At 72.2% G+C, this 56,572-nt stretch carries 46 protein-coding genes, 1 tRNA gene and 4 pseudogenes (1 of these 51 cut by a window edge); 20 read left to right on the forward strand and 31 right to left on the reverse strand.

Going from position 1 to position 56,572, the window contains the following annotated elements:
* The 8 genes from ACWBNA_RS07070 to ACWBNA_RS07105 form a co-directional block, all read left to right on the forward strand.
* Window positions 1-514, forward strand: a 514-nt coding sequence (locus tag ACWBNA_RS07070) for a transketolase-like TK C-terminal-containing protein (protein ID WP_482703352.1), incomplete at its 5' end; no start/stop codon positions are given.
* Between the two features lie 19 nt (window positions 515-533).
* Window positions 534-1,679: a transaldolase gene (tal, locus tag ACWBNA_RS07075; protein ID WP_482703353.1), complete on the forward strand. Its 1,146-nt coding sequence runs from the start codon at window positions 534-536 to the stop codon at window positions 1,677-1,679.
* Window positions 1,676-3,319 carry a glucose-6-phosphate dehydrogenase gene (gene zwf, locus ACWBNA_RS07080; RefSeq protein ID WP_482703354.1) on the forward strand — a complete coding sequence of 548 codons (1,644 nt, stop codon included), beginning with the start codon at window positions 1,676-1,678 and terminating at the stop codon, window positions 3,317-3,319. Before tal ends, zwf begins: the two co-directional genes overlap by 4 nt.
* Window positions 3,316-4,251, forward strand: a complete 936-nt coding sequence (gene opcA, locus ACWBNA_RS07085; RefSeq protein ID WP_482703355.1) for a glucose-6-phosphate dehydrogenase assembly protein OpcA — start codon at window positions 3,316-3,318, stop codon at window positions 4,249-4,251. Before zwf ends, opcA begins: the two co-directional genes overlap by 4 nt.
* On the forward strand, window positions 4,244-5,926 hold the full coding sequence (gene pgi / locus ACWBNA_RS07090; protein ID WP_482703356.1) for a glucose-6-phosphate isomerase: 1,683 nt from the start codon (window positions 4,244-4,246) through the stop codon (window positions 5,924-5,926). Before opcA ends, pgi begins: the two co-directional genes overlap by 8 nt.
* A gap of 6 nt (window positions 5,927-5,932) precedes the next feature.
* Window positions 5,933-6,811 (forward strand): phosphogluconate dehydrogenase (NAD(+)-dependent, decarboxylating), encoded by an 879-nt coding sequence (gene gnd / locus ACWBNA_RS07095; protein WP_482703357.1) that lies wholly within the window; start codon window positions 5,933-5,935, stop codon window positions 6,809-6,811.
* A gap of 8 nt (window positions 6,812-6,819) precedes the next feature.
* Window positions 6,820-7,407 (forward strand): histidine phosphatase family protein, encoded by a 588-nt coding sequence (locus ACWBNA_RS07100; RefSeq protein WP_482703358.1) that lies wholly within the window; start codon window positions 6,820-6,822, stop codon window positions 7,405-7,407.
* Between the two features lie 171 nt (window positions 7,408-7,578).
* The gene (locus ACWBNA_RS07105) at window positions 7,579-9,042 is read left to right on the forward strand and encodes a membrane-associated oxidoreductase (RefSeq protein ID WP_482703359.1); all 1,464 of its coding nucleotides are present in this window, start codon (window positions 7,579-7,581) and stop codon (window positions 9,040-9,042) included.
* On the opposite strand, the gene ACWBNA_RS07110 is transcribed toward ACWBNA_RS07105, so the two are convergent.
* Both ACWBNA_RS07110 and ACWBNA_RS07115 read right to left on the reverse strand, forming a co-directional pair.
* Window positions 9,029-10,840: a bifunctional sugar phosphate isomerase/epimerase/4-hydroxyphenylpyruvate dioxygenase family protein gene (locus ACWBNA_RS07110; RefSeq protein WP_482703360.1), complete on the reverse strand. Its 1,812-nt coding sequence runs from the start codon at window positions 10,838-10,840 to the stop codon at window positions 9,029-9,031. The two genes, ACWBNA_RS07105 and ACWBNA_RS07110, sit on opposite strands and share 14 nt — an antisense overlap.
* 32 nt (window positions 10,841-10,872) lie before the next feature.
* On the reverse strand, window positions 10,873-11,751 hold the full coding sequence (locus ACWBNA_RS07115; RefSeq protein ID WP_482703549.1) for a shikimate dehydrogenase: 879 nt from the start codon (window positions 11,749-11,751) through the stop codon (window positions 10,873-10,875).
* A 159-nt stretch (window positions 11,752-11,910) separates the two neighbouring features.
* Between ACWBNA_RS07115 and ACWBNA_RS07120 the strand changes: the two genes are divergently transcribed.
* The 3 genes from ACWBNA_RS07120 (at window position 11,911) to ACWBNA_RS07130 (ending at window position 15,713) form a co-directional block, all read left to right on the forward strand.
* The gene (locus tag ACWBNA_RS07120; RefSeq protein WP_482703361.1) at window positions 11,911-12,576 is read left to right on the forward strand and encodes a TetR/AcrR family transcriptional regulator; all 666 of its coding nucleotides are present in this window, start codon (window positions 11,911-11,913) and stop codon (window positions 12,574-12,576) included.
* Between the two features lie 228 nt (window positions 12,577-12,804).
* The gene (locus ACWBNA_RS07125) at window positions 12,805-14,148 is read left to right on the forward strand and encodes an MFS transporter (RefSeq protein WP_482703362.1); all 1,344 of its coding nucleotides are present in this window, start codon (window positions 12,805-12,807) and stop codon (window positions 14,146-14,148) included.
* 341 nt (window positions 14,149-14,489) lie between these two features.
* Window positions 14,490-15,713 carry an MFS transporter gene (locus ACWBNA_RS07130; RefSeq protein WP_482703363.1) on the forward strand — a complete coding sequence of 408 codons (1,224 nt, stop codon included), beginning with the start codon at window positions 14,490-14,492 and terminating at the stop codon, window positions 15,711-15,713.
* A 159-nt stretch (window positions 15,714-15,872) separates the two neighbouring features.
* Here the strand turns inward: ACWBNA_RS07130 and ACWBNA_RS07135 are convergent, their stop codons facing one another.
* The gene (locus ACWBNA_RS07135) at window positions 15,873-16,310 is read right to left on the reverse strand and encodes a PPOX class F420-dependent oxidoreductase (protein ID WP_482703364.1); all 438 of its coding nucleotides are present in this window, start codon (window positions 16,308-16,310) and stop codon (window positions 15,873-15,875) included.
* Between the two features lie 232 nt (window positions 16,311-16,542).
* Between ACWBNA_RS07135 and ACWBNA_RS07140 the strand changes: the two genes are divergently transcribed.
* Window positions 16,543-17,772 (forward strand): serine hydrolase domain-containing protein, encoded by a 1,230-nt coding sequence (locus ACWBNA_RS07140; RefSeq protein ID WP_482703365.1) that lies wholly within the window; start codon window positions 16,543-16,545, stop codon window positions 17,770-17,772.
* A gap of 322 nt (window positions 17,773-18,094) precedes the next feature.
* Here the strand turns inward: ACWBNA_RS07140 and ACWBNA_RS07145 are convergent, their stop codons facing one another.
* Genes ACWBNA_RS07145 through ribA form a run of 5 tightly spaced genes read right to left on the reverse strand, consistent with a single transcriptional unit; the run spans window position 18,095 to window position 23,142 of the window.
* The gene (locus ACWBNA_RS07145; protein WP_482703366.1) at window positions 18,095-19,267 is read right to left on the reverse strand and encodes a saccharopine dehydrogenase family protein; all 1,173 of its coding nucleotides are present in this window, start codon (window positions 19,265-19,267) and stop codon (window positions 18,095-18,097) included.
* Window positions 19,260-20,321: a saccharopine dehydrogenase gene (locus tag ACWBNA_RS07150; RefSeq protein ID WP_482703367.1), complete on the reverse strand. Its 1,062-nt coding sequence runs from the start codon at window positions 20,319-20,321 to the stop codon at window positions 19,260-19,262. Before ACWBNA_RS07150 ends, ACWBNA_RS07145 begins: the two co-directional genes overlap by 8 nt.
* Window positions 20,318-21,457 carry an NAD(P)/FAD-dependent oxidoreductase gene (locus ACWBNA_RS07155; RefSeq protein ID WP_482703550.1) on the reverse strand — a complete coding sequence of 380 codons (1,140 nt, stop codon included), beginning with the start codon at window positions 21,455-21,457 and terminating at the stop codon, window positions 20,318-20,320. Before ACWBNA_RS07155 ends, ACWBNA_RS07150 begins: the two co-directional genes overlap by 4 nt.
* A 2-nt stretch (window positions 21,458-21,459) precedes the next feature.
* Window positions 21,460-22,449 (reverse strand): ornithine cyclodeaminase family protein, encoded by a 990-nt coding sequence (locus ACWBNA_RS07160; protein WP_482703368.1) that lies wholly within the window; start codon window positions 22,447-22,449, stop codon window positions 21,460-21,462.
* Window positions 22,450-22,482: 33 nt separating this feature from the next.
* Window positions 22,483-23,142: a GTP cyclohydrolase II gene (ribA, locus tag ACWBNA_RS07165; RefSeq protein WP_383874590.1), complete on the reverse strand. Its 660-nt coding sequence runs from the start codon at window positions 23,140-23,142 to the stop codon at window positions 22,483-22,485.
* A 38-nt stretch (window positions 23,143-23,180) separates the two neighbouring features.
* On the opposite strand from ribA, the pseudogene ACWBNA_RS07170 reads away from it, so the two are divergent.
* A pseudogene (locus ACWBNA_RS07170) lies at window positions 23,181-23,924 on the forward strand (creatininase family protein); the annotation flags it as partial.
* Here ACWBNA_RS07170 and ACWBNA_RS07175 read toward each other — a convergent pair.
* The 5 genes from ACWBNA_RS07175 to ACWBNA_RS07195 all read right to left on the reverse strand — a co-directional run bounded on the left by ACWBNA_RS07175 (window position 23,813) and on the right by ACWBNA_RS07195 (window position 28,987).
* Window positions 23,813-25,147: a lysylphosphatidylglycerol synthase transmembrane domain-containing protein gene (locus tag ACWBNA_RS07175; protein ID WP_482703369.1), complete on the reverse strand. Its 1,335-nt coding sequence runs from the start codon at window positions 25,145-25,147 to the stop codon at window positions 23,813-23,815. The pseudogene ACWBNA_RS07170 and the gene ACWBNA_RS07175 sit on opposite strands and share 112 nt — an antisense overlap.
* Window positions 25,144-26,241: a class I SAM-dependent methyltransferase gene (locus ACWBNA_RS07180; protein ID WP_482703370.1), complete on the reverse strand. Its 1,098-nt coding sequence runs from the start codon at window positions 26,239-26,241 to the stop codon at window positions 25,144-25,146. Before ACWBNA_RS07180 ends, ACWBNA_RS07175 begins: the two co-directional genes overlap by 4 nt.
* Window positions 26,238-27,419, reverse strand: a complete 1,182-nt coding sequence (locus ACWBNA_RS07185; RefSeq protein WP_482703551.1) for a glycosyltransferase family 4 protein — start codon at window positions 27,417-27,419, stop codon at window positions 26,238-26,240. Before ACWBNA_RS07185 ends, ACWBNA_RS07180 begins: the two co-directional genes overlap by 4 nt.
* Before the next feature lie 11 nt (window positions 27,420-27,430).
* On the reverse strand, window positions 27,431-27,829 hold the full coding sequence (locus ACWBNA_RS07190) for a 6-pyruvoyl trahydropterin synthase family protein (protein WP_363283493.1): 399 nt from the start codon (window positions 27,827-27,829) through the stop codon (window positions 27,431-27,433).
* 174 nt (window positions 27,830-28,003) lie between these two features.
* Window positions 28,004-28,987: a zinc-dependent alcohol dehydrogenase gene (locus ACWBNA_RS07195; RefSeq protein ID WP_482703371.1), complete on the reverse strand. Its 984-nt coding sequence runs from the start codon at window positions 28,985-28,987 to the stop codon at window positions 28,004-28,006.
* Window positions 28,988-29,095: 108 nt separating this feature from the next.
* Here ACWBNA_RS07195 and ACWBNA_RS07200 point away from each other — a divergent pair, with 108 nt between their 5' ends.
* Window positions 29,096-29,872, forward strand: coding sequence for a CDP-alcohol phosphatidyltransferase family protein (locus ACWBNA_RS07200; RefSeq protein WP_482703552.1), 777 nt, complete (start codon window positions 29,096-29,098; stop codon window positions 29,870-29,872).
* Between the two features lie 124 nt (window positions 29,873-29,996).
* Here ACWBNA_RS07200 and ACWBNA_RS07205 read toward each other — a convergent pair whose 3' ends face one another.
* The 5 genes from ACWBNA_RS07205 to ACWBNA_RS07225 are packed head-to-tail and all read right to left on the reverse strand — an operon-like array spanning window position 29,997 to window position 35,507.
* Entirely contained in the window at window positions 29,997-30,443 is a 447-nt protein-coding gene (locus tag ACWBNA_RS07205) for a GNAT family N-acetyltransferase (RefSeq protein WP_482703372.1), read from the reverse strand.
* Between the two features lie 10 nt (window positions 30,444-30,453).
* Window positions 30,454-31,689, reverse strand: a complete 1,236-nt coding sequence (locus ACWBNA_RS07210; RefSeq protein WP_482703373.1) for an MDR family MFS transporter — start codon at window positions 31,687-31,689, stop codon at window positions 30,454-30,456.
* On the reverse strand, window positions 31,686-33,473 hold the full coding sequence (locus ACWBNA_RS07215; RefSeq protein WP_482703374.1) for an ABC transporter permease subunit: 1,788 nt from the start codon (window positions 33,471-33,473) through the stop codon (window positions 31,686-31,688). The genes ACWBNA_RS07210 and ACWBNA_RS07215 overlap by 4 nt, the downstream gene beginning before the upstream one ends.
* 3 nt (window positions 33,474-33,476) lie before the next feature.
* Window positions 33,477-34,967, reverse strand: a complete 1,491-nt coding sequence (locus ACWBNA_RS07220) for an ABC transporter substrate-binding protein (RefSeq protein ID WP_482703375.1) — start codon at window positions 34,965-34,967, stop codon at window positions 33,477-33,479.
* A 3-nt stretch (window positions 34,968-34,970) separates the two neighbouring features.
* Window positions 34,971-35,507, reverse strand: coding sequence for a GNAT family N-acetyltransferase (locus ACWBNA_RS07225; RefSeq protein WP_482703376.1), 537 nt, complete (start codon window positions 35,505-35,507; stop codon window positions 34,971-34,973).
* Window positions 35,508-35,649: 142 nt separating this feature from the next.
* Between ACWBNA_RS07225 and ACWBNA_RS07230 the strand changes: the two genes are divergently transcribed.
* Together ACWBNA_RS07230 and ACWBNA_RS07235 are read left to right on the forward strand one after the other, a co-directional pair.
* A complete protein-coding gene (locus ACWBNA_RS07230) occupies window positions 35,650-36,606 on the forward strand; it encodes an ATP-binding protein (protein ID WP_482703377.1) in 957 nt (318 codons plus the stop codon).
* Between the two features lie 53 nt (window positions 36,607-36,659).
* Window positions 36,660-37,052: an SCO5389 family protein gene (locus ACWBNA_RS07235; protein WP_482703378.1), complete on the forward strand. Its 393-nt coding sequence runs from the start codon at window positions 36,660-36,662 to the stop codon at window positions 37,050-37,052.
* Here the strand turns inward: ACWBNA_RS07235 and ACWBNA_RS07240 are convergent.
* The 3 genes and pseudogenes from ACWBNA_RS07240 to ACWBNA_RS07250 form a co-directional block, all read right to left on the reverse strand.
* Window positions 37,025-37,921 (reverse strand): alpha/beta fold hydrolase, encoded by an 897-nt coding sequence (locus ACWBNA_RS07240; RefSeq protein ID WP_482703379.1) that lies wholly within the window; start codon window positions 37,919-37,921, stop codon window positions 37,025-37,027. The two genes, ACWBNA_RS07235 and ACWBNA_RS07240, sit on opposite strands and share 28 nt — an antisense overlap.
* A 135-nt stretch (window positions 37,922-38,056) precedes the next feature.
* Window positions 38,057-39,416 (reverse strand): annotated as a pseudogene (locus ACWBNA_RS07245) (GH1 family beta-glucosidase).
* A gap of 29 nt (window positions 39,417-39,445) precedes the next feature.
* A pseudogene (locus ACWBNA_RS07250) lies at window positions 39,446-39,550 on the reverse strand (carbohydrate ABC transporter permease); the annotation flags it as partial.
* On the opposite strand from ACWBNA_RS07250, the pseudogene ACWBNA_RS07255 reads away from it, so the two are divergent.
* Window positions 39,533-40,891: pseudogene (locus tag ACWBNA_RS07255) on the forward strand (coagulation factor 5/8 type domain-containing protein); the annotation flags it as partial. The pseudogenes ACWBNA_RS07250 and ACWBNA_RS07255 sit on opposite strands and share 18 nt — an antisense overlap.
* 93 nt (window positions 40,892-40,984) lie before the next feature.
* Here the strand turns inward: ACWBNA_RS07255 and fusA are convergent.
* From fusA to ACWBNA_RS07285, 6 genes are all read right to left on the reverse strand, one after another.
* Complete coding sequence (fusA, locus tag ACWBNA_RS07260; RefSeq protein WP_482703380.1) at window positions 40,985-43,117, reverse strand: elongation factor G; 2,133 nt, start codon at window positions 43,115-43,117, stop codon at window positions 40,985-40,987.
* Window positions 43,118-43,471: 354 nt separating this feature from the next.
* Entirely contained in the window at window positions 43,472-44,953 is a 1,482-nt protein-coding gene (locus ACWBNA_RS07265; protein WP_482703553.1) for an MFS transporter, read from the reverse strand.
* Between the two features lie 194 nt (window positions 44,954-45,147).
* Window positions 45,148-46,446: an XdhC family protein gene (locus tag ACWBNA_RS07270; RefSeq protein WP_482703381.1), complete on the reverse strand. Its 1,299-nt coding sequence runs from the start codon at window positions 46,444-46,446 to the stop codon at window positions 45,148-45,150.
* A complete protein-coding gene (locus ACWBNA_RS07275) occupies window positions 46,439-48,565 on the reverse strand; it encodes a xanthine dehydrogenase family protein molybdopterin-binding subunit (RefSeq protein ID WP_482703382.1) in 2,127 nt (708 codons plus the stop codon). Before ACWBNA_RS07275 ends, ACWBNA_RS07270 begins: the two co-directional genes overlap by 8 nt.
* Window positions 48,562-49,554, reverse strand: a complete 993-nt coding sequence (locus tag ACWBNA_RS07280) for an FAD binding domain-containing protein (protein ID WP_482703383.1) — start codon at window positions 49,552-49,554, stop codon at window positions 48,562-48,564. Before ACWBNA_RS07280 ends, ACWBNA_RS07275 begins: the two co-directional genes overlap by 4 nt.
* Window positions 49,551-50,111 carry a 2Fe-2S iron-sulfur cluster-binding protein gene (locus ACWBNA_RS07285; RefSeq protein ID WP_482703384.1) on the reverse strand — a complete coding sequence of 187 codons (561 nt, stop codon included), beginning with the start codon at window positions 50,109-50,111 and terminating at the stop codon, window positions 49,551-49,553. Before ACWBNA_RS07285 ends, ACWBNA_RS07280 begins: the two co-directional genes overlap by 4 nt.
* Before the next feature lie 223 nt (window positions 50,112-50,334).
* Here ACWBNA_RS07285 and ACWBNA_RS07290 point away from each other — a divergent pair, with 223 nt between their 5' ends.
* Window positions 50,335-50,928, forward strand: a complete 594-nt coding sequence (locus ACWBNA_RS07290; RefSeq protein ID WP_482703385.1) for a TetR/AcrR family transcriptional regulator — start codon at window positions 50,335-50,337, stop codon at window positions 50,926-50,928.
* A 25-nt stretch (window positions 50,929-50,953) separates the two neighbouring features.
* On the opposite strand, the gene ACWBNA_RS07295 is transcribed toward ACWBNA_RS07290, so the two are convergent.
* Window positions 50,954-51,038 (reverse strand) — tRNA-Leu (locus ACWBNA_RS07295).
* A gap of 141 nt (window positions 51,039-51,179) precedes the next feature.
* On the opposite strand from ACWBNA_RS07295, the gene ACWBNA_RS07300 reads away from it, so the two are divergent.
* Complete coding sequence (locus ACWBNA_RS07300) at window positions 51,180-52,508, forward strand: DUF2254 domain-containing protein (RefSeq protein ID WP_482703386.1); 1,329 nt, start codon at window positions 51,180-51,182, stop codon at window positions 52,506-52,508.
* 178 nt (window positions 52,509-52,686) lie between these two features.
* Here the strand turns inward: ACWBNA_RS07300 and ACWBNA_RS07305 are convergent, their stop codons facing one another.
* The 3 genes from ACWBNA_RS07305 to sucC form a co-directional block, all read right to left on the reverse strand.
* On the reverse strand, window positions 52,687-54,228 hold the full coding sequence (locus tag ACWBNA_RS07305) for an aldehyde dehydrogenase family protein (RefSeq protein WP_482703387.1): 1,542 nt from the start codon (window positions 54,226-54,228) through the stop codon (window positions 52,687-52,689).
* A gap of 113 nt (window positions 54,229-54,341) precedes the next feature.
* Window positions 54,342-55,220, reverse strand: a complete 879-nt coding sequence (sucD, locus tag ACWBNA_RS07310) for a succinate--CoA ligase subunit alpha (RefSeq protein ID WP_482703388.1) — start codon at window positions 55,218-55,220, stop codon at window positions 54,342-54,344.
* Window positions 55,221-55,231: 11 nt separating this feature from the next.
* Window positions 55,232-56,362, reverse strand: a complete 1,131-nt coding sequence (gene sucC / locus ACWBNA_RS07315) for an ADP-forming succinate--CoA ligase subunit beta (RefSeq protein WP_482703389.1) — start codon at window positions 56,360-56,362, stop codon at window positions 55,232-55,234.
* Window positions 56,363-56,506: 144 nt separating this feature from the next.
* On the opposite strand from sucC, the gene ACWBNA_RS07320 reads away from it, so the two are divergent.
* Window positions 56,507-56,572, forward strand: the start of a protein-coding gene (locus tag ACWBNA_RS07320) for a thiamine pyrophosphate-binding protein (protein WP_482703390.1). The gene runs 1,617 nt beyond the window's last position; 66 of the gene's 1,683 nt are visible here — the first part of the coding sequence; it begins with the start codon at window positions 56,507-56,509; its stop codon lies beyond the right edge, outside the window.

Consider the following 56,572-nt stretch of genomic DNA (forward strand, 5'->3'; position numbering starts at 1 on the left):
GACCGCGATCGCCTGGGCCGAGATCCTCAAGCGGCACGCCACCAACCCCGCCCCGCACGGCCTCGCGCTCACCCGCCAGGGCGTGCCGACGTACGCGCCGAACCCGGCTGCCGCTCGCGGCGGTTACGTCCTCTTCGATGCCTCCACGGGGACTCCCGAGGTGATCCTGATCGCGACCGGTTCCGAGGTGCACGTGGCCGTCGAGGCGCGCGAGCAGTTGGAGGCCGAGGGGGTCGGCACCCGGGTGGTGTCGATGCCGTCCGTGGAGTGGTTCGAGGAGCAGCCGCGGGAGTACCGCGAGAGCGTCCTGCCGCCGTCCGTGAAGGCCCGCGTCGCGGTCGAGGCCGGCATCGGCCTGACGTGGTACCGGTTCGTGGGCGACGCCGGGCGCATCGTCTCCCTCGAACACTTCGGTGCCTCCGCCGACGCGAAGACCCTGTTCGCCGAGTACGGCTTCACCGCCGAGAACGTCGCCGCAACGGCCCGCGCATCGCTCGCCGCCGCGCGTGGTTGATCCGATCGCCCGAAAGAAGATGATCAAAGTGACCGAAGCGACCGCGACCGCGGGAGCACTCAGGCGCCTGTCCGACGAGGGCGTCTCCATCTGGCTCGACGACCTCTCCCGAAGGCGCATCGAGTCCGGCAACCTCGCCGAACTCGTCGCCGGCCAGCACGTGGTGGGCGTCACCACCAACCCGTCGATCTTCCAGGCCGCCATCGGTTCCGGGGAGGGATACGAGGAGCAGCTCGCCGACCTCGCGGTGCGGGGCGTCACGGTGGACGAGGCCGTCCGTATGCTGACGACCGCCGACGTGCGTGCCGCAGCCGATATCCTGCATCCTGTATACAAGGCGACCGGTGGCCGTGACGGCCGGGTCTCCATCGAGGTCGACCCGCGCCTCGCCCACGACACGACGGCGACCATCGCCGAGGCCAGGCAGCTCGCCTGGCTGGTGGACCGCCCGAACGTGATGATCAAGATCCCGGCGACGAAGGCGGGCCTGCCCGCCATCACCGAGGTCGTCGGCGCCGGCATCAGCGTCAACGTCACGCTGATCTTCTCCCTGGAGCGCTACCGCGAGGTCATGGACGCCTACCTCGCAGGTCTGGAGAAGGCGCAGGCCAAGGGCCTGGACCTGTCCGGGATCCACTCCGTGGCCTCCTTCTTCGTCTCCCGGGTCGACGCCGAGATCGACAAGCGGCTGACGGTGCTCGGCACGGCGGAGGCGCTGTCCCTCAAGGGTCGCGCCGCCCTCGCCAACGCCCGGCTCGCCTACGAGGCGTACGAGGCCGTGTTCGCCGGTGAGCGCTGGACGTCCCTGGCAGGTGCCAAGGCCAACAAGCAGCGTCCGCTGTGGGCGTCGACCGGTGTGAAGGATCCCGCGTACAAGGACACGCTGTACGTCGACGAACTGGTCGCGCCCGGCACGGTCAACACGATGCCGGAAGCCACGCTGAACGCCACCGCCGACCACGGACGGATCACCGGCGACACCGTCACCGGCGGCTACGCGCAGGCCCGCGCCGACCTGGCCGCCGTGGAGGGCCTCGGGATCTCCTACGACCAGGTCGTGCGGCAGCTCGAGGACGAGGGCGTCGCCAAGTTCGAGACGGCCTGGCAGGACCTGCTGAACGCTGTGACGAAGTCCCTGAACAGCAAGGGGGTTGACGGAGAATGAGCGAGGAGCTTTCCGAAACGACGGCTCAGGACACGGCGAAGACGGAGCAGTCCAAGCCGGATCAGACCAAGCCGGATCAGACCAAGCCGGAGGTGACCGTCCCGGTCCTCCCCGCGGCCGACTGGTCCAACCCGCTGCGCCACCCCCAGGACCGCCGCCTCCCCCGGATCGCCGGCCCGTCCGGTCTGGTCATCTTCGGTGTCACCGGCGACCTGTCCCGCAAGAAGCTGATGCCGGCGGTCTACGACCTCGCCAACCGCGGCATGCTCCCGCCGGGCTTCTCGCTCCTCGGGTTCGCCCGCCGGGACTGGGAGGACCAGGACTTCGCGCAGGTCGTGCACGACGCGGTCCGCGAGCACGCGCGCACCCCGTTCCGCGAGGAGGTCTGGCAGCAGCTCGCCGAGGGCATGCGGTTCATCCCGGGCGACTTCGACGACGACACGGCGTTCAAGCAGCTGCGGTCCGCCGTCGACGAGCTGGACGCCTCCCGCGGGACGAGCGGCAACTACGCCTTCTACCTCTCCGTACCGCCGAAGTTCTTCCCGAAGGTCGTCCGCCAGCTGAAGAAGCACGGGCTGGCCGACGCCCCCGAGGGGTCCTGGCGGCGCGCGGTCATCGAGAAGCCGTTCGGCCGCGACCTGAAGAGCGCGCGTGAGCTGAACGCGCTCGTGCACGACGTGTTCGAGCCGGACCAGGTCTTCCGCATCGACCACTACCTCGGCAAGGAGACCGTCCAGAACATCCTGGCGCTCCGCTTCGCCAACCAGATGTACGAGCCGATCTGGAACCGGTCCTACGTCGACCACGTACAGATCACCATGGCCGAGGACATCGGCATCGGCGGCCGGGCCGGCTACTACGACGGCATCGGCGCCGCCCGTGACGTCATCCAGAACCACCTCCTCCAGCTCATGGCGCTGACCGCGATGGAGGAGCCGGCCGCCTTCGACGCCGAGTCGCTGCTCATGGAGAAGCTGAAGGTGCTCAAGGCCGTGAAGCTGCCGGAGGACATCGGCGCCCACACGGTGCGCGGGCAGTACGCGGCGGCCTGGCAGGGCGGCGAGCAGGTGCGCGGCTACCTCGACGAGGACGGCATCGACCAGTCCTCCACGACGGACACGTACGCCGCCATCAGGCTGAACGTCGACAACCGCCGCTGGGCCGGGGTGCCCTTCTATCTCAGGACCGGCAAGCGGCTCGGCCGCCGCGTCACCGAGATCGCCGTCGTCTTCCAGCGGGCCCCGCACTCCCCCTTCGACTCCACGGCCACCGAGGAGCTGGGCCAGAACGCGATCGTGATCCGCGTCCAGCCCGACGAGGGCATGACGGTCCGCTTCGGGTCGAAGGTGCCGGGCACCTCGATGGAGATCCGGGACGTGACGATGGACTTCGCGTACGGCGAGTCGTTCACGGAGTCCAGCCCGGAGGCGTACGAGCGGCTCATCCTGGATGTCCTGCTGGGCGACGCCAACCTGTTCCCCCGTCACCAGGAAGTGGAAGAGTCCTGGAAGATCCTCGACCCGATCGAGGAACACTGGGCGAACCACGGCAGGCCGGCGCGGTACGCGTCGGGCAGCTGGGGACCCGAGGAAGCCGACGAGATGCTCGCACGAGACGGACGGAGCTGGCGCAGGCCATGAAGATCGACCTGACCGACACCACGGCAAGCAAGATCAACAAGGCGTTGGTGAAGGGCCGCCGGGCCATCGGCACCCCCGCCGTGGGCATGGTCCTGACGATGGTGATCGTCACGGACGAGGAGAACGCCTACGACGCGATCAAGGCGGCCGAGGAGGCCTCGCACGAGCACCCCTCGCGCACCCTGGTCGTCATCAAGCGCCACGCCCGCACCCCGCGCGACCGCACCAACTCCCACCTGGACGCCGAGGTGCGGGTGGGCGCGGACGCCGGCACCGGCGAGACGGTCATCCTGCGGACGTACGGCGAGGTGTCCGACCACGCCGACTCCGTCGTCCTGCCGCTGCTGCTGCCGGACGCGCCGGTCGTGGTGTGGTGGCCGGTGGACGCGCCTCAGAACCCGGCGAAGGACCCGCTGGGCGCGCTCGCCCAGCGCCGGATCACCGACCTGTACGCGGTGGAGAACCCGCTCCAGGTGCTGGACGCACGGATCCGCTCCTACGCCCCCGGCGACACCGACCTCGCCTGGACCCGGCTCACCCCGTGGCGTTCGATGCTGGCCGCGGCCCTGGACCAGGCGCGGGTGAAGGTGACCTCGGCGGCCGTGGAGGCCGAGGAGGAGAACCCGGCCGCCGAACTCCTGGCCCGCTGGCTGGAGGCCCGCCTCGGCGTCACCGTCGACCGGGTCGTCACCGCCGGACCGGTCGTCACGGCCGTGCGCCTGGGCACCGCGAACGGCGAGATCGTCATCGACCGCCCCGAGGGCCCGCTGGCCACGCTGTCCCTGCCGGGCCAGCCCTCCCGCACCCTCGCGCTGAAGGTCCGCACCACCTCCGAACTCATCGCCGAGGAGCTCAGGCGCCTCGACGCGGACGAGATGTACGCCGTCGCCCTGCGGGGCGAGGCCACCGAGGAGATCCCCGCCCATGTCTGACTCCCCCACCGACTCCCCTTCCGGCTCCCCCGCCGACTCCCCGACGCTCACCCGGCGGCCGCAGTGGGCGGCCCTGGAGGACCACCGCGCCCAGTGGCAGCCGCACCTGCGTGAGCTGTTCGCGACGGACCCCGGGCGCGCGGAGCGGTACGTCGTGCGCGTCGGCGACCTGCGCATCGACTACTCCAAGCACCTGGTCACCGACGAGACCCTCGGCCTGCTGCGGGAACTCGCCGCCGCCACCGACGTGTTCGGGCTGCGCGACGCCATGTTCCGCGGCGAGAAGATCAACGTCACCGAGGACCGCGCCGTCCTGCACAGCGCCCTGCGGGCCCCCGCGAACGCGGTGATCGAGGTCGACGGCGAGAACGTCGTGCCCGAGGTGCACACCGTCCTCGACCAGATGGCCTCCTTCGCGGGCCGCGTCCGCTCCGGCGAGTGGACCGGCCACACCGGCAAGCGGATCAAGAACGTCGTCAACATCGGCATCGGCGGCTCCGACCTGGGCCCCGCGATGGCCTACGAGGCCCTGCGTTCCTACACCGCACGGGAGTTGACGTTCCGCTTCGTGTCGAACGTGGACGGCGCCGACCTGCACGAGGCGCTGCGCGACCTTGACCCGGCGGAGACCCTGTTCATCGTCGCGTCCAAGACGTTCACCACGATCGAGACGATCACCAACGCCACCGCGGCCCGCTCCTGGCTGCTGCACGGCCCGGGCGGCCTCGGCGAGGACAAGGCCGTCGCGAAGCACTTCGTCGCCCTGTCGACGAACGCCCGGAAGGTCACCGAGTTCGGCATCGACCCGGACAACATGTTCCGGTTCTGGGACTGGGTCGGCGGCCGCTACTCCTTCGACTCGGCCATCGGCCTGTCCCTGATGATCGCCATCGGCCCGGACCACTTCGTGGAGATGCTCGACGGCTTCCGCATCGTCGACGAGCACTTCCGCAACGAGCCCGCCGAGGACAACGCCCCGCTGATCCTGGGCCTGTTGGGCGTCTGGTACGGCAACTTCTTCGACGCCCAGTCGCACGCGGTCCTGCCCTACAGCCACTACCTGTCCAAGTTCACCGCCTACCTCCAGCAGCTGGACATGGAGTCCAACGGCAAGTCGGTGGACCGCGACGGCAACCCGGTCCAGTGGCAGACCGGCCCCGTGGTGTGGGGCACGCCCGGCACCAACGGGCAGCACGCCTACTACCAGCTGATCCACCAGGGCACCAAGGTCATCCCGGCCGACCTGATCGGCTTCGCCCGCCCGGTCGGCGAGCTGAGCGACGACCTCAAGGCGCAGCACGACCTCCTGATGGCCAACCTGTTCGCGCAGGGCCAGGCGCTCGCCTTCGGCAAGACCGCCGAGGAGGTGCGCGCGGAGGGCGTCGCCGAGGAGCAGGTGCCGCACCGCACCTTCCAGGGCAACCACCCCACCACCACGATCCTGGCGAAGGAACTCACCCCCTCCGTCCTCGGCCAGCTCATCGCCCTCTACGAGCACAAGGTGTTCGTCCAGGGCGCGATCTGGAACATCGACTCCTTCGACCAGTGGGGCGTCGAACTCGGCAAGGTCCTCGCCAAGCGTGTCGAGCCCGCCCTCACCGAGGGTGCCGACGTGCCCGGTCTCGACCCCTCCACCGCCGCTCTCGTGGCCACCTACCGCGATCTCAGGAAGTGAACTGACATGCAGCTCGGTCTCATCGGCCTCGGCAAGATGGGCGGCAACATGCGCGAGCGGATCCGCCGCGCCGGCCACACCGTCATCGGCTACGACCGCAACCCCCAAGTCTCCGACGTGAGCAGCCTGGCCGAACTGGTCGACAAGCTCGAAGCCCCCCGCACGGTCTGGGTGATGGTCCCGGCCGGCGCCGCCACCCAGTCCGTCGTCGACGAACTCGGCGGCCTGCTGTCCGCCGGTGACACGGTGGTCGACGGCGGCAACTCCCGCTGGACCGACGACGAGAAGCACGCCGCCGAGCTCGGCGCCCAGGGCATCGGCTTCGTCGACGCCGGCGTCTCCGGCGGCGTCTGGGGCCTCAAGAACGGCTACGCCCTGATGGTCGGCGGCGACAAGGAGCACGTCGACCGGATCCAGCCGATCTTCGACGCGCTCAAGCCCGAGGGCGACGCCGGGTTCGTCCACGCCGGCAAGGTCGGCGCCGGGCACTTCTCCAAGATGGTCCACAACGGCATCGAGTACGCCATGATGCAGGCCTACGCCGAGGGCTGGGAGCTCCTGGAGGCGGTGGACTCCGTCACCGACGTGCGCGAGGTCTTCCGCTCCTGGCAGGAGGGCACCGTCATCCGCTCCTGGCTCCTCGACCTGGCCGTCAACGCCCTGGACGACGACGAGCACCTGGAGAAGCTGAAGGGCTTCGCGCAGGACTCCGGCGAGGGCCGCTGGACCGTCGAGGCCGCCATCGACAACGCGGTGCCGCTGCCGGCGATCACGGCGTCGCTGTTCGCGCGGTTCGCGTCCCGTCAGGACGACTCCCCGCAGATGAAGATGGTCGCCGCCCTGCGCAACCAGTTCGGCGGCCACGCCGTCGAGTCGGCGAAGTAGGTCCGGCCGTGGGGGATCTTCTTCTGGTCCGCCACGGTGAGACGGAGTGGAGCGTGTCGGGACAGCACACCAGCTGGACCGACCTGCCCCTCACCCAGCACGGCGAGGAACAGGCCAAGTCCCTCGCTCCGCTCCTCTCGTCGCGGACCTTCGCTCTCGCGCTGACGAGCCCGCTCGGCCGCGCGATACGCACCGCCGAACTGGCGGGCGTCAACGGGGTCGTAGTCGATCCCGACCTGCACGAATGGGACTACGGCGGCTACGAGGGCGTCACCACCGTCGACATCCACCGCACCCGTCCCGACTGGTACCTGTGGAGCGACGGCGTGCCGCCCGGTGCCGACGGGCATCCGGGCGAGTCGCCCGCCGAGGTGGGGCTGCGTGCCGACCGGGTGCTCGCCCGGGTGGACACCGCGCTCCTTGAGGGGGATGTCCTCCTCGTGGCGCACTCCCACTTCCTGCGCGTGCTGACGGCACGTCGGCTGGGACTGGATCCCGCGGACGGCCGGCTGTTCCAGCTGGCGACGGCAACCGTCAGCCGACTGTCCTCAGAACACGGCCGACCGGTGATCGCCGAGTGGAACACCAGGCCGTAAGGGCTTCGTGTGACGGCCCGGGCCACTGCACGTCTTCGACCTCGCTCGAACCCTCGGCGGCGCGAGGGCGTTGACGTGAGTGGCCCGGGCCGTGGCCGCCGAGAGACCCCGAACCATGAACCGGTCAAGGCCGGTTGACACCCGGCGAGCGGCACGTCAGAGTCGCGGCTGATGGAGATCGACAACTTGACGCCGGCCGAACTGCGGGTGTGGCGGGCGTTTCCCCGGGGCGAGTCCGTGAACTTCCGTACGGCGGAGGACGAGGACGTCGCGGACGGCGCCGACTGGGGACCCGAACGCACCGTCCGGGCGGCCGTGTTGCGGTCGCTGCTGCTCAACGGCCCTCAGGAGGACGGGGAGATACCCGCCCTGAAACTGTCGGGCGCCCGCGTCACCGGCGTACTCGACCTGCGGTACGGGACGAGCGATCACGCCGTACGGCTGAGCCACTGCCTCTTCGAGGACGCCCCCCTGCTGTACGGCGCCCGGCTGCGCCAGCTGAACCTCAGCTGGTCCGTGCTGCCGGGGCTGACCGCGGCCACCATGCACGTGGAGGGCGTCCTGCGGATGACGGACTGCCGGCTGAGCGGACCGGTCCGGCTCGGCGGCGCCCAGATATCGGGGGCGCTGTTCCTGGACCGCGCGCACCTCACCTCCGCGGACGGCTCGGAGCCCATGCTCCAGCTGAACCAGGTGACCATCGACGACGACCTGTGGGCGCCCGGCCTGCGGATCGACGGCGAGATGCGGCTCAACGGTGCGAACATCGCCGGGTCGGCCAACCTGAACGAGGCCCGGCTCACCCGTCCCGGCCACCACGCCCTCGACGCCGAGACCCTCACCGTGGAGGGCGACCTCCTGATGCGGAACGCGCGGGTGCGGGGCTGGATCGGGCTGCGGGGCGCCCGGGTCGCGGGCCGGCTCGACCTGTCGCACGCGACCCTCTCCAATCCCGGCGACGCGGCCCTGCGGGCCAGCAGTTGCACCATCGGCGAACTCTGGCTGCGCAAGAGCCCCCGCATGGACGGCACCCTGAATCTGCGCCGCGCCCAGATCGACGTCCTGTTCCTCGAACCGGAGGTCGTGCCCGACGAGGTGCTGCTGAGCAGCCTCGTGTACACCACGCTCACCCCGCACGAGCCCGCCGAACGCCGCCTGGCGATGCTGGACCGCGACGGCGAGGGCTATGTCCCGCACGCCTACGAGCAGTTGAGCGCCGCCTATCTGCGGATCGGCGACGACCGCGCCGCCCGGCTCGTACAGCTGGCCAAGCAGCGCCGGCACCGCATCACGCTCCCCTGGTACGGCCGCCTGTGGGGCCACGTCCAGGACGCCACCGTCGGCTACGGCTTCCGCCCGCTGCGGGCCTGCGGGTGGCTGCTGTCGCTGCTCGCGATCGGCTCGGTCGCCTACGCGCTGCACCACCCGCGCCCGCTCAAGCCGTCCGAGGCCCCGCACTTCGACCCGGTGTTCTACACGCTCGACCTGCTGCTGCCGGTGATCTCCTTCGGCCAGGAGGGCGCCTTCGCCCCGGAGGGCCTGTACCAGACGCTGTCGTACGCTTTGGTGATCGCCGGCTGGATCCTGGCCACGACGGTCTTCGCCGGCGTGACCCGGACCGTCAGCCGCCAGTGAACCGGCGCACCGCGTGCTGGGCGGCGAGCCGGACGGGGGCGTTCTGGGCGCCGTAGCCGCGGTAGCCGCCGTCACGCTGGACCAGTTCGAAGAAGACGCGGCCGACGGTGGGCGTGTAGCAGTGGCGGAACTCGCCGTGCGGGTCGCGGTCGTAGAGGATGCCGAGTTCCCGGTACGTCTCCAGCTCGCCGGCGGCGAACTCGTACCGGGCCGCCAGGTCGTCGTAGTAGTTGGCGGGGATCGGCAGCAGCCGGCCGCCGGCCGCGAGAAGGCGGCGGGCCGCGGCGACCACGTCGTCGGTGGCCAGCGCGATGTGCTGGGCGTGGACCGTGTCGTCGGTGGGTGCCGCGCCGACGGTGAGGGCGATACGGACGCTGCCGTCGTCGTTGGTGACGGCGCGGCTGCGCATCAGGCCGTAGGGGTCGGCGACGTCCACGCTCTCCTGCGCCTGCAGTCCGAGCACGCTGCGGTGGAAGAGGGTCGCCTCGTCGAAGTGGTGCCAGGGCTGGGTGAGGGCGAGGTGGTCGATGCGGGCCGCGTGCGGCTCGGGTACGGCGGGAACGGCCTCGGTGTCCTCGAAGTCCGCGCGCCAGTTGGGGAGTTCGGGCCGGTTCGTGGCACAGAAGAACAGTTCCGTGCCGTCGGGGGCGAGCACCGCGTCGAGCTGGGCGTCCGCCAGGGCGCGGCGGCGGGGCAGGACCGGGGCCAGCAGGGCCTCGGCGCGGCGGGCGGCGGCGGCCGGGTCAGGTGTCTCCAGCCCGATCGCGGCGAGTCCGGTGCCGTCCCGTCGTACGGCTGTCCCGGTGTTGACCAGGAGACGGGCCTCGCCCTGCTCCCACAGGTCGACCGGCTTCCTGCGGTGCCGTGCCGTGCGGGCGAAACCAAGGGCGCCGAGCAGCGCCGACAGCGGCTCGGCGTCGGGGGTCACGAGTTCGGCGAAGGCAACGCCCGTGGGGGCGACCGAGGCGGGCGGTGCTTCGACGCCCACCGTCTCCTGGAGGACGAGGAGGGAGCGCCGGGCGTCCACGGCCGTGGGGCCGGCCTCGGCCTGGCGGAAGACGTCGTTGAAGACTTCGAGGGAGAGCGGACCGCCGTATCCCGTATGCAGAACACTGCGGACCAGCCCGGCGACGTCGAAGCCGCCCTGTCCGGGGAAGCAGCGGTAGTGGCGGCTCCACTGCAGGACGTCCATCGCGAGCAGCGGGGCGTCGGCCAGCTGGAGGAAGAAGATCTTCTCGCCGGGGATGTCCGCAATGCCTTCGATGTCCTTCGGGTCGCAGCCGCGGGAGAGGATGTGGAAGCTGTCCAGGCAGGTGCCGAGCGCCGGGTGGCCGGCGGTCTCGACGATGCGCCAGGCGTGGTCGTACGTGCTGACGTGACGGCCCCACGCGAGCGCCTCGTAGGCGACGCGGATGCCGAAGTCCTCGGCTAGGTCGGCCAGTTGGGACAGGTGTGCGGCGGCGAGGGCGTCGTCGTCCACGGCGAGCGGACTGACGCTGGAGCAGACGAGGACGGTGTCGGCGCCGAGCCTGCGCATCAGCTCGAACTTGCGCCGGGCGCGGCGCAGGTTGCGGGCGAACTCGTCCTCGGGCACCGCCTCGATGTCGCGCATCGGCTGGTAGAGGTCGATGGTGAGGCCCAGGTCGGCGCAGCGGGCCCGGATCTCCTCCGGGGTGAGGGGACTGGCGAGCAGGTCGTTCTCGAAGATCTCGACGCCGTCGAAGCCGGCCCGGGAGGCGGCCGTGAGCTTCTCGGTGAGGGATCCGCTGAGGGAGACGGTGGCGATGGACGTGCGCATGTCGGTACCTCTGTCTTCCGTGACGCCCGGGACTACTTCGGTGCCGGTACGGCGCCGGCCAGCTCCGCGATGTCCGCGAGCATGCGCGCGCTGTCGGGTTCCCGGCCGGTGAACAGGCGGAAGGCGTCCGCCGCCTGGAAGACGGCCATACCGCCGCCGTCGAGCGTGGCGCAGCCGAGCGCCCGCGCGGTACGCAGCAGCTCGGTCTCCAGCGGGCGGTAGACCACCTCGGCGACCCACAGGCCCGGGTGGAGGAGTGCGGCGGGGAAGGGCAGGCCGGGGTGGGCGGCCATGCCGGTGGGGGTGGCGTGGACGAGGCCGTCGGCCCGTGCGAGCAGGTCCGCCAGGCGGTCGGGGGTGGCGGCCGGCGCCCGGCCCTCGCCGAAATGGCGGTTCAGGGAGTCGGAGAGAGCGGCCGCCCGCTCGGGCATCGCGTCCACGACCGTGACCCGCTCGGCGCCCAGGGTGAGCATGGCGTGCGCGACGGCCGCGCCCGCACCGCCCGCGCCCAGCTGTACGACCCGCTCCAGCGGCGCGTCGGGCAGACCGCGCGCGAAGGAGGCGGCGAAGCCGGTGACGTCGGTGTTGTGGCCGACAGCCCGCCCGTCCTGCCCGAAGACGACGGTGTTGACCGCGCCCAGCGCCTCGGCCTGCGGGGCGAGGGTGTCCAGGTGCCGGATGACCTGCTGCTTGCAGGGGTGCGTGATGTTGAGCCCGTCGAAGCCCAGGTCGCGGGCGGCCCGCACCAGATCGCCCACCGCCTCGGGCGGCACCCCGAGGGCATCGATGTCGATGAGCCGGTACAGATACCGCAGACCCTGGCGGTCGGCCTCCCGCTCGTGCAGCGCGGGACTGAGCGAGGGACCGATACCGGAACCGATCAGACCGACGAGATACGAGTCCTTGGGCACCACGCGGGACCTCCTGAGCGGCTCACTAATGTACGAACTAGTACGTTAGCTATATCAGCATCACGGGCCGCCGGGAAGCCCCTGACCGATGATCGGCGTCCTTCGCGGCCGGGCTCCTTCTACAATCTGCGGCACTGCCCCGTAGCCCGAAGGAACCCGATGACCAGCGTCGAAGAACCGGCACGAACAGGCGGGCGCATCCGTGACGCCGCGCGCACCCAGGCCGAGATTCTCGACGTGGCGACCCAGGAGTTCGCCCGGGCCGGCTTCGCCGGGGCCCGCGTGGACGAGATCGCGGCCCGCACCCGCACCACCAAGCGAATGATCTACTACTACTTCGGCGGCAAGGAACAGCTGTTCACAGCCGTTCTCGAGCGGGCGTACGCCGTCATCCGCGAGGCCGAGCAGGGCCTGGACGTCGAACACCTGGACCCGGTCGCCGCCATCCGGCGCCTGGCGGAGGTCACCTTCGACCACCACGAGCAGCACCCCGACTTCATCCGCCTGGTGAGCATCGAGAACATCCACGAGGCCGTGCACATCGCCGCCTCCGAGAAGCTCGGCAAGATCAGCTCGCCGGCCCTCGACGTGATCCGCCGAATCCTGGAGCAGGGGCAGAGGTCCGGGCTCTTCACGGCCGACGTGGACGCCGTCGACCTGCACGCGATGATCAGCGCGTTCTGCTTCTTCCGGGTCGCCAACCGGCACACCTTCGGCGCCCTGTTCGGCCGCGACCTGATCGACCCGGCCCAGCGCGAGCACTACCGCGCGATGCTCGGCGACATGGTCATCGCCTACCTGACGGCGGAGCGTGCGGCGGACTGAGGGCGCCCGCCCCGGCGCGGGACCTGGAGCGGCGGTCGGCGGCGGATCGGGGACCCCACCGGACAGGAAGATCCTTCGGCACCACCTCTTGACACGTGGGAAACGTCGGCGCAACATCCCACCCACCGCCACTAACTACCCAGTGGGTTAATTAGCCGAAGATCCGGCATCCGCCCCTCTCCCCTCCGCTCACTCCACTGTGGTGGAGTTCCCCCGAAGGAGCACGCCGTGTCCGTCCCCGCCGCCGCACCGCCCGGCCAGCCGAAGAAGGCCGCCACGGCCGCCTGGATCGGCAGCGCCCTGGAGTACTACGACTTCTTCATCTACGGCAGCGCGGCAGCGCTGATCTTCCCCGAGGTCTTCTTCGACGAGTCCGACCCGGCCACCGCGACCCTGCTGTCCCTGGCCACGTTCGGCGTCGCGTACGCGGCCCGCCCGGTCGGCGCGCTCTTCCTCGGACACTTCGGCGACAAGCTCGGACGCAAGAAGATCATGGTCTTCACGCTGATCCTGATGGGCCTGTCGACGTTCCTGATCGGCTGCCTGCCCACCCGCGACCAGGTCGGCACCCTCGCCCCCGTGCTGCTCGTCCTGTGCCGCGTCCTGCAGGGCATCTCGGCGGCCGGTGAGCAGGCCAGCGCCAACTCCATGTCACTGGAGCACGCGCCGTCACAGCGGCGCGGCTTCTTCACCAGCTTCACCCTGAGCGGCACCCAGGGCGGCCAGCTGCTCGCCACGCTGGTCTTCATCCCCGTCGCCGCGCTGCCCGACGACCAGCTGCTGTCCTGGGGCTGGCGGGTGCCGTTCTGGATGAGCGTCGCGGTCGCCGTGGTCGGCTTCGTCATCCGCCGCAAGCTGGAGGAGACCCCGGCCTTCGCCCAGCAGACCGCCGCGGAAGGCGTCGTCAGGATGCCGCTGGCGATCTTGATGCGTGAGCACTGGGCGGACGTCCTGCGGGTCGTCGCGGGCGCCCTCATCGCCTCGGTCAGCACGATCTTCACCGTGTGGGCGCTGTCGTACGCGACCAGCGACTCGGTCGGCATGAGCCGCTCCTCCATGCTGTGGGTGGGCGCGCTCGCCAACCTCGTCGCGCTCGCCGCGATCCCCTTGTGGGCCACCCTGTCGGACCGCATCGGCCGCCGCCCGGTCTTCCTGGTGGGCGCCATAGGCAGCGCGGTGATGATGTTCCTGTACCTGTGGGCCATCTCCACGGGCTCCTACGCGCTGACCCTGATCCTCGGCATCGTCACCTTCGGTGTCGTCTACAGCGCCGCGAACGGCGTCTGGCCCTCCTTCTACGGCGAGATGTTCTCCACCCGCGTCCGCCTGTCCGGCATGGCCATCGGCACCCAGATCGGCTTCGCCGTGGCCGGCTTCGCGGTCACCTTCGCCGCCCAGATCGCCGGCCCGGACGGCGACGACTGGTCCTCGGTGGCCCTGTTCACCGCCGCCCTGTGCGTCCCTCCGGTCATCGCCGCCCTCACGGCCCGCGAGACCCACGGGATCCCGACGGAGCGGCTCGGCGAACGCGCACCGCGGCGGGCGCACCAGCCGGAGAAGGTGACTGCCTGATCCCGCCGCCTTCCACCTGTCCCCGGAGCCACGCCTGGCTCCGGGGACAGGCCGTGTGCGGGCTTCCGGGCGGCACGCCGGTACCTGGGACGCACCACCCCACCCGTCCCCGCCCCGTTGACAGACGACGTGTCCGGCAAGAACATCGGCCGAAACGAGCAGAAAAGAACAGCTCTGCGCGCGCCGCGGCCACCGTGGCCCCGAGGGGGGAGGAACCTCCGCGCGCACCGGCCGGTTTCAGGGGCGGCCGGTGCGCGCGGAGTTGACGGAGGATCAGCCACCGCCGCGGACCTGTCGGGGCCCTTGAACCTGACACCGGTGTCAAGGCCGACCCTGCCCGCATGACCACGGACACCGAAACCGGACCCGACACCCCGTCACCGTCGGCCAGGACGCCCCGAAGCCGCGAACTCCCCCTGCCCGCCCTCCTCGCCCTCGCCACCGCCGTCTTCGTCACCAGCCTCACCGAGACCCTCCCCGCGGGTCTGCTGCCCGCGATGAGCGCGGACCTCGCGGTGGGCGAGCCGGCGGCGGGGCAGGCGGTGACCGTCTACGCCGCCGGTACGGCCCTCACCGCGATCCCGCTGTCCGCGGCGACCGCAGGATGGCGGCGCAAGCGGCTGCTGCTGACGGCCATGGCGGGCTTCGCCGTCGCCAACACGGTCACGGCCGTGTCGGGAAGCTATCCGCTGACCATGGTGGCCCGGTTCGTCGCGGGCGTCGCCGCCGGACTCGCCTGGGCGCTGCTGGCCGGGTACGCCCGGCGGCTGGTGCCCGTCCCGCTGCAGGGCAGGGCGGTCGCGGTGGTCATGGCGGGGGTGCCGGTGGCGCTGTCGCTGGGGGTGCCCGCGGGCACGTTCCTGAGCGGGGCGCTGGGCTGGCGGGTCGCGTTCGCGCTGATGACCGTCGTCGCCGTCGTCCTGCTCGGCTGGATCGCGCTGCTGGTGCCGGACGTGCCCGGCCAGGAAGCGGGCCGCCGGGTCCCGACGGTGCGGACGCTGACCGTCCCCGGAGTCGTACCCGTGCTGTCCGTGACCCTGGTGTTCGTACTGGCCCACACCATCCTGTACGCCTACATCGCCACCTTCCTGGACCGGATCGGCATGGGCGGCTCGGCCGGCCTGGTGCTGCTCGTGTTCGGTGCCGCATCCCTGGTGAGCGTCTGGGTCGTGGGTGCCGGCATCGACCGTCGGCTGCGCGCCCTGACCCTGGGAAGCGTCCTGCTGGTCGGGGTGGCGGCGGCCCTGCTCGCCCTCTTCACGGACAGCCCGGCCCTCGTCCACGTGGCGGCCGCGCTGTGGGGACTCGGCTGGGGCGGAGCCCCCACCCTGCTGCAGACCGCAGTGGCCGACGCGGGCGGCGACCAGGCGGACGCGGCGCAGGCGATGCTGGTCACCCTGTGGAACGCGGCGATGGCGGGCGGCGGCGTGGCCGGCGGGATCCTGCTCGGCCTGTTCGGCGCGACGGCGTTCCCGTGGAGCGTGGCGGCGCTGCTCGTGCCGGTGTTCGCCGTCGTGACGGGGGCGCGGGCGCATGGGTTTCCGGTGCGGCGGGGTGGAGCGTGAGGCAGGGTGGAGCGTGAGGCGGGGCCGGTGGTGAGGCCGGGCCGGTCCGGGGGCGGGGTTCGGCCGCTGGGTGTGCACCCAGCGCCCACGCCCCCACCTCCCACGTCCCCACCTCCCGCGTCCCCACCGCCCGGCCGGCCACCTGGCCGCCCTTCGGGCTCAGCCCTGATCGCTCCGCTTGGGAATCCCGTACGCCCGTTCCACCCTCAGCCGCAGCACGAGTCGGCGGTCGCGGACCATCGCCGCCCGGTAGTCCTCCCAGTCGGGGTGTTCGCCCTGGACGTCGCGGTAGAGCCGGATGAGCTCCTCCACCGTCTCGTCGTACGGATCCTGCGCCACCGGTGTGAGGTCGGCCGTGCCCTCGGCGACCGTGTAGGCCCACCGGTCGGCGCTGGTCACGTGGTACGACGCCCGCGGATCACGGCGCAGATTGCGGGTCTTGGCACGGTCGTCGGTGATCGAGACCCGGATGGTCCGCTCGTCCGGGTAGTAGGCGTGACTGACGTTCGACAACTGGGGCCGGCCGTCGTGCTTGAGGGTCACCAGGACCCCGCCGTGTCCGTCGGAGAGCAGTTGGAGCAGCGCGTCCTGAGTCATGACTGGATCAACCAGTCCTGACGAGCCGCGTATTCCTGCGCCGCGGGTTCGACACGGTGATGGTGGCGGGGGCGGTGGCCTGCGGGGCCCTGCCGGGACGAACCGTCACGCGATCGACGATCATTCCGATGCGAGGGGGACCATTCGCCCGTTCCTGCGCGACGATGATGTCTGAGGTCGTTGCGGCGGGGTAGGCCGGACCGCACCTCGACGAACGCGACGGAGGAGAACGATGGCACTGCTGCGACAAGAGGTGGACCCGGGTGAGGTCGGCCTGGACGGGAAGGCACTGGACCGCCTCGACCAGCATTTCGCCCACTGTGTCGACGAGGGCCGGCTGCCCGGCTACCTCGTGGCCGTCGCCCGCGGCGGACGCGTCGCCCACCTCACCACGCACGGCCACCGTGACATCGCGGCCGGGCTGCCCGTCGAGGCCGACACCCTGTGGCGGATCTACTCCATGACCAAGCCGGTCACCGCGGTCGCCGCGCTGATCCTGGTGGAGGAGGGACGGCTGTCGCTGGACGACCCGGTCGACCGGTACCTTCCGGCCTTCGCGCAACCACGGGTGTACGTGAGCGGCTCCGGCGCCGACACCGTGACCCGCCCGGCCGACGGTCCGATCCGCGTACGGCATCTGATGACCCACACCGCGGGCCTGACGTTCGCCTTCTACCACACGCACCCGGTCGACGCCCTCTACCGCGAGGCCGGCCTGGAGTCGTCGGTGGTGCCGGGCACGACCCTGGCCCAGACGACGGACGTCTACGCGAGCCTGCCGCTGCAGTTCGAGCCGGGCACGCAGTGGAACTACTCGGTCGCCTCCAACGTGCTGGGCCGGGTCATCGAGGTGGCGTCCGGGCAGCCGCTCGACACGTTCTTCGCCGAGCGGATCTTCGGCCCGCTCGGGATGACCGACGCCGGTTTCCGCGTGAGCGACGAACAGGCGAAGAGGCTCTCCGAGCTGTACGGCGACGCCGACGGCGGCGGCATCGAGCCGATCGCGGGTCTCCCCCTGCGCGGCCGCCCGCGTTTCCTGTCCGGCAGTGGCGGCATGGTGGCCTCCGCCCACGACGTCCACCGCTTCATGGAGTTGCTGCGCCGCCGCGGCGAGCTCGACGGCACCCGCCTCCTCGCCCCCGAGACGGTGGACCTGATGACGTCCAACCACCTCCCGGGCGGCGCCGACCTGCGCGCCTTCGGCAGTCGCCCCGCCCACGACGAACGCGGCAACGACGGCGTCGGCTTCGGCCTCGGCGTCTCCGTGGTCATCGACCCGGCCCGCACGCAGGCACCCTCGGGAATGGGGACGTACGGCTGGAGCGGGGTCGCGACCACGACCTTCTGGGTCGACCCGAGCCGGGATCTGTCCGTGCAGTTCATGACACAGGTACGGCCCAGGAGCTCGCACACGATCTTCCCGGATCTGAAGCGGCTGGTGCACGAGGCGGTCGCCGCCTAGGGGCTGCCGCCGCCCGCGGCCCTGGTGCCGGGCCGAGGTCCGGACCGGGTGCCGAGCCGAGCTCCGGACCGGGTGCCGGGCCCAGCTGGCGGGGCTGTGGTCCGGTGCCGGACCGGGTGCCGCGCCCAGCTCCGGACCGGGTGCCTCGCCCAGCTGGGCGGGGCTGTGGTCCAGTGCCGGACCGGGCTCCCGACCGGGTGCCAGGCCAGGTGCCAGGCTGGCTCCGGACCGGGTGCCGGACCGGGCGGGGCAAGGGTTTGGTCGGGCGGGGCGAGGTTGTGGTCGGGCGGGCCGGGGTTGTGGTCGGGCGGGGAGGCGCGTCCTACTGGTCGACGCGGAGGGTGAAGTGGACGCCCTCCCGGGCGAGTTCGGCCAGCCACTGCTCGGAGCGGGCCGCCGTCTCGGCCGCGCGGCTGAGGCCGGGCGGCAGGGAGCCGTCCAGGATGTGCCGGACACCGAGGGCGAGGGGGCGGGAGACGCAGCGGGCCATGGCGCTCTCCTCCTCGTCCCCCACCAGGTCCAGCAGGTAGCCGCCCGACCAGTCCCGTCCGGCGCCGCCGCGCACATCCAGCGAGACGGCGAGGACGACCCGGTCGCGGTCGGCGTCCGTGGTCGGGTACTTCGCCGCCAGTTCCTGGGCCAGGGCGGCGATCCGGGCGTCGTCGCCGGTGCGCAGCTCGGCGAAGACGCCGTCCCAGGCGCGCAGCCAGCCGTCCAGGCGCAGGGTGCCACGGACGAAGGTGCGCGGCTTCCAGGCCGTCGGCAGACCGTACTGCTCGATGAAGGGGAGGCTGTCGCGGTTGGGGTACACCTCGAAGGTCTCCCGGTCGAGGACGTGCCGCCGGGTCGCCTCCCAGGGCCGCTCGGCGGTGGTCTTCGCGCCGTCCTCGACATAACGGGCGGGCGAGCGCAGGGCGTTCAGGACGCCCGCGGGGGCCCAGCTGAAGCGGTACCGGAAGTCGTTCGGGACGGCGGGGACACCGCCGCAGTAGGAGGTGAGGCTGTAGGAGGCCGGCGTGCCGTCGCCGACGGCCTCCCGGGCGCGGGCGACGAGGCTGTGCGCGAAGAGGTGGTCGATGCCCGGGTCGAGTCCGGCCTCGGTGAGGACGACGACCCCGGCCCGCGCGGCCGCGGGAACCTGCTCCAGCAGCGCGTCGGACACATAACTGGAGCAGGCGAAGTGCGCCCGCTTGCGGACACACAGGTCCAGCAGTGCGGCGTGTTCGGGAGCGGGCAGCATCGACACCACCACGTCCCCGGGCACGAGGTCGGCCGCGAGCGCGTCCGGTGTGTACGCGCGGGGCTCGGCACGGGAGGCGAGGCCGAGCCCGTCGAGGGCCTCGGCGGCGCGTTCCTCGGTGCGGTGCCACAGCCGTACCCGCTCGGCCGCCTCGCACAGGGCGGCCAGACCGCTGCCGGTGGACAGCCCGGCACCGATCCAGTGGACGGTGCCGCTCGCGGGAACCGCCTCGGGCGCGGGAACCACCTCAGACATCACGCGACTGCCCTTCTACGATGCCGAGTTCACGGCAGGCCTGACGGAACCGGTCCAGACAGCGCCCCCACGGCCCGCCCACCTCGAAGCCGAGGAGCTGGGGCAGCAGGGCGGCCGAGAAGTCGGTGCTGGACTCCTTCGGCAGCAGGGACGGCAGGTTGTCGATGGCGATCAGGTCCAGCGGCGGCTCCTTGCGCAGCCGGCGGGCGGGGTCCGTCCAGTCGGTGGTGCGGTCGTAGACCGGCAGGACGTTCAGGGGCGACCCCACGTCGCAGGTGACGTCGCACAGGGTGCGCAGCCGGCGGGCGGGGTCGTCGAGGTTCTCCTCGCGGAGGAAGGGCGGGACGGGGGTGGTGGCGAGGACGGCGTTCACCATGACGTCGTGGGCCAGCAGGGCGCTGCGGTCCAGGTCGCGGGTCTCGTCGAGGTCCCAGCAGGTGGGCTCGACCCCGGCCGTGTGGAAGGCGACGCGTGCGCCCCGCCCGCTGCGGCCGAGCGCCCCGATCACCAGGGCGGTGAACTCCTCGTCCCCGGCCGCCGGACGCAGTGTCTCGTCCAGCGCGTCCTTGTCGGTGGGCGTCAGCGGCGCGAGGAGCCTGCCCCGGTGCTGGAGGACGGCCAGGGCCGCGCCCAGGTAGCCGGCCCAGTACCCGAAGGCGGCGAGCCGGCGGCCGTTGTCGTCGACGAGGTACTCGAGGTCGAGCAGTGCCCCTCCCCCGCGGACGAACCGTCGCAGCAAATCGTCCGCCCCCGGCTGCCGTTTGTAGGCGTGCCCGAAGAAGACATGACGGTGCTTCAGTTCGGTGGGTGTGTCGGGGAGTTCCTTCAGGCCGAGGATCACCGCGTCGTCGGGCGCCGACATCCACGAGCCCGCGGGCGCGACCCGGCAGCCGGCCTCCTGGTACTCCTCGACGGGGAAGATCCGCTGCCCGGACTCCTCGACGGTGAGTGTCACTCCGCTGTCGACGAGCCGGCGGGCGTCGGACGGCACGACCGGGGTCCGCCGTTCGGTGGTGCGGACCTCGTGGCGCAGCCACAGGTGAAGCTCGGTCATACGCGGTTGGCCTCCGGGCGCGGGGCGTCGGCCGCGAATCGGCCGACGCTCAACGGGCTGACGTCCACGAAGGGTACGCGGCCCAGGTACAGGTCTCGGACGACCTCGCCGACGGCGGGCCCCTGGAGGAAGCCGTGGCCGGAGAAGCCGGTTGCATACAGAAAACGGGATACTGAAGTCGCTTCGCCGATCAGGGCGTTGTGGTCCGGGGTGAGCTCGTACAGACCCGCCCAGCCGCCGGTGCGGCGCAGTTCGAGGAGGGCGGGGGCGCGCTGCTCCATGGCCGCGCCGAGGCGGGGGATCCAGCGGTCGTGGGTGTCGGTGGCGAAGCCGGGCCGCTCGTCGGGGTCGGACATGCCGACGAGGAGGCCGGGGCCCTCGGTGTGGAAGTAGAGACTGGTGGTGAAGTCGATGGTCATGGGCAGGTCGGGCGGCAGGTCGTCGACCGGTTCGGTGACCGCGATCTGGCGGCGCAGCGGCTCGACGGGCAGGTCGAGACCGGCCATCGCGGCGACGGCCCGCGACCAGGCGCCGGCCGCGCAGATCACCGTGTCGGTGGCGATGCGGCCCCTGCTGGTCAGGACGGCCGTGATGTCGGCGCCGCGCAGTTCGATGCCGGTGACGTCGCAGTGCCGCAGGACCGTCGCACCGTGGCGGCGGGCGGTGGCCGCGTAGCCGTGGACGACCGCCTCGGGTGTGCAGTGGCCGTCGTCGGGCGAGAAGGCGGCCGCGAGCAGTCCCTCGGTGCTGATCAGCGGGGAGAGCCGGCGGGCGTCGGCCGGGTCGATCATGCGGCTGGGCACACCGAGGGAGTTCTGCAGTCGAACGCCCGCCTCGAAGGAGGCGACGTCCTCGGGTGTCGACAGCAGGAACAGATAGCCGACCCGGTGCAGGCCGATGTCGTACCCCGTGTCCTGCTCGAAGCGGGCGAACGCCTCCAGACTGCGCGCGCCCAGCTGGATGTTGAGCTCGTCGGAGAACTGCGCCCGCACTCCGCCCGCCGCCTTCGACGTGGACCCGGAGGCGAGTTCGTCCCGCTCCACCAGCACCACGTCCGGTACGCCCGCCCGGGCCAGGTGGCAGGCGATGCTCGTGCCCATCACCCCGCCGCCGACCACGACGACCCCGGCACGCATGGTCACCTGCGCTCTCCCTTCGCCGCCTTCGCCGCCTCGACAACGGCCCAGGCGGCGGCCGCGTCCTGGACGCCGAGGCCGACACTGTTGTAGTAGACGACGTCCTCGGCCCCCGTCCTCGCCGTGCGCCGCCCGGTGAGCACCTCGCCCAGCGCGATCAGGTCCTCGCGGGCCAGCAGCCCCTCCCCCAAAGCGTCCACGACCGGTCCGGCATGCCCGGCCGCGGTCTTCGGGTCGTCCACGACGACGGCTCCGGTCTCCGCGGCCCGCCGTACCACCTCGGCGTCCACCTCGCGGCGGCCGGGCTCGAACGACCCCACGCTCACGACCGTGCAGCCGGGATCCAGCCACTGCCCGCGCACCACGGGTGTGGTGCTGAGCGTGCAGGCAGCGACCAGCGACGCCCCGCGCACGGCCGCCTCGGCGCTGCCGGCCGGTTCGACGGGCAGACCCAGCTCGGCGGCAAGGGTCTCGGCGGCACGGGTACGGCGGCGCGGGGTCGGGCTCCACAGTCGTACCGACTTCAGCCCCCGCACCCGGGCGATCGCCCGCACATGGGCGAGGGCCTGGGTGCCCGAGCCGAGGACCGCGAGGTCGGCGGCGTCGGGGCCGGCCAGCGCGTCGACGGCGACGGCGCTCGCCGCGGCCGTGCGCAGGGTCGTCACCGCCGTACCGTCCATGACCGCGGCGAGACGGCCCGTCACCGGGTCGAGCACGGTGACGACGGCGTGCACGGTCGGCAGCCCGGCCGCCGCGTTCCGCGGATTGACACTGCCGAACTTCGCGACCGCCCCGGTGTCCGCCGACAGTCGGGAGACGTACGCGAAGACGACGCTGTCGTCGAAGCGGCTGGGATGCATGATCTTCCCGGGCAGGTCGGCGCCGCCCGCGCCGAGCACGGTGAAGGCCGCGCGCTGCGAGGCGATCGCCGTGTCGGCGTCGAGGAGGCGTCTCACCTGCTGCCCGGAGAGGAAGAGGACGTCGTCGGTCATTCCCTCTTCCTGTCCCCGCTCGCCGCCCCGGAATCAGGACAGGTGCGCCACCGCGTCCAGATGGGGCAGATGGTGGTCCAGCCGTTCCCGCTTCGTCCGCAGATAGGTGATGTTGTTCTCACACGGCGGTATCAGCAGCGGCACCGTCTCGGCGACCTCGATGCCGTGCCGCACCAGCGCCTCACGCTTGCGCGGGTTGTTCGACATCAGGCGGACCGAGTTCACGCCCAGGTCGTGCAGGATCTCGGCGGCCACACCGTAGTCGCGGGCGTCCACCGGCAGGCCGAGTGCCAGGTTCGCCTCGACGGTGTCCAGGCCCTCCGCCTGCAGCGCCATCGCCCGCAGCTTGCCGAGCAGGCCGATGCCCCGGCCCTCATGCCCTCTGAGATAGACGACGATGCCGCTGCCCTCGGCGACGACCGCGCGCAGCGCGGAGGCGAGTTGGTCGCCGCATTCGCAGTGCTGGGAACCGAAGGCGTCACCGGTCAGGCACTCGGAATGCAGGCGGGTCAGGACGTCGTCCGTGCCGATCTCGCCGTAGACCAGGGCCACTTGTTCGTCGCCGCGGTCGTGATCGAGGTAGCCGACCGCCTGGAATTTCCCGTACACGGTGGGCAGCGGCGCATTCACCACGCGTTCCACACCGGTGCGCTGTGGCGACTTCTTGCCGAGCACGCCAATTTTATCTGTCATGATCTGGTTCCTAAGCAGAGACGAAAGGCCGGGAAAAGATGAGTGGTTCACGAATACGGTCGGCTGCGTACGGTCTGGTGCCGGCGGACACTACCGAAGACGTACGGACGCGAGGCGCTGACGTCTCAACGCAGGTGGCCGTCCTTCCGGTCGGGAGCTTCGAGCAGCACGGTGCGTACCTTCCGCTGGCGACCGACACACTGGTGGCCTGTGCCGTCGCCCAGGAGATCGCCGCGGCGTACCCGGTGCACCTCCTGCCTCCGGTGACGATCTCCTGTTCGCACGAGCACGCGGCCTGGCCGGGAACCGTCAGCATCTCCTCGGTGACCCTTCACGCGGTGGTACGGGACATAGCGGCTTCGCTTCGCCGTTCCGGCGTCGACACCCTGGTGGTGGTCAACGGGCACGGCGGGAACTACGTGCTGGGCAACGTCGTTCAGGAATCCTCCGCGCGCGGTGAGCGGATGGCCCTCTTCCCGGCCGCGGAGGACTGGGAGGCGGCGCGGGAGCGGGCCCAGGTGGCCACGTCGCTGCTCACCGACATGCACGCGGGAGAAATAGAGACCTCCATTCTTCTGCACGCTCATCCCGAATGTGTCCGACCCGGCTATGAGACCTCCGATTTCGTCGCGGACGACCGTCGCCATCTCCTGACCCTCGGTATGTCCGGCTATACCGATTCGGGTGTCATCGGCCGCCCTTCGCTGGGCTCCGCGGAAAAGGGGAAGGCGCTCCTGGCGAGCCTGGCGGAATCCTTCGGCACGTATTTCTCGATGCTGACCGGCGGCGAGTCCACGGAGTAGGCCGTGGGCGTGTGACGGGGTTCCGGGACCGCCACCACGGCCCGGGCCCCGCTGTCGTTTCCCGCCGCGGCGCGCAGGCCGGCGTACCAGCGGACGACGAGCACCAAGACGCCCGGCAGGCTCGCCACGAAGCTCAGCACCCCGTACACGACCGCGACCGTGAGGCCGCTGGCGGCGCCCAGCCCGGCGGCGCCGAACGCCCAGGCGGTGACGCCCTCTCGGGGGCCCCAGCCGCCGACGTTCAGCGGCAGGCTCATGGCGAGCAGGGCGAGCACCGCGAGCGGCAGCAGTACGGCGGCCGAGGCGGCGGATCCGGCGACGCGGGCGGCGACGACGAACATCCCGAGGTGGCCCGCCAGGACGACGGCGGAAGAGAGCGCGACGCCGGGCCAGTTGCGGCGCGAGAGCAGCCCCTCGCGCGCCTCGCCGAGGCTCGTGCGCAGCGCCCGCCCCCGGCGCGAGGGGGCCCGGTTCGGCCGGAGGGCCAGGACGACGGCGAGCGCGCCCAGCGCGGCGAACGCGATCAGGGGCGCGAAGTGCCGGACGTCGGCCAGCACCGGCGACGGCATCGTCAGCAGTACGGCGCCGCCGACGACGGCCAGGACGACCTGCCCCGCGGCCCGTTCGATGACGACCGAGCGCACCCCGCGGCCCAGATCACCGGCGCTCTGCCCGTGCCGTACCGCCCGGTGGACGTCGCCCAGGACACCGCCGGGCAGGGCGGCGTTCAGGAACAGCGCACGGTAGTAGTCGGCGACGGCCGGGCCGAGCGGCAGCCGGATGCGCAGGCCACGGGCCACCAACTGCCAGCGCCAGGCGCTGAACACGGTGGTGACGAGGCCGATCCCGAGCGCCACCAGCAGCGTCGCACCGTCGATCCGGCGCAGGCCGTCCAGGAAGACGCCGGTGCCCAGGCGCCACAGGAGCACGGAGATGATGGCCACGCCGGCCACGGTGCCGAAGTGGGTGCGCAGAGCACGGGAGTTGAGGCGGGTGAAGAAGGAGCGTGCGAAGAAGGAGCGCGCGGCGCCCGGCCGGGATGCCGACACGATCACGCCGATACGGTCCCCGGAGACGGCCGCACCGGTGGGGGCCGCCGGTGTGCCGACGATTGGGGAGGGCGCCACGACCAGGCTGGTGTGCCGCGCCCGCGGCTCGACACCGGGCAGAGCGGCCCAGGTCCGCACCGTCTCCACGCTCATGACGCTCCGCCCGTCGGCCGGGACAGTGCCAGCAGGTCGGTGTGGTGGACCACGACCCGCAACTCGCCGGCCGCGCAGGCCGCGAGGCGCTCCTGCAGATAGCGGTCGGCGCGTTCGCGCAGTTCCGGGCGCTGTTCCACGGCCGCGCCGACCCAGCCGCGCAGCCACTGCGCGGTCAGCTCGGACTCGGCCGGGCCGAGCCGCCAGGGGCTCGGGTGCAGCCGTACCGTCGCGCCGCGTTCGGAGAACGCCTCGCACGCCGCGGTGACGGCGTCCGGTCCGAGCAGGCCGCCTTGGCGCTGGTGGGCGTTGAACGCGTCGGCGATCTCCGCGTCGAGCGGGTGGGACGGGGTGAGGTCCACGCGGCCGGCCACGGAGAGCGTCAGCAGGGCCGGGCAGCCCGCCCCGGTGCAGGCGTCGGCGAGGGCGTCGATCTCCTCGCGGGTGAGGACGTCGAGCAGCGCGGAGGCCGTCACCAGGGACGCGCCGGCGAGGACGTCCGGGGTGAGCAGGCCGACGTCCCCGCGGCGGGTCTCGGCCGAGACGCGGCTGCCGTCGGCGCCGGCCCGCGGGGAGGCCACGGCGGCGAAGTGCAGGAGGTAGGGGTCGCGGTCGTGCAGGATCCAGTGCTGGGTGCCGTCCAGGCGGGGGGCCAGCCAGCGGCCCATCGAGCCGGTGCCGCAGCCCAGGTCGTGGACGACGGTCCCGGCCTTGCCCGGCAGGTTCGCGAGCCGGATCCGCAGGGGATCGATCAGCTCGGCCGCCCGCGCGGCGGCGTCGGCGCCCTCCCGCAGCTCCAGCCACTCGGGGGCGTAACGCGGCGGATCGTCGGGCCCGGCGTCTCGCAACCGCACGGTCGGACGCTCGCCGGGGCGCAGGGTGGGGCCCGCGCCGGCGATGACCTGTCCGGCGCCGCCGGGGACTTCCCCGGATCCGGTGACCGGGGCGGGGGCAGAAGCAGGGGCGGGGGCGGGGGTTTCCATTGGCGTTCCTCCAGGACCGGCGACCACGAAATCCCTCGACTCGACGGCCTCCTCGGGGCCGAGCTGCGTCGGAATCATCCCCGCCTGCTGTGTCATTGCCGTCTCCCTCATGCCATCCTCCGGGGTTCGCTCGGCAGTCGTCCCAGGACGACGGCCAGGCTGCGGGCCGTCGCCGCCCAGCCGCCCAGGGCGGACCGCCGGCCCCGGGCAGCCGCCTTCAGCCGGCGTCGTACGTCCGCCTCGCCGAACCAGCCGCGCAGCTCCGAGGCGAGGGCGGCCGGGTCCTCCGGCGGGACGAGGATGCCGGGCACGCCGCCGTCGGGGGCGCGGCCGACCGCCTCGGGCAGGCCGCCGACGTCCGTGGCCAGCACGGGGATGCCCCGGGCGAGCGCCTCGGTGACCGCCATGCCGTACGTCTCGGCGTAGGAGGTGAGGACCATGAGGTCGGCCGCGTTGTAACTGGCGTCGAGTTCGGCGCCGGACTGCGGGCCCGCGAGATGCAGGCGGTCCTGGAGGCCGTAGTTGCGGATCAGCACTCTCAGGGAGGCGACGTACTGCGGATCCTGCGTGAGTCCGCCGACGCAGACGCAGCTCCACGGCAGTTCGGTCACCCCGGCCAGCGCCTCCACCAGCCGGTGCTGGCCCTTGCGCGGGGTCACGGCGGCCACGCACAGCAGCCGCGAGACACCGTCGGTGCCGGAGGCGAGGGGGGCGATGTCGGCGCCGGGGGCGGCGACATGGACCCGGTCGGGGGCCAGACCGTGGTGGGAGACGAGGCGGCGGACAGCCCAGTCGCTGGTGGCGATGACGGCGGGCACGGCCCGCAGAACGGCGCGCTCCCGGGCGTCCAGTTCCGCCGCCACCGCCGGGTCCAGTCCCGTCTCGTCGCCGAGCGGGAGGTGGACCAGGACGGCCAGGCTCAGCCGTTCCGCCTCGGGGACGACGATCTCCGGGACACCGCACGCGACCAGCCCGTCCAGGAGGACGACCGTCCCGTCCGGCAGGTCCCGCAAGGTCTGCGCGAGTTGCGCACGGGCCGCCACTCCCGGGCGGGGCCACTCGCCGGGCACCGCGTGCTGGTGCACCTGCCAGCCGAAGCCGGGCAGGTCCAGACTCACGCGCCGGTCGTAGGCGTTGCCGCCGCTGGGCGCCGTCGGGTCGTCCACGCCGCCCGGCAGGACGAAGTGCACCGAACGCAGGGACATCGGGATGATCTCCGCGTTCTTGAGGGCGGAGTGCTGCACGGGCACGTAGTCGAGCGCCGCGGTGGCGGCCGTCGACCGCTCCATCGTCGTGTCGGTCACAGGGCACGCTCGTAACTCGCCCAGGCGACGTGCGACTCGTGCAGCGCCACGGTGAGACCCGCCAGACCCCTGGCGCCCTCGCCGAGCGCGCCCTTGTGGATCCGCTCGGCGAGCCGGTCCGCGATGACCTTGGCCAGGAACTCCGTGGAGGTGTTGACTCCGGCGAAGTCGGGCTCGTTGTCGAGGTTCCGGTAGTTCAGCTCGCTGACTACGGCGCCGAGTTCCTGTGTGGCGAGTCCGATGTCGACGACGATGTTGTCGTCGTCCAGCTGCTCGCGCCGGAACGTGGCGTCCACCAGGAACGTCGCTCCGTGCAGGCGCTGCGCGGGGCCGAAGACCTCGCCGCGGAAGCTGTGGGCGATCATGATGTGATCGCGGACGGTGATGCTGAACAACGGACGACCCTCCAGGTGCGGCGCGTCTTGTCCCCCGCTGATCCCTGCCGGGGGATGCCGTGTAGTACGGCTCCCCGCCCCCCGTTGTTCAGCCTCCTCTCACTCTTTTCTCAGGTCAGGCGCTCTTGCGCACCTGAGGTAGGCGGTACGGGAGGGAACCCGTGTGCCGCCCGTTCACTCGTTCTCGTCGTAGCGGACCCGGTGGCACAGGGCGGGGATCTCACCGGAGGCGAGTTTCGGCAGCACGTCCGGCAGTTGGCCGAAGGCGCTCTCCCCGGTCACGAGGGCGTCGAGCGCCGGGTCCGCGAGCAGGTCCAGGGCGAGGGCGAGCCGGTCGGCGTAGGTACGGCTGGAGCGGCGGGCCGGGGAGACGGAGCCGACCTGGCTGCTGCGGATGACCAGACGGCGGGAGTGGAACGCCTCGCCGAGCGGCAGGCTGACCTGCCGGTCGCCGTACCAGCTCAGTTCGAGGACGGTGCCCTCGACGGTCAGCAACTCCAGGGAGCGGGCGAGACCTTGCTCGGTGGCGCTGGCGTGCACGACGAGGTCGCAGTCGCCGAGCGCGTCCTGGGGCGGGGCGAAGTCGACGCCGAGGGCCTCGGCGGTCTTGGCGCGGGCCGGATCGGCGTCCACCAACTGGACGCGTACGCCGGGGAAGCGGGCCAGCAGCGCGGCCACGGAACTGCCCACCATGCCGCCGCCGACCACCGCGATCCGGTCGCCGGCCAGCGGTGCCGCGTCCCACAGCGCGTTCACGGCGGTCTCGACGGTGCCGGCGAGGACGGCCCGCTCGGCGGGCACGGACGGCGGTACGACCGTCACCGCGTCCACCGGGACGACATACCGCGTCTGGTGCGGATAGAGGCAGAAGACGGTCCGCCCGACGAGATCCGCCGGGCCCTCCTCCACCAGCCCCACATTGAGGTATCCGTACTTCACCGGTCCGGGGAAGTCGCCCTCCTGGAACGGTGCCCGCATGGCCGCGTACTGGCTCTCGGGCACCCCGCCACGGAACACGAGGGTCTCCGTGCCCCGGCTGACCCCGGAGTACAGCGAGCGGACGACGACTTCGCCCTCGGCGGGGTCCGGCAAGGCCGTCTCGCGTATCTCGCCCACCCCTGGGGAGCTGAGCCAGAACGCACGTGCGGACCGCTTCATCGGCATCCTCCTGAACGATCGGGAAGCTGTTCACGTACCGAGGTGTGCACAGGTCGCGCACAGTACGCGGCCTTGATCGACTCTGTCACCTGGCCGGAGGAATGTGCGGTGGCCCTGAACAACACGTACGACGCAAGGCTGGTCCAGCAGGAGACCGCGGTGGGAGCGGGCCTGCAGATCCTGCTGCTGGCCCTGCTCGGCACGGCGATAGGCATGGGGCCCGCGGGCTTGCTCGCCGGCCTCGCCTTCGCCATCGCCACCTGGGCGGTCCTCTCCCGAGCCCTGCACCGATCCCGACTGCGCTCCTTCGGCCCGGCCAACCGGGTCACCCTGGGCCGGGCGGGCCTGGTCGGCGCGGTGACCGCCCTGGTCGCGGACTCCGTCGAAAGCTCACCACCGGTGTCGCTGTTCGTCGGACTCACCGCGGTGGCACTGATCCTCGACGGCGTGGACGGCAAGGTCGCCCGCCGGACCAACACCTCGACACCCCTGGGCGCCCGCTTCGACATGGAGGTCGACGCGTTCCTCATCCTGGTGCTCAGCGTGTACGTCGCGATGGCCCTCGGCCCGTGGGTCCTGCTGATCGGCGCCATGCGCTACGCCTTCGTCGCCGCGGCCCGCGCCCTGCCCTGGCTCAACGCCCCGCTCCCCCCGAGCACGGCCCGCAAGACGGTCGCCGCACTCCAGGGTGTCCTCCTGCTCCTCGCCGCCTCCGGCCTCCTGCCGTACGCCGGGACGTTCGCGGTCGTCGCGACGGCACTGGCGCTGCTGGTCTGGTCGTTCGGCCGGGACATCCTCTGGCTGTGGCGGACGTCGCGGTCGCAGGAGGTCGCTGTGGCTCAGATGCTGGAGTTGGTGGCGGAGCCGGAGCCGGTGGCGTCCTGAAGGTGCGGTATCCGGTATACCGTCGGCAGTTGCCCCACGGTTCGCGGTATACCGTCGACCGCAGCCGCCGTACGGCATCCGGCATACCGTCGCCAACCCGCCTACGGTGTGCGGCATACAGTCGTCAGCCGCCCAGCGGCACCCTGTACACGGTCGACCCCCTGGCCCTGAACCCCAGCCGCTCGTAGAGCCGGTTCGCCGCTGCCCGGTCCGGCCGTGAGGTGAGGTCGACGGTTCGCGCGCCCGCCTCCCGGGCCAGCCGGAGTGCCTCCCGGGTCAGCGCTCCGGCGATTCCGTGGCCGCGTGCCGCGTGGTCGACGACGACGTCTTCGATGCGGGCCCGCATCCCGCTGGGCACCGGATACATCACCAGCGTGAGTGTGCCGAGGATCGCGTCGGCGGTGCGGGCGACGAGCACGGTGTTCGTGTCGCAGCGAAGGATGCGGTCGACGGCCGCGAGATCGAGGGGTGTCGCCGTCGAGGACAGCTGCGGCAGCATCCGGTCGAAGGCGTCGACGAGTTCCTGATCCGCTTCCCGGGCGGTCTCCACCCGGATGTCCTGGGTTTCCATGCGGCGGACCCTACCGTCGTGGCAGCAGCCCGATCGCCGCGGCCGGCACGGCCGCCAGCACCAGCCACGGCACCGCGGCCGGCAGTCCGCTGTCCAGCAGCATCCCCGTCGCCGCGCTGCCGACGAGGACGATCAGGCCGGAGACCGAGGACAACGCTCCCGTGTACAGGCCGAGTCGGCCGTCCTCGGCGAGGTCGGGGATCCAGGCCCGGGCCGCGGGGGCGACGAGCATCTGGCCGAAGGTGAGCAGGACGACGAAGCCGGCGGCGGGCAGCAGACCCGGCGTGCCGGTCCAGGCAGCGGGGCGGGCGAGGGCCACCACCGCGAAGCCGGCCGCGATCAGCAGCAGTCCGGTCGCCATGGAGCGGCGCAGCGCGAGGCGGTCTCCCACCCAGCGGGTCACGGGGAGCTGGGCGGTCACGACCAGCAGGGACGACAGGGCGAACAGCCAGGCGATCGGGGCCTGGGAGCCGGCCGCGCGCTGCACCTCGTCGGGGAGGGCGAGGTAGAGCTGGTTGTAGGCGAGCAGGTAGGCGCCGTACGCGCAGCACAGCGCGAGGAAGCGGCGGTTGCGGAGCAACGCTCCCACTCCACCCCGGATCTGGACGCGTTCGCGGCCGGGGATGCGCTGCGGCAGCAGCCACGCGTGTCCGGCCAGGACGAGGACGAAGACCGCGGCTCCGGCCATGCACACCGTGCGGAAGTCCACCGACAGCAGCAGTGCGCCCAGGAGCGGGCCGACGAATGCCCCCGCCTGTCCGGCCACCGTGAACAGGGCCAGGACGCGGGTACGGGGGCCGCCGCCCGCCGCCTCCCAGGCCACCGCCTGCCGGGCGACCTCGGACTCCACGGCCGGTGAGAACAGTGCGGCCGCGAACCCGATGAGCAGGACCGCGCCGATGACGGCCCAGGTCCGTTCGGCGAGTCCGAGCCAGACGAATCCCGCGATCCGCAGGACGCATCCCGCGAGCACGACCGGCCGGATGCCGTACCGGTCGGCCAGCGCCCCGCCCACCACGAACAGCCCCTGCTGGCTGAAGGTTCGCAGACCCAGCACCAGGCCGACGAGCCAGCCGGCCATGCCCATGGCCTGTCCGAGGTGTTCGGCGAGGAAGGGCAGCACGGCGAAGAAGCCGACGTTGAAGGCGAGCTGGGTGAGGATCAGCATGCGCAACAGGGGCGAGAGGCGGATGCGGGCGCGCGCTCCGGGTGCCTTGCGTCGCAAGCCGGTCGACAGTGAGGTCATCGGCTTCTCACCAACTCCTTCGTGGCCGGTTCTTCGGCCGGTGGCTCAGGTGTACGAGGCCGGGTCCGCCCGGGCAGCCGCACTCCGCCGGCCGCGGTCACCGCGAGCGCCCCGAGCAGGGCGAGTACGGCGGCGGGGGCGAGGACCGCCCAGGGGGCGCGCTCGGCGTAGGGCTGGTTCTCGGCGAGGAGCAGGCCCCACTCCGGGGCGGGCGGCTGGGCGCCGAGGCCGAGGAAGGCGAGGGAGGCGAGGGCGAGGGCGATGCCGGGCAGGCGGAGCAGGGCGTGGCGGGTGACGGGTGGGAGGGCGGCGGGCAGGAGTTCGTGGCGCAGGAGGTACCAGCGGTCGGCTCCGAGGCCCCGGGTGACGGTGACATGAAGAGTGGCGCGTTCCTGGCGCAGCAGCGCGGCGGTGTGCGCGGCGAGGGGCGCCCAGGCGACGGCGCCCACGGCGAGCGCGGGTGTGGCGGGTCCGCTGCCGGCGATCACGGTGACCAGGAGCGCGAGGAGGACGGGCGGGACGGCGTTGACGGTGTCGACGAGCGGTCCCGAGAGCCGTGGCACCAGTCCGAGCAGCACGCCGGTGAGCAGCGCGGCCGCGCCGATCGCGAGGGTGAGCACCAGGGTGTCGAAGGCGCCGTGGGCGACCCGGGCGAGGACGTCCCGGCCGAGGGCGTCGGTGCCGAACGGGTGGGCCCAGGAGGGCGGTCGGAGGCGGTCGCCGGTGTCGAGGGCGAGCGGGTCGCGCGGCAGGCCGAGCGCGATGACGGCAGTCAGCAGTCCACTGTATGCAAAAGGCAGGATCCTGCGGACGGGTGGCGATGGCCGGTGAAGTGAGGGCAGCGCGCCGTCCCGCAGGGCCGGGCCGACCAGGAGCCGGGTCGCGAGGGCGGCGAGCCCCGCCGTCGCCGCCGCCAGCAGGACCAGGGCCAGCGTGCCGGCCTGCAGGACGGGCAGGTCCTGGGCGAGGGCGGCCTGGAGGGTGGTGCGCCCGAGGCCGGGGATGTCGAAGATCTGCTCCACGGCGACGGCGCCGCCCGTCAGGCCGACCACGAACAGACCCAGGTTGGGGAGCAGTCCGGGCAGGCAGCGGCGTACCGCCTGGCGGGCGACGCTGCGCCCCGGCAGTCCGCGGGCGGCGGCCGCCAGGGCCCAGGGTTCGGCGAAGGCGCCGGGCAGCAGGTCGTCGAGGAGCCGCCCGATGACGGCGCCGGCGGGCAGGCCGAGGGCGAGGGCGGGCAGCACCGTCCACTGGGGCCCGTACCAGCCGAGGGCGGGCAGCCAGCCCAGTTGTACGCCGACGACGGTGGCGAGGACGGACGCGGTGAGGAACTCGGGCAGCGCGGCGAGTACCGCCGAGCCGCCGCCTCCCGCGCGGCGGCCGTCCAGGCGCCGGCCGGCGCCGAGCCACAGGGTGCGGGCGCAGATCAGGGCGGCGGTGAGGGCGGCGACCGCGAGGGCCACCGCCATCAGCAGCAGGGATGCGCCGAGGGCCTGGAGCACGGCAGGGGTGACCGCGTCGCCGGAGAGCCAGGACCGTCCGGCGTCCCCGCGCCACAGCCCGCCGAGCCACTGCCCGAGCAACGCCAAGGGGCCTTGCTCCAGGCCGAGTCGGGACCGGATGTCCGCGAGCACCCGGGGGGTGGGGTCGCGGTCGGCCGAGCGTGCCTTGAGGACGGTCAGCGCGGGGTCGGTGCGTGTCAGCCAGGGCAGCAGGCCGATGCCGCAGACGAGGCCGGCCGCGAGGGCGGTTCGCCACACGAGGGCGGCCACTTGGCGTCGCACGGTTCAGCGCCGGGTTCCGGTGCCGACGAGGGTGCGCTCGTACGGGTCGAGGAGTATGCCGCCGACCGAGTCGGCGACGCCGGTGATGACGCGCTGGTGGACCAGCGGGACGACGGTGTCGGTGCCCAGGATCGCGGCCTCGGCGGCCATGGCGGCACTCTGGCGCTGGGCGGTGTCGGCGATGCCCTCGGCCTTGGCGACGGCTCGGTCGACGGCCTGGTCGCAGAGTTGGGCGATGTTGTAGCCGCCGTCGCAGGTGTAGTCGCCGGCGAGGACCGCGAGGGGGTCACCGGTGTCGACGAGGGTGTTGCGGGCGAGGACGAAGGCGTCGAACCGGCCGTCCAGCGCGTCGCTCTCCAGGCGGGAGTACTCGCGCACCTCCAGGGTGACCGTGAACCCGGCCTTCTCCAGCTGTTGCTTCAACACCTGGGCGACTTCGGGGAGTTCGGGCCGGTTGTCGTAGGTGGCGAGGGTGATCTTCGCGCCGTCGGGGTCGCCGGCCTTCGCGCGTGCGGCGGGTTGCTGCCGCTTGCCCTCGGCCCAGGTCACGGCGGGGCCGTAGATGCCGGCGCCGGGGTCGGCGTATCCCTCGTAGACACCGTCGGCGAGTGCGGAGGTGTCGACGGCCTGACGGGCGGCGGCGCGCAGTTCCGCGTCCTTGAAGGGGCCCGTACCGGAGTTGAGGAGCAGGCTCGTGGTGCGGGTGGTGGCCGTCTCCTTGCGGGTGGCCTCGTCCAGGGTGGCGGCCTGGGCGACGGGCACCGCCTCGGCGATGTCGGCCTCGCCGGTGCGCAGGGCGCTCGCGCGGGCGGTGCCGTCGGCGACGAAGCGGACGTCGACACCGGAGGCCTGGGCGCGGCCGTTCCAGTAGTCGTCGTAGCGGTCGAGGGAGGCGGACGTGGATCCGGTGACCCTGGTCAGTTCGAAGGGTCCGGTGGCGGTGCCGACCGGGTCGACGCGGCCCTTGGCGTCGTAGGCCTTCGGGGAGAGGACGGCGAGGCCCGGGCCGGCCAGGCGCAGGGGCAGTACGGGGTCGGGGGCGGCGGTGGTGATGCGTACGGCGGTGTCGTTCGCGGCCTTGGCGGTGAGTGTGACGCCGGAGAGGGCGGCGGGGGCGGGCCTGGCCCCGGTGGCGTGGGTGAGGGCGGCGGCGACCGCGGACGGGGTGACGTCGGAGCCGTCCTGGAAGGTGGCCTCGCGCAGGGTGAACAGCCAGGTGCGGTCGTTCTCGCGGCGCCAGGACTGGGCGAGCGCGGGGGCGGCGGCGCCGTTGGCGTCGAGGGCGGTGAGGCCCTCGGTGACGCCGAGGCGGCTGAGGATGGTGGCGTCGGCGCCGTACGGCGAGAGGTTCTCGGCGGGCGGGAAGGCGAGGGCGACCCGCAGCCGGGAGCCCTCCTTCGCGTCAATGGGCGAGGCGCTGCCGCCGCCGGAGGCGAAGCAGGCGGTGAGGAGGGGGGTGAGCAGCAGGGAACCGAGTATGTGGCGGCGTCGCATGCGTCACCGCCCCAGCGGGATCTCGAAGTGGACGACGCCGTTGCGGCCGCCGGGATCCTCGCGCTCGTCGTGGACGACCTTGCCGAGCGACCGCCAGAAGGGCTCGGCGCCCGGCACCGCCGGGTCGGTGTGCAGGTAGACGGTGCGATAGCCGCCGTCGGCGGCCGCGAAGGCGAGCAGTTCGCCGACCAGGCGCCGGGCGAGACCGCGCCTGCGGTGCTCGGGGCGGACGTACACCCGGCGCAGCTGGGCCGTCTCGCCGGAGGGGTAACTGTCGGCGAGGCGGCGGGGGTTCGGCGGGTGGGCCGGGCCGCGGGAGTCGAGGGCGGCGGTGGCCACGACGGCCGCGTCGCCCGGGTCGACGGCGACCAGGAGGGTGTGGCGGGCGGGGGCGAGGTAGGCGGCGGCCGGGTCGACGATGTCGGCGTGCCAGCGAGGCACGTAGCCGGTACCGAAGTCGCGGTAGACGGTGTCGAGCATCACCGCTCGCGCACCGTCGAGGTCGTCCGGGCCGGCCGCCCTAATGCTGAAGCTATGCACTTGCACATCATATGCATTAAGACGGAGGGGTGATCGCCGCCCCCCCCCGATCGCCGACCCGCGGGCCGGATGGATTTGACACCCCCGAGCCGCACCTACAACCTACCGACATGACATCCATTTTCAAAAAGATGGAGCGGTAGTGCGGATCGCGTTCGTCGGCAAGGGCGGCAGCGGCAAGACCACCCTGTCGGCGCTCTTCACCCGGCACCTGGCAGGCACCGGCGCGCCGGTCCTCGCCATCGACGGCGACATCAACCAGCACCTGGCCGAGGCGCTCGGCCAGGACGACGGACCCCTGGGCGCCCCTCCGCTGGGCGCACACCTCGCCGAGATCAAGGACTTCCTGCGCGGCACCAACCCGCGCATCCCCTCCCCCGAGGCGATGATCAAGACGACCCCGCCCGGCACCGGCTCGCGCCTGCTGCGCCTGCTCGGCGACGACGAGCTGCACGCGCGGCACGTCCGGCGGGTGGGCGCGGTGCCGATGATGGCGACGGGCGCGTTCGAGGAGAGCGACCTCGGGGTGGCCTGCTACCACTCCAAGCTCGGCGGCGTGGAGCTCTACCTCAACCACCTGGTCGACGGCCCCGGCGAGTACGTCGTGGTCGACATGACGGCCGGCGCCGACGCGTTCGCCTCCGGTCTGTTCACCCGTTTCGACATGACCTTCCTGGTCGCCGAACCCACCCGCAAGGGCGTCTCGGTGTACCGCCAGTACCGGGACCACGCCCGGGAGTTCGGGATCCGCGTCGCCGTGGTCGGCAACAAGGTGACCGGCGAGGACGACCTGCTGTTCCTCAAGGAGCACGTCGGCGACGACCTCCTGACCCACCTGGTGCACTCCCCGTGGGTGCGGTCGGCCGAACAAGGGCGCACCGAGGGCGGGTTGGACACTCTGGAGCCGCACAACCGGCACGCCCTGACCGTCCTGCGCGAGGCCGTCGACGCCCACCCCAGGGACTGGGCGACGCACCACCGCCACGCCGTCGAGTTCCATCTGCGCAACGCGCGGGCCTGGGCGGACCAGGCGACCGGCCTCGACCTCGCCGCACAGGTGGACCCGGACTTCGTACCGGGCCCCGCCGCCCTCACCTGATCTCCCCACCCCCGCCCCTTCACCCCGCGACAACCGGACAGGAACCCCAGCACATGTCTCTCGACGTCTCCCCCCAGCTCCTCGCCGAGGCCGAGCACGGCGACATCCGCGAGGAGGACTTCGTGGACACCGTCCGCACCTCCCTGCCGTACGCCTACGACCTCATCGCCTCCCTCGCGACCGAACTGAAGGGCGGCCAGGCCGAGTTCACCGACAACCAGACCCCTCCCCCGTCCGAGCGGGAACGCGGCCAGCTGCTGCGCGCCCTGGCCAGCGACGCGATCCGCGGCAGCCTGGAACGCCACTTCGGCGTGACACTCGCCTTCCAGAACTGCCACCGGGTGGCGGCGTTCCGCCCAATGGCCCGCGACGGCGAGACGTACGGACGCTTCACGTCGGCGCGGTCGCAGGTGCTGAATCAGTCGCCGGAGTTCCGGGACTGCTGACCTTCGAAGGACGCCCGCAGGCCGTTGCCCGCGAGACCCCCTTCCAGGAACGCCGTCACGAACCGCCCCGCGTCGTCCAGCCACGGGAAGTGGGCCGCGCCCAACTGGACCACCGGCTCGGCGTTCGGGAACAGGTCTGCGTACTCCGCCACGGCGCGCGGTGGGGCCGCCACGTCCATCTCGCCGGCCAGGACGAACACCGGCGCGGCGAAGCCGGCGAGGGCCGCGCGGGTGGCTGTCGGGTCGAACGCGCCCCCGGCGGCGTACACGGCCGCCGCCTCGTCGTTGCGCTGCTTTGCCTCGGCCTCCCGTACGGCCTTCGCCTCATCGTCCCAGCGGGCGAACCAGAAGGGGGCGACGGCCTGCCAGTCGTCGGGGGCCGCCCGGCCGGCGCTGATCGCTTCCAGAGCCGTGTACGCCGGGGCGAACCACGGTTCGTCCCGGCGCAGGCGTGCGGTGCTCAGACGGTCCTCGGCGGTGATCTCGATACCGACCGCGTAGACGCTCGGGGTGATCAGGGCGAGGCGCGCGACGCGGTCGGGGTGGCGGGCCGTATAGAGGACCGCCAGGTTCGCACCGGCGGAGTGGCCGAGGAGGTCCACCCGGTCCAGACCCAGCTCCTCGCGGAGCGCCTCCACGTCGTCGACCAGGCGGTCGCAGCGGTACGACGCCGGGTCCTGAGGCGTCTCCGAGCGGCCCGTGCCCCTCAGGTCCAGGCGGATCAGGGTGCGGTGGGCGGTCAGACCGCCGAGGTCGCCCAGGTAGGCCGAGTCCTGCATCGGGCCGCCGGGCAGACAGATCAGGGGCGGGCCGTCACCGGACACGTGGCAGGCGAGGCGGGTTCCGTCGGGCGCGGAGAAGGTGGGCATGGGGCGAGCCTTTCAACGGGGTCCCGTCGCGGCAACCCGGTTGCGGTGGGGGCGGGGACCACGGGCGCGGCACCACGCCCCGGGCCGGCCCGCCTCCTCCCTCCCGGTGGTCCAGCCGCCCGCCCCTCCGTCCCGTCAGGCCGCCCGCCGCTCCCTCCCCCGATGCGCGCGCACGATGTCCGCGAACCGGTACCCGGTCCCCTTAATGGTCCGGGCCTGCGTCCGGTAGTCGACGTGGACGAGCCCGAAGCGCTTGTCGTAGCCGTACGCCCACTCGAAGTTGTCCAGCAGCGACCAGGCGAAGTAGCCGGCGAGCGGGGCGCCCTTGCGGGCGGCGGAGGCGCAGGCGGCCAGGTGCTTCACCAGACAGTCCTGGCGCTCCGGGTCGTCCACCGTGCCGTCGGCGCGCACGACGTCCGCGAAGGCGGAGCCGTTCTCGGTGACGTACAGCCTGCGGGCGCCGTACTCGTCGGTGAGGCGGAGCAGCAGGTCCTCGATGCCGCTCGCGTCGATCTCCCAGTCCATGCCGGTGCGCGGGACACCGTGCCGGCGGACCGTGCGGACGTGGGGCGCCGGGCCGGCGGGGTCGTCGGCGACGGTCGCCGGGAAGTAGTAGTTGAGGCCCAGCCAGTCCAGGGGCGCGGCGATGGTCTGCGCGTCGCCCGCGCGCTCGGGGAGTTCGACGCCGTAGACCTCGCGCATGTCCTCGGGGAAGCCGCGGCCGTGGACGGGGTCCAGCCACCAGCGGTTGGTGTGGCCGTCCATGCGGCGGGCGGCCCGGACGTCCTCGGGGCGGTCGGTGGCGGGGTGGACGGTGGAGAGGTTGTTGACGATGCCGACCTGGGCGTCCGGGGCGGCGGCGCGGATCGCCCGGGTGGCGAGGCCGTGGCCGAGGAGCAGGTGGTAGGAGGCGCGGACGGCGGCGGTCAGGTCCATGAGCCCGGGGGCCATCTTGCCCTCCAGGTGGCCGATCCAGGCCGAGCAGAGAGGCTCGTTGAGGGTGGCCCAATGGGTGACGCGGTCGCCGAGGCGTTCGGCCACGACCGAGGCGTACGAGGCGAAGTGCTCGGCGGTCGCCCGCTCGGGCCAGCCGCCCCGGTCCTGGAGGGTCTGCGGGAGGTCCCAGTGGTAGAGGGTGACGCAGGGGGTGATGCCCGCCTCCAGCAGTGCGTCGGTCAACTCGTCGTAGAAGGCGAGGCCCTTGGGGTTGACCGGCCCGTCGCCGCCGGGCACCACGCGAGGCCACGCGATGGACAACCGGTAGGCGTTGGTGTCGAGTCGGCGCATCAGGGCGATGTCCTCGCGCCAGCGGTGGTAGTGGTCGCAGGCGACGTCGCCGTGGTCGTTGCCCGCGGTCTTGCCGGGGGTGTGGGGCGAAGGTGTCCCAGATCGACGGCGAACGTCCGTCCTCCGCCACGGCTCCCTCGATCTGGTACGCCGATGTGGCCGTGCCCCACAGGAAGTCGTGCGGGAGTGCGGCGAGGTCGATGGTCACGGAAGTCCCTTCGGCAGGTGCGGAGTCGGTCACTTGACGGCGCCCGCCGTCAGCCCGGCGACGAGATAGCGCTGCAGGAGCAGGAATCCGGCGACCACGGGGACGCTGACGACCAGCGAGGCGGCCAGAACCTCGCCCTCGTCCCCGTCAACGGCACCAACCGCTGGGCGGTCGCCCAGGCCGCCCCCTTCCACCGGATGCACGTACGCGGCGGGCTCAACCTCTCCCCCACCGGCTACGGCTGGGCGAGCGGCGGCTACATCGCCGACAGCCGGATCGACGGCCAGGTCGGGCCGTACTCCCAGCAGCAGTGGTACACCCGGGACAGCGCGATCGGCAGCTGGCTCAACGGCGTCTGGAACATGGTCTTCTCCGGCGTCGAGGGCGCCCCCGCGCAGAGCTTCCCCAACCCGCCGTACACGACGCTCGACACCACACCCGTCTCCCGGGAGAAGCCCTTCCTGTACGTCGACGGCGGCGAGTTCCGCGTCTTCCTGCCGGAGAAGCGGACCAACGCGCGCGGGGTCACCTGGGGCAACGGGACACCACGTGGCACCTCCCTGCCGCTGTCGCGGTTCTACGTGGCCAGGCCCGGTGTCTCGGCGGCCACCCTCAACCAGGCCCTCGCACAAGGGCTCCACCTGCTGCTGACGCCGGGGATCTACCACGTCGACCAGCCGATCCAGGTGAACCGGGCCAAAACGGTCGTCCTGGGACTCGGCTACGCGACCCTCGTCCCCGACGGTGGCGTCACCGCCCTGCGGGTCGCCGACGTCGACGGCGTACGGCTGGCCGGCCTCCTGATCGACGCCGGCCCGGTCAACTCCGCGACCCTGCTGGAAGTCGGGCCGCGAGGCTCGTCGAGGGACCACTCGGCCAACCCGACCACCGTCCAGGACGTGTTCCTCCGCATCGGCGGCACGGGCGCCGGCAAGGCCACCACCAGCATGGTGATCAACAGCCGTCACACCATCGTCGACCACACCTGGGTCTGGCGCGCCGACCACGGCACCGGCGTCGGCTGGGACACCAACCGGGCCGACTACGGCGTCGTCGTGAACGGCGACGACGTGCTGGCCACCGGCCTGTTCGTCGAGCACTTCAACAAGTACGACGTCCAGTGGTACGGGCAGCGCGGCCGCACGATCTTCTTCCAGAACGAGAAGGCGTACGACGCCCCGAACCAGGCCGCCATCCAGAACGGCCCGGTCAAGGGCTACGCCGCCTACAAGGTCGGCGACAACGTGACCGCACACGAGGGCTGGGGCCTGGGCAGCTACTGCTATTACAACGTCGACCCCGGCATCGTGCAGCATCACGGCTTCGCCGCACCGAACCGGCCCGGGGTGCGCTTCCACGACCTGCTCGTCGTGTCGCTCGGCGGGAACGGGCAGTACGAGCGTGTCATCAACGACATCGGCGCTCCGACGTCGGGGACCTCGACGGTGCCGTCGGCTGTCGTGTCGTATCCGTGAACCGGGGCGGCCCCACCCTTGGGTCCGGGTGGGGCCGCCTGTCGGTCACGGCGTCACCGGGTCACCGCGTCACCACAGCACCGCGTCACCGCCTCACCTCGTCGGTGCGGTGACCGGTGCCGGGGCGTATCCGGTGGGCCGGGCCGTGAAGGTGCCGCGGCCCTGGGTGCGGCTGCGCAACCGGGTCGCGTAGCCGAACAGTTCGGCCAGCGGGACGGTCGCGGTGACGACCGCCGACCCCGCGCGCGCGGCCGAGCCAAAGACCCGTCCGCGTCGTGCGGCGAGATCGCCGAGGACGGTGCCGACGGCGTCCTCGGGCACGGTGACCGTGACCTCGACCACCGGTTCCAGCAGGATCATCACCGAGGCGCGCAGGGCTTCCCGGAGCGCGAAACGGCCCGCCGCACGGAAGGCCGTGTCCGAGGAGTCCTTCACGTGGGTCGCCCCGTCGGTGAGGGTGACGCGCAGCCCGGTCACCGGGTGTCCGCCGACCGGTCCCTCGGCGAGGGCGTCCCGGCAGCCCGCCTCGACCGCCCGGACGTACTCCTGCGGCACCCGCCCGCCCACGACGACGGACCGGAACTCGAAGCCCGTGCCGGCCTCCGGGTCCAACGGCTCCACGTCGAGGACGACATGCGCGAACTGCCCGGCTCCACCGTCCTGTTTGACATGCCGGTACACCAGACCGGAGACCCCGCGGGCGACCGTCTCCCGGTAGGCCACCCTCGGCCGGCCGACTGCGACCTCCAGCGACTGGTCGCGCCGGACCTTCTCCACCGCGACCTCCAGATGCAGCTCGCCCATGCCGGACAGCAGTGTCTGACCGGTCTCGGGGTCGGTCCGGACCACCAGCGACGGGTCCTCCTCGGCCAGCCGCGCCAGCGCCGTGGCCAGCCGGTCGGTGTCGGTGGACCTGCGTGCCTCCACCGCCACGGAGACCACCGGTTCGGCCACGCTCGGCGGTTCGAGGACGAGCGGGGCCTCCGGTGCGCACAGCGTCGAGCCGGCCCGGGCCGACTTCAGCCCGACGACGGCGACGATGTCCCCGGCGACCGCCCGCTCCAACCGCTCGTGCCGGTCGGCCTGCACGCGCAGGATCCGCCCGATCCGCTCGGTGCGCCGCGCACCCGCGTCCATCACCGTGGCTCCCTTCTCGATCGTTCCCGAGTACACCCTCAGATACGTCAGCCGGCCCGTCGCCGTGGCGGTCACCTTGAACGCCAGCGCCGCGAAGGGCGCCTGCGGGTCGGCGGCCCGCTCCTGCTCCCTGCCGTCGTCGCGCATGCCGCGTACGGCGGGCACGTCGAGCGGCGAGGGGAGGTACGCCACGACGGCGTCCAGCAACGGCTCGATCCCGCGGTTGCGGTAGGCGGAGCCGCACAGCACGACCACGCCCTCGCCGGTGCGGGTCAGGTCGCGCAGGGCCTCGACGAGCGTGTCCGTGTCGAGCGCGGGCAGGTCGGCGGTCGACCGCATAGCGTCTTCCGCCGACCGGATGCCGCTCGCCGGCCGGACACTGTCGCCCGTCGACCGCATACAGAACTGCTCCAGTGCGCCCGGATGCAGCTCGGCCACCGCCTCCTCCAGCAGCCGGCGCCGCCGGAGCGCCTCCTCGCGCAGGCCCTTCGGCACCGGACCTTCCTCGACCGTCCCGCCGCCGTCGGACCAGGTCAGCGCCCGCATGCGCAGCAGGTCGACGACACCGGTGAAGGCGTCCTCGCTCCCGATGGGCAACTGCACGACCAGCGGAGCCGGGTGCAGCCGCGCCCGGATCGACTCGACGGCCGTGTCGAGGTCGGCTCCGGCGCGGTCCAGCTTGTTGACGAACGCGATCCTCGGCACGCCGTGCCGGTCCGCCTGCCGCCACACCGACTCGCTCTGTGGCTCGACCCCCGCGACGGCGTCGAACACGGCGACCGCCCCGTCGAGCACGCGCAGTGAGCGCTCCACCTCGTCGGCGAAGTCGACGTGGCCCGGCGTGTCGATCAGGTTGATCCGGTGACCGTTCCAGGCGCAGCTCACGGCCGCGGCGAAGATGGTGATCCCGCGATCGCGCTCCTGGGAGTCGAAGTCGGTGACGGTCGTGCCGTCGTGGACCTCGCCACGTTTGTGTGTGGTCCCGGTGGCGTACAGGATCCGCTCGGTGACGGTCGTCTTGCCGGCGTCGACGTGGGCGAGGATGCCGAGGTTGCGGACGACGGAGAGGGGGTTGAGGTGGGTGCGCACGGCCCGTGGCCTTTCGAATGGGTCGGTGACTGGGCGGCGCGATTTCCCGGACGGGACTGCTGTTCTGACGGCATGTCAGACTTGGAGGCAGGTGTGCCCGGAGTTCGGATCGGGCGTCGTCAGTCGTTCGTCCGGGGCATCCGGTACCGGCCGCGCAGCGGGCACCGGACGGACGAGGACACGAGGATCACGTCGTACTGCGACCGGGGAACGACGACAGCGGTGCGTGCACGCACGGCCGGTCTCCCCTCACTCGTCGTTCCACGTCATGGCACGCGCGCCGCGGACTGGTGGGCGACGCGTGGTTCGTGGTGAGTGTAGGGAACCGGTCAGGGGCAGGGCACGGGGTTTTCCTCAGACCGGCCCCGGCCCCGTCCTGCCCTTGAAGCGTTCCAGGTCGGACGGCCGGACCTGGATGACGAGGACGGCGATGATCGCGGCGACCGCCGTGAAGACGGCCGCCACGACGAAGGCGGCGGACACTCCGGCGGTGAGGACCTCGTCGGAGAAGGGCGGCGGAAGCTCCCCGGTGCGCTGGAAGCGCAGGCGTTCGGCCGGGGTGGCCTGCTCCAGGAAGAGGGGGACCTGCTTGTCGGCCTCGTTGGTGCTGGCCGTACCGAACATGGTGACCAGGATGGACAGACCGAGCGAACCACCCACCTGCTGGGTGGCGTTGAGGAGTCCGGAGGCCGCGCCGGTCTCGCGGACGGAGACGTTGGACAGCGCCATCAGGGTGAGCGAGACGAACTCCATGCCCATGCCGAGGCTGAAGACGAGGATCGGGCCGAGGACACTGCCCAGGTAGGTGGAGTGGACGTCGGTCAGGGTCAGCCAGGCCAGGCCCGCGGCGGCGAGGATCGCGCCCACCACCATGAAGGGCTTGGGGCCGTAGGCGGGCAGGAACCGCGAGGCCAGTCCGGCACCGATCGCGATGACCGCGCTGACCGGCAGGAAGGCGAAGCCGGTGGCCAGCGGGCTGAATTCCAGCACGTTCTGCACGAAGAGCGTGAGGAAGAAGAACATGCCGAAGATCGCGGCGGCGAGGCAGAGCATGATTGCGTACGTGCCCGCCCGGTTGCGGTCGGCGAACATGTGCAGCGGGGTGATCGGCTGCCGGGAACGCCGCTCGACCAGGACGAATACCACGAGGACGACGACGGCCGCGGCGAACGAGGCCAGCGTGAGCGCGTCCCGCCAGCCTTCCTGCGCGGCCCTGATGAAGCCGTACACCAGCAGGACCATGCCCACGGTGGAGGTCAGCGCCCCGGCGATGTCGAAGTGGCCCGGGTGGCGTTCGGACTCCTTGATCCAGCGGGGTGTGGCGAGGGCGATGAGCAGTCCGATCGGGACGTTGACGAAGAGCACCCACCGCCAGTTCAGCCACTCCACGAGCATCCCGCCGGCCAGCAGCCCGATCGCGCCGCCGCCCGCCGAGACCGCGGCGAAGACCCCGAAGGCCCGGTTGCGTTCGGGGCCTTCGCGGAAGGTCGTACTGACCAGGGAGAGGGCGGTCGGGGACGCGATGGCGCCGCCGACGCCCTGCAGGGCGCGGGCGCCGAGGAGTTGGGCCTCGTTCTGGGCGAGGCCGCCGAGCAGGGAGGCGAGCACGAAGAGCAGGACGCCGAAGATGAACACGCGCCGTCTGCCGAGGATGTCGCCGGTCCGGCCGCCGAGCAGCAGCAGACCGCCGAAGGTGAGGGTGTAGGCGTTGACCACCCAGGCCAGGCTGGTGGTGGAGAAGCCCAGGGACTGCTGGATGTCGGGCAGCGCGATGTTCACGATGGTGATGTCGAGCACCACCATCAGCTGGCAGGACGCGAGGACCAGCAACGCCATCGCGTGTCCGCCACCGCCGCTTTCCGGGGTGGTGGTCTGCGCTGGGGGACGTGGCTGCGAACTCGTCATGGCATGTCGCACTCTCGGGGGTCGAACCCTCACGAGGGGCAGTGGACGTGTGCGTCCACTGCTGGTCACCGTTCGACGGTACGCCCGTCTCCGGGGCCCTACCACTCGAACCCCGTGCCTGCCCTTCAGGCTGCCGCCACCGCGCTCGGCTCTCCCCCGTCACGGTGTATCGGCGTCTGCGACCCGGTCAGCGGCAGGCCCGTCCCGCCCCGCCGGGCCGCGACGATCTCCGCCGCGATGGACAGGGCGGTCTCCTCGGGCGTACGCGCCCCGAGGTCCAGCCCGATCGGCGACCTCAGCCCGGCCAGTTCCTCTTCCGTCAGGCCGACCTCGCGCAGGCGTCGCTCCCGGTCGGCATGCGTGCGGCGCGAGCCCATCGCGCCGACGAACGCGACCGGCATCCGCAGGGCCTCCCGCAGCAGCGGTACGTCGAACTTGGCGTCGTGGGTGAGCACGCACAGCACGGTGCGCGCGTCGGTCGCGGTGTCCCGCAGATAGCGGTGCGGCCAGTCGACGACGATGTCGTCGGCCTCGGGGAAGCGGGCCCGGGTGGCGAAGACGGGGCGGGCGTCGCACACGGTCACGTGATACCCGAGGAACTTGCCGGCGCGCACCAGTGCCGCCGCGAAGTCGATGGCACCGAAGACGATCATGCGCGGCGGGGGCACGCTCGACTCGACGAGCAGGGTCAGGCCGCCGGGGCAGCGCGAGCCGTCCTCCGACAGTTCGACCGTGCCCGTACGACCGGCCTCCAGCAGAGCCCGCGCCTCGGCCGCCGCCGCCCGGTCCAGCTCCGGCGCACCGCCGAGACCGCCTTCGTACGACCTGCCTGGGCCGCCGCCCCTGTGCAGCCTGTCCGAGGCATCCTCGGGCAACCCGTCCGGGCCTGCCTCGTACGCCCCGGGGGGCTCGGCCTCGAACGCAGCGTCCGAGCCGGTCTCGAACGCCCCGTCCGCTCTGTCCGCCCTGTCCGCCCCGTCCGCCCGCACGAGCAGCGTCCCGCCCAGGAGGCCGGCCGGGCCCCGGACCACCCGGGCGACGGCCATGGACTCGCCCCGGACCGCGGCGGACAGCGCCGACCGCATCACGGCCCGGGCGGGGGCTTGCACGCCGACCGGCGTGACCATGACGTCGATGACCCCGCCGCAGGTCAGACCGACCGCGAAGGCGTCCTCGTCGCTGTAACCGAAGCGCTCGACGACCGTCGCGCCGTCCCCGCCGTCGAGCGCCTGTACACACAGGTCGTACACCGCTCCCTCCACGCAGCCGCCGGAGACCGAGCCGATCACCGTGCCCTCGCGGTCGACGGCGAGGGCGGCGCCGGGGCCGCGGGGGGCGCTGCCGCCGACGGCCACGACGGTGGCGACGGCGAACTCGCGGCCCTCCTCGGCCCAGCGGTGCAGTTCGGGGGCGAGGTCAAGCACGGCGGCCTGCCGTCAGGACGCGGTCGGGCCGGATCGGCAGGTGGCGGTGGCGTACGCCGGTGGCGTGCCAGACCGCGTTGGCGACGGCCGCCGCCGCGCCCACGATGCCGATCTCGCCGATGCCTTTGATGCCGACCGGATCGTCCGGATCCGGGTCGTCGACCCAGTCCGCCTCGACGGCCGGGACGTCGGCGTGGGCGGCCACGTGGTAGCCCGCGAGGTCGGCGCCGTAGTGGCCGCCCGTGCCGTGGTCGCGTACCGCCTCCTCGTGCAGGGCCATGGAGATGCCCCAGGTCATTCCGCCGATGAACTGGCCCCGTGCGGTGAGCGGGTTGATGATCCGGCCGGCCGCGAAGATGCCGAGCATGCGGCGCACCCGGACCTCGCCGGTGGCGGGGTCGACGGCGACCTCGGCGAACTGGGCGCCGAAGGAGTGCCGTTCCTTGCGGGCGAGGGCGCCGACGGCCTCGGTGGTGTCGGACCGTACGGTGATGCCCTCGGGCGGGACGGCGGCGCCGAGGGCGAGCCGCTCCCGCAGTTCCCCGGCCGCGGCCGTGACCGCCCACGACCAGGAGCGGGTGCCCATCGAACCGCCGGCGATGAAGGCGGCCCCGAGGTCGCTGTCCCCGATGCGCACCCGGACCCGCTCCGGCGCCGCCTGGAGCGCGTCGGCGGCGACCAGCGTGAGCGCGGTGCGGGCTCCGGTTCCGATGTCCGCCGCGTTGACCCGCACGGTGAAGGTGCCGTCCGCCTCGGCCGTCACGGCGGCCGTGGAGGGTGCGGCGCCGACGGGGAAGGAGGCCGCCGCCGTGCCGGTGCCGAGCAGCCAGCGCCCCTCCCGGCGCAGGCCGGGGCGCGGGTCCCGGTCCGCCCAGCCGAACCGGCGGGCGCCCTCGCGGAAGCAGGTGAGCAGGTTGCGGCCGCTGAAGGGCAGTCCGGAGATGGGGCCGCGCTCGGGTTCGTTGCGGGCGCGCAGTTCGATCGGGTCGAGACCACACTTCTCGGCGAGTTCGTCGAGCGCCGACTCCAGCGCGAACGACCCCGGTGCCTCGCCCGGCGCGCGCATCCAGGTCGGGGTGGGCACGTCGAGTCGTACGACCCGGTTGGCGGTGTGGTGGGCGTCGGCGTCGTACATCGTCCGGGCCGGTCCGGCGCCGGCCTCGATGAACTCGTGCACGGTCGAGGTCACGCTCAGGCACTGGTGCTCCAGGGCGCGCAGCCGGCCCTCGGCGTCGGCGCCGAGCCTCAGGCGCTGCCGGGTGGGGCTGCGGTGGCCGGCGAGCGAAAACATCTGACGGCGCGTCATGACGACGCGGACGGGGCGCTGCAGGACGGTCGCGGCCATCACGGCGGCCACCTGGTGGGCGCGGACGCCCTTGCTGCCGAAGCCGCCGCCGACGTGTTCGGACCGCACCCGTACCGAGGCCGGGTCGAGGGAGAACAGCTTCGCGAGTTCGCCGGCCACCCACATGGTGCCCTGGTTGGAGTCGACGACGTCGAGGCGGCCGCCGTCCCACCGGGCCGCCGCCGCGTGCGGCTCCATCGGGTTGTGGTGTTCCTCGGGGGTGGTGTATTCGGCGTCCAGGACGACGGCGGACGCGGCGAGTTCGGCCTCCAGGTCCCCCTTCTCGGCCACGGCCGGCCCGTGCGAGTCGAGCGGGTAGGCGTCCGGGTGTTCGGCGGCGAAGTCGACGTCGTGGGGCTCTTGTTCGTAGTGCACGACGAGCGCTTCGGCGGCTTCCCTGGCCTGTTCGGAGGTGTCGGCGACCACCAGGGCGACCGGCCAGCCCATGTGCGGCACCCGGTCGTGCTGGAAGACGGCCGCGGTCCGGTCCGGGACGCCCAGCAGGCCGACGTAGTCGGTGTCGACGCGCGGGGCGTTGCCGTGGTGCAGGACGGCGGCCACGCCCGGCATCGCGAGGACGGGGGCGTCCTCCACCGAGCGGATACGGCCCCGGGCGACGGTGGACAACACCAGCCAGCCGTGGGCGAGTTGGGCGAACGGGATCTCGCCCGCGTAGCGGGCAGCCCCGGTGACCTTGTCCCGTCCCTCCACGCGGGTGTGCGCGCTGCCGACGGCGCCCTTGAAGGTGCCGGCCCTGGGGGTGGACGTCGTCATCGGGTCGCCTCCTCGGCGAGTTCGGTCAGCACGGCCACCACCAGGTTGCGCATCAGCGTCACCTTGTATCCGTTGTCGCGAAGCGGCTTCGCGGCGGCCAGTTCGGCGTCCGCGGCGGCGGCGAAGGTCGCGGCGTCGGCCGCCGCGCCGGTGAGCACGCGTTCGGCCTCCCGGGCCCGCCACGGCCGGGACGCGACCGCCCCGAAGGCGAGACGCGCCTCGCGTACGACGCCGTCCCGCACGTCGAGCGCGGCGGCGATCGAGCCGATCGCGAAGGCGTACGAGGCGCGCTCGCGCACCTTGCGGTAGCGGGAGCCAGTTGCTGCGGGCGTCGGCGGCAGGGTGATGCCGGTGATCAGTGCACCCGGCGGCAGGGCGGTCTCCAGGTGGGGGGTGTCCCGCACCGGCAGATAGAACTCCGCGAGCGGCAACGCGCCCGGCCCGTCTGCCGTTTCGTACGAGACGACCGCGTCGAAGGCGGTCAGTGCCACGCCCATGTCGGAGGGGTGCGTGGCAACGCAGTGCTCGGAGGCGCCGAGGATCGCGTGGTTGCGGTGCTCGCCCTCGACCGCGGGGCAACCGCTGCCGGGGACACGTTTGTTGCAGGGTTTGGTCACGTCGGCGAAGTAGCCGCAGCGGGTGCGCTGGAGCAGGTTGCCGCCGACGGTGGCCATGTTGCGCAGCTGCCCCGAGGCGCCGGCCAGCACCGCCTGTGTCAACGCCGGGTAGCGGCGGCGCACTTCGGGGTGGGCGGCGAGGTCGCTGTTGGTGACGGTCGCGCCGACGCGCAGGCCGCCGTCCTCCGTCGACTCGATGTCGTCCAGCGGCAGTTCGCGGACGTCGACGAGCCGGGCGGGTCGCTCGACTCCGGTCTTCATCAGGTCGACGAGGTTGGTGCCGCCTCCGAGGAAGCGCGCGTCGGGATCGTCGCCGAGCAGGGCGACCGCACTCGAGACGTCGAACGCTCGCCGGTATCCGAACTCCCTCATACGGCTGCCTCCTCGGCCACGTGCGCCTCGGCCGCGCGGGCGACCGCCTGGACGATCGACACGTACGCGCCGCAGCGGCACAGGTTGCCGCTCATCCGTTCCCGGATCTCGTCGGCACTCAGCGGTGGCGCTCCGGCCTCGGGACGCACGTCGTCGGTGACGGCGCTCGGCCAGCCCGCCGCGTGTTCCTCGATCACCGCGACGGCCGAACAGATCTGGCCCGGTGTGCAGTAGCCGCACTGGTAGCCGTCGAGGTCGAGGAAGGCCTGCTGCACCGGGTGGAGTCGCTCGCTGTCGGCGAGGCCTTCGACGGTGGTGATCTCGCGCCCTTCGGCGGCCACCGCGAGTTGCAGGCAGGACACGGCGCGGCGGCCGTCGATCAGGACCGTGCAGGCACCGCACTGGCCCTGGTCGCAGCCCTTCTTGGTGCCCGTCAGGTCGAGGCGCTCGCGCAGGGCGTCGAGAAGGGTGGTGCGGTGGTCGACGGACAGCGCGTGCTTCTCTCCGTTGATCTTCAGGGTGACGGCGCTGTACGTCGACGATGGGGCTGGGGCCATGATCAGCCTTCTTTCGCGTATCGGAGCACATCGCGGGACGCTCCGGCAGGCAACCGATTCAGCAGACGCGATCGGGTGGACGCGGGGTGGGACGGCCGGGTGCACCGGCGCTAGAGTGGGCTCAAATGGACAGCTGTCCGCTTTCGTCCGAACGTAGTGGACAGCTGTCCGGTTAGCAAGGACGGGTTTCGGCCGTGACGCCCGAGAAGCATGAGGAGGGCGAGTGGAGCAGAAGAAGGACGCACCTCTGCGGTCGGACGCGCAACGCAACCGCGAGCGCATCCTGGAAGTGGCACTGGCCGAGCTGACCCGCTCCGCCAATACCCCGCTGAGTGCGATCGCGAAGAAGGCGGGCGTCGGCCAGGGCACCTTCTACCGGAACTTCCCCAACCGCGAGGCGCTCGTACTGGAGGTCTACCGCTACGAGACGCAGCAGGTCGCCGATGCCGCGGCCCAGCTGCTCGAGACCCACCCGCCCGACCGGGCGCTGCGGGAGTGGATGGACCGGCTGGCACAGTTCGCGATGGCCAAGGCCGGCATGGCGGAAGCGATCCGCCACGCCATGAGCGCATCGCACGGCGTGGCGAAGCCCGGCCACGCCCCGGTGACGGCCGCGGCCGCACTCCTGCTTCGCGCGTGCGAGGACGCCGGCACCCTACGTCCGGGCGTCACCTCGGACGACTTCCTTCTGGCCATAGCCGGCCTCTGGCAGATCGACCCCCGCGGGGACTGGCAGCGGCGCACCACCCGGCTTTTGGACCTCGTCATGGACGGGCTGCGCGCGGGGGCATCCGGAAAAGCAAAAGACCCCCGGTGAACAGGGGTCTTCTTGGGTTCTTGGGTGTCCGAGGGGGGACTTGAACCCCCACGCCCGATAAAGGGCACTAGCACCTCAAGCTAGCGCGTCTGCCATTCCGCCACCCGGACGAGGTGTCTGCCGCCGGACGGGGGTGTTCCCCGCGGCGACATGGACAACAATACCAAGCTTTCGGAGCGCCTTTCACCTGCATATCCGTCGCCCGAGCGGCGCTCCCGGGCCGGCCGGGTCCGGGAATCTAAGGTCTCACCATGAGCGACTGGATGGTCACCCACAGCCCGTCCGCCGGACGCAGACCGCGGGCGCTGTCACCGCTCAGGGAGCATCTGCGGGACACCTTCTGGTTCGCGCCCGCCGCGGCCATGGTGTGTGTCGTCCTCGTGTGGGCGGTGGCGGCGGAGATCGACACCAGGCTCGTCGAGGCGCTCCAGGACGAGCATGAGTACGACGCGGTCGAGGAGCTGCTGAAGGTCGCGGACGACGCGAAGGTCGTCGTCACCACGGTGAGCTCGGCGATGATGACCTTCATCGGCGTGGTCTTCAGCATCTCCCTGGTCGCGGTGCAGATGGCGAGCGGACAGTTCAGCCCACGGGTGGTGCGGATCTTCGTACGGAGCCGGATCACCAAGGCGACCTTCGCCGTCTTCCTCGCGACCTTCCTGCTGACCCTGCTGGTCCTGACCTCGTACGACAGCGAACCCGACCCGCGCCTGGTGTCCTCCGTCCCCGTCGTCCAGTCGCTCCTCACGATCGCGATGGTCGGACTGAGTCTGCTGCTGTTCGTGATGTACGTGAACACGACACTGAGGCTGATGCGGATCGGCCAGGTGATCGCCCGGATCGTCGGGGAGGCGTTCCGGGTGGCCGCGCTGATGCCGGTCGCGGCCCCCGCCGACCAGGGCGCTCTCGGGCCCGAGACCGCCCTGATCGCCCACGAGGGCCGGGCCGGCGTGCTGCGGGACGTGAACATCGCCCGGCTGGTGCGGGTGGCCCGGCAGCACGACGTCGTACTGCGGCTGCTGCCACGGACGGGCGACTTCGTCGTACCCGGAACACCCGTCCTGGCCGTGCACGGCGGCAAGGCGCCGCCGCGCCGCGCACTGCGCTACGCCGTCTCCGTCGGAGTCGAACGCACCTTCCACCAGGACCTCGGGTTCGGGCTGCGCCAGCTCTCCGACATCGCGCTCAGGGCCCTGTCGTCGGCGGTCAACGACCCGACGACGGCCGTACAGGCGCTGGACCGGATCGTGCAATTCCTGGCCGCCCTGTCCCGGCGGCCGCTGGACGCCTCGCTGCACCGGGACCGGCGGGGCGTGGTCCGGCTCGTGCAGCCCGTGCCCGGTTGGACCGAGCTGGTGGATCTGGGGTTCACCGAGATCAGGGGCTGCGCGGTGGGGACTCCGCAGGTCACGCGGCGGTTGCTGGCCGGACTGGACGACCTGGCGCTGCTGGTGTCCGAGGAGCGGCGGGCGCCGCTGCTGCGCCACCGGGCGCTGCTCGCGCAGGCCGTCGAGCGCGGTGTCCCACAGGCGGCGGACCGGGCCTTCGCCCTCCAGCCGGACCGTCAGGGCATCGGCTGACCCCTCCCGTCACCTGTGTCGTCTTTCGCTCAGTACAGGGGCCTGGTTCCTGCGACGACCCGGCCGGCGCGCCGCGTGAGAAGGTCGGCGCGCGCGTCGACCCGGCCTGAACCACTGGTTGACGAGGCGCCGGCCGGGTGGCGCCCGGGAAAGCGGACACCACCCGGCCGGCCGGCTCTCACGGCGTGAGCTGATACTCCGGGAAGTTCCCGGGCAGCCGCTCCCCCACCGGACCCTGGGTCACGGCCCGCACCAGCAACTCGCCGCCGACGAACGCGCCCCGCCAGGAGGCGCCGAACCCGCCGAACAGTTCGTCGCGGTCACCACGGGAACGGGGCGTGCCGTGCCCGACCTTGAACGCCCGGATCTGCGGGGCGAGTCGGTCGAAGGTCGCCTGGTCGTCCGTGGACAGGGTGGCCACCAGGGCGCCGTTGGACGCGTTCATCGCGGCCAGCAGCTCCGCCTCCGTGTCGACCAGGACGATGGTGTCGACCGGGCCGAACGGTTCCGCGTGGTGCAGCGGGGAGGACGGTGGCGGGTTCAGGAGCGTCACCGGTTGGACGTATGCCGACGTGTCCTGGCCGGGCAGGAACCGTGCGTCGGCCGGCTTGCCGCGGTGCAGCGGGATGGCCCCGCGGTTCACGGCCTCGGCGACCTGGTCGCGCAGTTCCTTGGCCTTGGCCGCGTTGATGACGGGCCCGAAGTCCAGTTGCGGGTAGGGGTCGTCGGGGTGTTCGACCGCGAGCGGGTGGCCGACCCGCAGCGTGCGGACCGCCGGGAGGTACGCCGCCAGGAACGCGTCGAACAGCTCTCGCTGGACGACGAAGCGCGGGTACGCCGTGCAGCGCTGCTTGCCGTAGTCGAAGAGTTTCGGCACGACCGCCGTGAGCGCGTCCCAGTCGGTGCAGTTCCAGATGCCCCAGGTGTTGAGTCCTTCCTGTTCGAGGATGTGCCGTTTGCCGAGGTCGGCGACGGCCGTGGCCACCGCGGCGCCGGTGTCGCGGCCGCCGACGAAGGAGACGCAGCCGATCTCGGGCGCGCGCACCAGCGCCTCGGACAGCTCGCCTCCGCTGCCGCTGACGAGGGTGACGGGAATTCCCTCGCGGGCGGCCAGCGCACAGGCCAGCGTCAGACAGGCGACACCGCCGTCGGTCGGGGTCTTGGCGATGACCGCGTTGCCTGCCAGTGCCTGGACCAGCACTGCGTGAACGAGCACGCTCATCGGGTAGTTCCAGCTCGCGACGTTCGACACCGGGCCGTCCAACGGGGCCCGGCCGGCGAGCATCGGTTCGATGCCGTCGACGTACCAGCGCACGCCGTCGATGGCCCGGTCGACGTCCGCCTGCGCGAGCCGCCAGGGCTTGCCGATCTCCCAGACCAGCAGCAGCGCGAGCAGTTCGCGGTGCTCGGTGAGGGCGTCGAGGGTGGCGGCGACCCGGGCGCGCCGCTCGTCGAGGGGGATGTGGCGCCAGGCCCGGTGCTGGTCGAGCGAGGCGCGGACGGCCTGGTGGGCGGTGGCCCGGTCCAGGCGGGGCGGTCCGGCGATCGGGCTGCCGTCGACGGGGCTGGTGGCGGGCAGTGCCCGGCCGTCCGCCCGCCAGGCGCGGTCCCAGAGGTTGAGGACACGGTCGTCGCGGAACGCCTCAGGGGCGACGGCGAGGCAGCGTTGCCAGGCGTCGGTCCAGGACGTGCCTGATTTGAGGGTGAGGGTGGTTGCCATCGGGGTTCTCCGCTCTCGGTGCACAGTCGGGGGCGGGTTGGTGCGTGGCTGCGAAGGACGCTAGCGAGGCGTCACGATGCCGGAAAGTGACTTCACGTCACCTATGAGTGATGTCACGCCTCCAGCTGGGCCAGCACCAGGCGGGCCGTCTCGGTGGGCGTGCCGCCGACCTTGACGCCGACGGCCTCGAGCGCCGCCTTCTTGGCCTGGGCGGTGCCGGCCGAACCGGACACGATGGCGCCCGCGTGTCCCATCGTCTTGCCCTCGGGTGCGGTGAAGCCCGCGATGTAGCCGACGACGGGCTTGGTGACGTGCTCGCGGATGTAGGCGGCCGCGCGCTCCTCCGCGTCGCCTCCGATCTCCCCGATGAGGACGATGGTCTCGGTGTCGGGGTCGTCCTGGAAGGCGGCGAGGCAGTCGATGTGGGTGGTGCCGACGACGGGGTCGCCGCCGATGCCGACGCAGGTCGAGAAGCCGATGTCGCGTAGTTCGTACATGAGTTGGTAGGTGAGCGTGCCCGACTTGGACACCAGGCCGATCCGGCCCGGCTTGGTGATGTCGGCGGGGATGATGCCCGCGTTGGACTGGCCGGGCGTGATCAGGCCCGGGCAGTTCGGGCCGATGACGCGGGTGCCCCTGTCCTTCGCGTGGGTGGTGAAGGCGACGGAGTCGTGGACCGGGATGCCCTCGGTGATGACGACGGCGAGACCGATGCCGGCGTCGGCGGCCTCGATGACGGCCGCCTTGGCGAAGGCGGGGGGCACGAAGACGACGGTGACATCGGCTCCGGTCGCCTGTATACCGTCGGCGACCGACCCGAAGACGGGGACGGCACGGTCGTCGAAGTCCACGGCGTGGCCCGCCTTGCGCGGGTTGACGCCGCCGACGACGTTCGTGCCGGCGGCGAGCATGCGCCGGGTGTGCTTCATGCCCTCGCCGCCGGTCATGCCCTGGACGAGGACCTTGCTTTCCTTGGTGAGATAGATCGCCATGTCCCGTCTCCTCAGGCTGTGGTGGCGAGTTGGGCCGCGCGGCGGGCGGCGCCGTCCATGGTGGTGGTCTGCTGGACCAGCGGGTGTGCGTGCTCGTCGAGGATGGCGCGGCCGCGCGCCGCGTTGTTGCCGTCGAGGCGGACGACGAGCGGTTTGCTCAACCGGACGGTCTCCAGGGCCCGCACGATGCCGTCGGCGACCGCGTCGCAGGCGGTGATGCCGCCGAAGACGTTGACGAAGACGGACTTCACGGCCGGGTCGGAGAGGATGACCGACAGCCCGTCGGCCATGATCTGCGCCGACGCCCCGCCGCCGATGTCGAGGAAGTTGGCGGGGCGGGCGCCGCAGCCGGCGACCACGTCGAGGGTCGACATGACCAGGCCGGCGCCGTTGCCGATGATGCCGACCTCGCCGCCGAGCTTGACGTAGTTGAGGCCCTTGGCGGCGGCCGCCGCCTCCAGCGGGTCCTCGTGCGCCGCGCCGTCGGCCCCCCAACGGGCCTGTCGGAAGCGGGCGTTGTCGTCGAGGGTGACCTTGCCGTCGAGGGCGAGGATCTGCCCCTGTCCGGTGCGGACGAGCGGGTTGACCTCGACGAGGACGGCGTCCTCGCGGACCAGGACCTCCCACAGCCGCACGAGGACGTCGACGGTCTGCGGCGGCAGCGCGGCGGCCTCGGCGATCTCGGCCGCCTTCGCCGAGGTGACTCCCTCGGCCGGGTCGATGTGTATACGGGCGACAGCCTCCGGTCGGCTGGAGGCGACCTCCTCGATCTCCATGCCGCCCTCCGCGGAGGCGATCGCGAGGAAGCGGCCCGCGGCCCGGTCGAGGACGTAGGAGACGTAGAACTCGGCCTCGATGTCCACGGGCTGGGCCAGCATCACCTTGCCGACCGTGTGGCCCTTGATGTCCATGCCCAGAATCTGACGGACTGTCAGTTCTGCCGCGGCCGGGTCGGCGGCGAGTGCGACCCCGCCCGCCTTGCCCCGGCCGCCGGTCTTGACCTGGGCTTTCACCACGACGCGGCCGCCCAGCCTGCGGGCGATCTCGCGTGCCTCCTTGGGCGAGTCGGTGACCTCCGCCCTCGGCACCAAGATGCCGTGTTCCTCGAAGAGTTCCCTTGCCTGGTGCTCGTACAGGTCCATCTCGGCTCCTGCCTTAAAAGTGCCGCACGCCCCCTGGACACCACCCACCGGATGCGGGATAACAAGCTTCATACAGTATTCGTCGACTGTATGCAATGTACTGCGAGAGCGTTCCAAACCCCTACGAAGGGACAGGACTTCGCCATGCCCGACGACACCCAGGACGTCATTTCCGGTGGTCATCTCGTTGCCAAGGCGCTGAAGGCCGAG

The sequence above is a fragment of the Streptomyces sp. Q2 genome (genome assembly GCF_056820935.1).

Excerpts from the sequence above, each read along its gene's own strand:
- zwf (WP_482703354.1), top strand. The coding sequence starts at position 1,676 with ATGAGCGAGGAGCTTTCCGAAACGACGGCTCAGGACACGGCGAAGACG.
- ACWBNA_RS07210 (WP_482703373.1), bottom strand. The coding sequence starts at position 31,689 with ATGACCTCACTGTCGACCGGCTTGCGACGCAAGGCACCCGGAGCGCGC.
- ACWBNA_RS07285 (WP_482703384.1), bottom strand. The coding sequence starts at position 50,111 with ATGGCCCCAGCCCCATCGTCGACGTACAGCGCCGTCACCCTGAAGATC.
- ACWBNA_RS07235 (WP_482703378.1), top strand. The coding sequence starts at position 36,660 with ATGTCTCTCGACGTCTCCCCCCAGCTCCTCGCCGAGGCCGAGCACGGC.
- pgi (WP_482703356.1), top strand. The coding sequence starts at position 4,244 with ATGTCTGACTCCCCCACCGACTCCCCTTCCGGCTCCCCCGCCGACTCC.
- ACWBNA_RS07265 (WP_482703553.1), bottom strand. The coding sequence starts at position 44,953 with ATGGCGTTGCTGGTCCTCGCGTCCTGCCAGCTGATGGTGGTGCTCGAC.
- ACWBNA_RS07105 (WP_482703359.1), top strand. The coding sequence starts at position 7,579 with ATGGAGATCGACAACTTGACGCCGGCCGAACTGCGGGTGTGGCGGGCG.
- sucD (WP_482703388.1), bottom strand. The coding sequence starts at position 55,220 with ATGGCGATCTATCTCACCAAGGAAAGCAAGGTCCTCGTCCAGGGCATG.
- ACWBNA_RS07140 (WP_482703365.1), top strand. The coding sequence starts at position 16,543 with ATGGCACTGCTGCGACAAGAGGTGGACCCGGGTGAGGTCGGCCTGGAC.
- ACWBNA_RS07175 (WP_482703369.1), bottom strand. The coding sequence starts at position 25,147 with ATGAGCGTGGAGACGGTGCGGACCTGGGCCGCTCTGCCCGGTGTCGAG.
- ACWBNA_RS07180 (WP_482703370.1), bottom strand. The coding sequence starts at position 26,241 with ATGAGGGAGACGGCAATGACACAGCAGGCGGGGATGATTCCGACGCAG.
- ACWBNA_RS07205 (WP_482703372.1), bottom strand. The coding sequence starts at position 30,443 with ATGGAAACCCAGGACATCCGGGTGGAGACCGCCCGGGAAGCGGATCAG.
- ACWBNA_RS07130 (WP_482703363.1), top strand. The coding sequence starts at position 14,490 with ATGACCACGGACACCGAAACCGGACCCGACACCCCGTCACCGTCGGCC.
- opcA (WP_482703355.1), top strand. The coding sequence starts at position 3,316 with ATGAAGATCGACCTGACCGACACCACGGCAAGCAAGATCAACAAGGCG.
- ACWBNA_RS07240 (WP_482703379.1), bottom strand. The coding sequence starts at position 37,921 with ATGCCCACCTTCTCCGCGCCCGACGGAACCCGCCTCGCCTGCCACGTG.
- ACWBNA_RS07300 (WP_482703386.1), top strand. The coding sequence starts at position 51,180 with ATGAGCGACTGGATGGTCACCCACAGCCCGTCCGCCGGACGCAGACCG.
- ACWBNA_RS07120 (WP_482703361.1), top strand. The coding sequence starts at position 11,911 with ATGACCAGCGTCGAAGAACCGGCACGAACAGGCGGGCGCATCCGTGAC.
- ACWBNA_RS07195 (WP_482703371.1), bottom strand. The coding sequence starts at position 28,987 with ATGAAGCGGTCCGCACGTGCGTTCTGGCTCAGCTCCCCAGGGGTGGGC.
- ACWBNA_RS07110 (WP_482703360.1), bottom strand. The coding sequence starts at position 10,840 with ATGCGCACGTCCATCGCCACCGTCTCCCTCAGCGGATCCCTCACCGAG.
- ACWBNA_RS07145 (WP_482703366.1), bottom strand. The coding sequence starts at position 19,267 with ATGTCTGAGGTGGTTCCCGCGCCCGAGGCGGTTCCCGCGAGCGGCACC.
- ACWBNA_RS07305 (WP_482703387.1), bottom strand. The coding sequence starts at position 54,228 with ATGGCAACCACCCTCACCCTCAAATCAGGCACGTCCTGGACCGACGCC.
- tal (WP_482703353.1), top strand. The coding sequence starts at position 534 with ATGATCAAAGTGACCGAAGCGACCGCGACCGCGGGAGCACTCAGGCGC.
- ribA (WP_383874590.1), bottom strand. The coding sequence starts at position 23,142 with ATGACAGATAAAATTGGCGTGCTCGGCAAGAAGTCGCCACAGCGCACC.
- ACWBNA_RS07150 (WP_482703367.1), bottom strand. The coding sequence starts at position 20,321 with ATGACCGAGCTTCACCTGTGGCTGCGCCACGAGGTCCGCACCACCGAA.
- ACWBNA_RS07160 (WP_482703368.1), bottom strand. The coding sequence starts at position 22,449 with ATGACCGACGACGTCCTCTTCCTCTCCGGGCAGCAGGTGAGACGCCTC.
- ACWBNA_RS07275 (WP_482703382.1), bottom strand. The coding sequence starts at position 48,565 with ATGACGACGTCCACCCCCAGGGCCGGCACCTTCAAGGGCGCCGTCGGC.
- ACWBNA_RS07220 (WP_482703375.1), bottom strand. The coding sequence starts at position 34,967 with ATGCGACGCCGCCACATACTCGGTTCCCTGCTGCTCACCCCCCTCCTC.
- ACWBNA_RS07135 (WP_482703364.1), bottom strand. The coding sequence starts at position 16,310 with ATGACTCAGGACGCGCTGCTCCAACTGCTCTCCGACGGACACGGCGGG.
- ACWBNA_RS07155 (WP_482703550.1), bottom strand. The coding sequence starts at position 21,457 with ATGCGTGCCGGGGTCGTCGTGGTCGGCGGCGGGGTGATGGGCACGAGC.
- gnd (WP_482703357.1), top strand. The coding sequence starts at position 5,933 with ATGCAGCTCGGTCTCATCGGCCTCGGCAAGATGGGCGGCAACATGCGC.
- sucC (WP_482703389.1), bottom strand. The coding sequence starts at position 56,362 with ATGGACCTGTACGAGCACCAGGCAAGGGAACTCTTCGAGGAACACGGC.
- ACWBNA_RS07185 (WP_482703551.1), bottom strand. The coding sequence starts at position 27,419 with ATGGAGCGGTCGACGGCCGCCACCGCGGCGCTCGACTACGTGCCCGTG.
- ACWBNA_RS07280 (WP_482703383.1), bottom strand. The coding sequence starts at position 49,554 with ATGAGGGAGTTCGGATACCGGCGAGCGTTCGACGTCTCGAGTGCGGTC.